Raw genomic sequence first — 56,805 nt, forward strand, 5'->3', positions numbered from 1 at the left:
CGGCATCTGGAACGATGATCTGGCGCAAGCCTTCGTGCCTGTCGTGAAAGCCATCAAGGCGGCCGGCTCCGTGCCCGGCATCCAGATCGCCCACGCGGGCCGCAAGGCCAGCGCCAACCGCCCATGGGAAGGCGATGACCATATCGTGGAAGGCGACGCGCGCGGCTGGCAAACCATCGCCCCGTCCGCCATCGCCTTTGGCGGCGGCCTGCCGAAAGTGCCACGCGTCATGGACCTCGACGATATCGCCCGCGTGAAACAGAATTTCGTCGACGCCGCCGTGCGCGCCCGCGAAGTGGGCTTCGAGTGGCTGGAACTGCACTTTGCCCACGGCTACCTGGCGCAAAGTTTCTTCTCGGCCCACTCGAACCAGCGCGACGACATCTATGGCGGCAGCCTGGAAAACCGCAGCCGCTTCCTGCTGGAAACATTGAAAGCCGTGCGTGAAGTGTGGCCCGAACACCTGCCGCTGACAATCCGCTTTGGCGTGCTGGAATTCGATGGCCGCGACGAGCAGACCCTGCTCGAATCGATCGGCCTGGTACGCCAGTTCAAGGATGCCGGCATGGACATGATCAGCGTCAGCATGGGCTTCACGATTCCCGACGTCTCGATTCCATGGGGTCCGGCATTCATGGGCCCGATCGCCGAACGCGTGCGTCGCGAAGCGGGCGTTCCCGTTTCGTCCGCCTGGGGCTTCGGCACGCCGGCCATCGCCGAGCGCGTCGTCAAGGAAGAACAGCTGGACCTGGTGATGGTGGGCAAGGCGCACCTGGCCAATCCGCACTGGGCATACTTTGCCGCCAAGGAACTGGGCGTCGAACGCGCCTCGTGGACCCTGCCGGCACCCTACGCCCACTGGCTGGAACGCTACTGATCGGCCGTCGCCTTTTGCGTTGCCGGATGCCCCTCCAGGGGCAGTTCCGGCAGGAACAGCAGGAAGATCAGCCCCACCAGCAGCAACACGGCGCCGGCGCCAAACACGCTGGCAATGGCGTGGCGATACACTTCCACCGTCTGCGCCTGCGCCGCGTGCGCGCCCAGCGCCGAGACGGCTTCCACGCCATGCTGGTGCAACTGGTGCGCGAGGATGGCGCCGGACGCCGTCACGCCCAGCAAGCCGCCCAGCGAGCGGAAGAAGGCCAGCATGGCCGTGCCCACGCCGCGCCGCGCCAGCGGCAAGGCATTTTGCACGGCAATCGTCATGTTCGGCATCACCAGTCCCAGCCCCGTGCCGAGGAAGAAAATGGCCGGCTCGATGATCCAGTAGCCCTGCGACGTTTCCATGGCCCAGGCCAGCACGGCAAACGCCACGACTGCCACAGCCAGCCCTATCACCTGCACCATCTTGTACTTGCCCGAGCGCGACAGCACCCTGCCGTTGAACATCGACGACGCCACCAGGCCCACCATCATCGCTACCGTCATCACGCCGGACTCGGCGGGACTCGTCCCCATCACCAGCTGGAAGAACAGGGGAAAGAAAACGCTGGCGCCCATCAGGCCCATGAAGGTCACGGCCATCACCAGGCTGGCGATATTGAAGGTGCGGTTGCCGAACAGGTCGGGCGGCAGCACGGGTTCATCCACCCGCCCCACGTGGACGGCCAGCCAGATACCCAGCAGCACGGCCAGGCCGCCGCATACCTTGATGGCCAGCGCATCCCACGGCCACTCCGTGCCGCCCAGCGCCAGCACCAGCAGCGCCGCCGTGATGGCGCCCGTCAGCAAGGTGGAACCCAGATAATCGATCTGGTGCGCATGCGTGCGCACGGGTTTGCGCATGGCGCGCGCGATGATGTAGAAGGCGACCGCGCCCACGGGCAGGTTCACATAGAAAATCCAGTGCCACGACAGCGCATCCGTGATGACGCCGCCCAATACCGGCCCCAGCACGCTGGTGACGGCAAACACGATGGGCACCATGCCCTGCCGCTTGCCGCGCTCGGCCGGCGGCACGATATCGCCGATGATGATCTGCGCCAGCGGCATGAAGCCGCCCGCGCCCAAGCCCTGGATGGCACGGAAGATGATCAGTTCCGTCATGTTCTGCGCCAGTCCGCACAGCACCGAGCCGAGCAAAAAGGTCAGCAGGGCCGTGAAGATCATCGGGCGGCGGCCATACTGGTCGGCCAACTTGCCATACAGCGGCATGGTGGCCGTCGAGGCCAGCACATAGGCCGTGACCACCCACGACAGATGCGCCATGCCGCCCAGGTCATCGACGATGCGCGGCAAGGCCGTGGCGACAATGCTCTGGTCCAGCGCGCCAAGGCCCAGCACGGCCATCAGGCCGAGATAGGTGGCACGCACTTCGCGTTCCGTCAGCGGCGCTTCCGCGCCCGCAGTTTTGCCGGCGGTGCTCATGCCTGTCCAATCTCGAGCAGCGGCTGCATGGCGGCGGCCAGCGCCTCCATCTGCTGCGGCGACAGGCGGGCGATGCGCCGCGCCAGCGCATCGCGGCGGCGCGCGCGCAGGGTTTCCAGGACGGCCAGGCCTTGCGCGGACACTTGCAGGCCCGAGCGGCGCCGGTCTTGCGGATCGGGCGCGCCGCGCTCGACCAGCCCCGCTTCTTCGAGCGACTTGACCTGCGCGCTGACGGTCGGCCCGCGCACGTTCTGCAGGCGCGCCAGCGCGGCCACGCCGATGCCGGGCTGCTCGTGGATCAGGGCCAGCAGCATGTACTGCATCATCGACACGCCGCCCTCCAGTTCGCCCCCTTCGCGCTGCATGGTGCGCAGCAGGCGCTTGAACGCCGTGCGCAATTCATCGGACAGCGCCAGCGCGCGCTCGGGGATGGGAAGGTCTTCGGTAGTGGACATGGGAATATATAAGTAGGTAGGCTATCTACCTATATTATGCCGTCTCCGCGCGCTCTGCAAGGCTTTTTTCCATCCTTGCCCTTCCCAAAACCGCCTTTGGCCGTCATAATAGCCGCCCTTGGGTCGTTAGCTCAGCTGGTAGAGCAGCGGACTTTTAATCCGTTGGTCGCAGGTTCGAATCCCGCACGGCCTACCAAGAATTTGTGGCATGCTTGCAAGCCTTCATGGCAAGCACATGCCGCACAGCGTTACCGCAGTTCAGTTGTAAAAAGTTTTTGGGTCGTTAGCTCAGCTGGTAGAGCAGCGGACTTTTAATCCGTTGGTCGCAGGTTCGAATCCCGCACGGCCTACCAAATACGTCAGAAAAGCCAACCGTCCGCGGTTGGCTTTTTTGTTTTCTGGTTCATTTCTGACCCTCTAGCCGATTTCACCCAGCTTCACACATGATCACGCAGGCCTTGCTCCGGAAATTGTATTCTTAAGTAATCCATAGGACATGAGCATGCTAAGACTAATAATCTTGCGCGTGAATTATCAGATTATTCACATAACACCATACCTCCCCGGCGTCACGCCCATCACCCGCTTGAACATGGCGATGAAGGCGCTGACCGTGTCGTAACCCAGGTCCAGCGCAATGGTCGTGACTGGCTGGCCGGTCGCCAGCAGTTCCAGGGCGCGCAGGATGCGGGCGCGCTGGCGCCAGGCCGAGGGCGTAAAGCCGGTCTCGGCCGTAAAACGGCGCGCCAGGGTGCGCGGCGAGACGCCGGCCCAGGTGGCCAGCGCTTCCACGCCCCGCTCGTCGGCCAAGTCATCGAGGATGGCGCGGGCCACGCGCAGCAGGCGCGGGTCCGTGGGCAGGGGCAAGCCGAAGGATTCATGCGGTAAGGCGGTGATTTCGTCGAGGATCACGCCTGCCACCCGCTCCTGCCGCGCGTCCAGCGCGCCATCGCCCCAGGTGCTGGCGCGACCCACGGCTTCGCGCAGCAGGCCGGAAACACGCATCACGCAAGGCGCGGCGGGCAAGCTTGCGCAACTGTCCTCGTCCACATACACGCTCCAACCCGCGAACGGTCCGTGCGAGCGCAGCGCATGGACATGATGGGGCGGCATCCACACGCAGTGACTGGCCGGCACGACCCACTGCCCGCTGTCGGCAGCCACGGAGAGCAAGCCCTGGACTGCGCCGAACAGCTGCCCGCTGGCGTGGTGATGCGGCGGCGTTACCCGCTCCTGCGGCTGGGAAATGCGCAAGGCACGCAGCAATAACTGCGGCGGCAAGATTGACTGATTTGGCGTATCGATGGTCATAAATAACGCAGACAAGACAATTTCGCCATCATACAGTGGAGTCTTTCAATACTTCAGGAGTTCACCATGCGTGCGGAAGACCTTTTACCGGATGAGCAAAACGAGGGGCAGTTCAATGGCGTCAGCGTGCGCAAGGGCACGGTGGGCGCCTTCCTGGGCAATGCCAGGCGATGGCTGGACGAGTCCGGCAGCAGCGTTGAGCGAAGCACTGCCGAGCGCGACATCCTCGACGCCTTGCCTGCCTTGCACGCGCTGGGGCTGTTCGACATTCTGCAGGTGCGCGATACCCGGCTGCGCGAACTGTTGGCCAAAGCTGGGGCATAGCCAGCCCCTGGCTCGTCCCGGGCGCGCATTTCCTCTATCATGCTGCTTTGCCCGCCCTTGCTCCCGCCATGCCGTTTACCATTGCCACCCCCGTCCACAGCGAACTGATCATCAAGAAAAGCCGTTTCATTGGCTGCGTGCAGCCGATGACGGACCGCGCCAGCGCGCAGCAGGTGGTCAATGACTTGAAGGCGCAGCATCCGGGCGCCTGCCATGTGTGCTGGGCGCTGCTGGCGGGCGGACAGTCGGCGGCCGTCGATGATGGGGAGCCGAGCGGCACGGCCGGGCGGCCCATGCTCGACGTGCTGCGCCACCAGGACCTGGAAGGCGTGCTGGCCACTGTCGTGCGTTATTTTGGCGGGATCAAGCTGGGGGCCGGCGGCCTGGTGCGGGCCTACACGGACAGCGTGGCGCAGGCGCTGCTGCAAGCGGAAAAGACGGCCATCGTGCGTCAGCGCACCCTGCGCTGCACGCTGCCTTACGCGATGGAAGGCATGCTGCGCCGCGAACTCGATGCGGCCGGCGCCACCTTGCTGAGCGTGACGCATAGCGACATCGTGCTGTTCGAGTTCAGCCTGCCGGAAACGGCGGCCACCGCCCTGCTGGCCCATCTGGAGGAAGCCGGCAATGGGCGCATTGCCTGGCTGGCTGCCGAGGACGAAGACCCGGGCTGACTGAAACGAAGGCCGCTTATTGCACGCGGCGTACTTTCGGCGAGTTGTTCGTGCCTTCCACCTTCAGGAAGTAGGTGCCGATAAAATTGCGTTCCACAGTGATCTTCGGATTGGTCATCGGCGCCAGCACGGCGGAGCTGCCATCGATGATGCGCCACACCTGGCCATTGCTCAATTTGATCAGCTCATTGCCGCTCCAGCCGTCGAACTTGCCGGCGATGCTGCTGCTGATCGACTTGTTTTCTTCCGGCTCGGCCGATTTTGGCGCCTTCACCGCTTCCATGCCAAAGTTTTGCTCGCGCTGCTGTGGCGTCGGCGCGGCAACCACGGCCGCTGCGGCGGCCACGGGGGCGGCCACCCTGGCGGCGCCGCTCAATGGAATGGCGTCATAGCATTTCACGCGGCTGGGCACATCGTTCAGGGAACGGCATTGCAACAGCGCGGCATCATCAGCCACGGCGGCGCCCGATACCAACAACAACAAAAAGAGAGCTTTCATTGACATTCTTTCAAAAGTAATGGAGTTGCGCCAGGCAGGCTGATTGCCATGCTTGTGGAAACCGATTATATCGATAGCGGGCAGCCGTGGCATGATGATCTTGCCGCGGCATGCAGGCTTGCCACAGTTCAGGGTCCGCGCGGGCGCTTGATCTGCAACAAAATGAAATGCGTCCAGGCCAGCGCCGGCAACACCACCAGCACCAGCGCCAGGCCGGCCGGCATGTCCGGCACGAAACGCACGAAGCAGGCAAGGAAAGCGGCGATGGCCAGCCAGAAGCGCCAGTTGAAGGCATACGCCTTGCGCGCCACGGTGGCCAGCGCGATGCGCCAGAATTCCAGCAAGGCCCACAGGCCGCCCGTCAGCAGCAGGGCCGCCAGCGCGTTGGCGCCGGGCGCCTCGGCCCAGGTGCGCACCAGCTGGTACAGCAGCACGGGGTAGCTGGCCGTCACGGCCAGCGTGGCGGGCCCGGCGGCAATCACAGCTTCCAGCAGCTGCCCTTTGGAACGATGATCCACTGCCACTCCTTACGCCACCACGCCCGAATGGGCGGCGATCACTTGCAGCGCGCCAGCCTCATCCTGCGCCCATACGCGCGTAAAACGGAAGTCGCCATGCGTTTCCACGTCGTGATAGCTGCCCGTCAGCTGCATGCGCACGGAGACCACGGCCACGTTGCCATTGATGCGCACATGGCGCTCGGAAGCGCGCAGATCCGTGATGGTCAGCAGGCGCTGCTCGTGCGCGGCCAGGTCCGCATGCTTGCTCAGCAAGTGGCCCAGGTGATTCGTAAACAGCAAGTCGTCCGCCAGCAGGACAGTCAGCTCGGCCACGTCGGATGCCATCATGGCCTGGCGCAGGCGCTCTTCCGCATCCAGCACTTGTACTTCCGTCAAAGCATTCATTGTTTTCCTTATTAAAATAACGCGCGCCATATTAGCAAACGGAAAAGCATGCTGGCATGAAATGGCCAGATGCACAATCATCCCAAAGGCTTATCGCTGCGCTTATGCCTGTGGGGAATATTCATATAGCGTAATATTCGCAGCGGCATGGCGCAGAACGCCCCCATAGTACTGTACAGTGCTTGCCCTTCCGCCCCAGGCTGGGGCAGGCGTTAGCTGTAGTACAGTTGCTTTCTGCAGTCTCGAATAAAACCAAGATAAGGCCCACTCATGGCAATTAACATCATCCTGAACCTGCTCGTTGCGTTGATCGTCTTCGCCTTCATGTTCCACCAGCAACGCAAGCACGCCACCTTCACCCTGCGCGTGTTCACGGGCCTGGGCCTGGGCGTGCTGCTGGGCGCGGCCGTGCAATGGCTGTACGGCGCCGGTTCGCCCATCATCGCGGGCACCAATGAATACATCGATATCGTCGGCAGCGGCTATGTGAAACTGCTGCAGATGATCATCATGCCGCTGATCATGGTTTCCATCATCTCCGCCATTCTGAAGCTCAAGGACGCCAGTTCGCTGGGCAAGATCAGCGCGCTGACCATCGGCACCCTGCTCATCACCACCACGGTCGCCGCCGCGATCGGCATCCTGATGGCCAAGCTGTTCGGCCTGACGGCTGTCGGCCTGACGTCAAGCGCCGCCGAAGTGGCGCGCGGCGTGCAGCTGCAAGGCTCGCTGGAAACGGCGAAAGCCCTGTCGCTGCCGAAACTGCTGGTCAGCTTCGTGCCGACCAACCCCTTCCTCGACATGACGGGCGCGCGCAAGACCTCGACCATCGCCGTGGTGGTGTTCTCCATCTTCATCGGCATCTCGGCCACCGGCATCGCGGCGAAAAAGCCGGAGATCTTCGCCGCGTTCGAAAGCTTCATGAAAGTGGCGCACGCCATCGTCATGCGCATGGTCACCCTGGTGCTGCGCCTGACGCCGTATGGCGTGTTCGCGCTGATGTTTGAAGTGGTGGCCTCGTCGAGCTACACGGACATCTTGAAACTGATCAACTTCGTCGTCGCCTCGTACAGCGCGCTGATACTGATGTTCCTGGTGCACCTGGCCATCATCGCCGGCGTCGGCCTGAACCCGCTGCGCTTCGTGAAGAAAGTCTTCCCCGTGCTGGCTTTCGCGTTCACCTCGCGCACCAGCGCCGGTTCGATCCCGATGAGCGTGCAGACGCAGACGCAGCGCCTGGGCACGCCGGAAGGCATCGCCAACTTCGCCGCCTCGTTCGGCTCGACCATCGGCCAGAATGGCTGCGCCGGCATCTATCCCGCCATGCTGGCCGTGATGATCGCCCCGACAGTCGGCGTTGACCCGTTCACCATCAGTTTCCTGTTGCCATTGCTGGCCATCATCACCATCGGTTCCGTCGGCGTGGCCGGCGTGGGCGGCGGCGCCACGTTTGCCGCGCTGATCGTGCTGTCGGCGATGGACTTGCCCGTCGCGCTGGCCGGCTTGCTGATCTCCGTCGAACCGCTGATCGACATGGGCCGCACGGCCCTGAACGTCAGCGGCTCGATCACGGCCGGCACCGTCACCAGCCGGGTCATGGGACAGACCGACCTGGCCGTCTACAACAGCGACGACGCGCCCGACCTGGACGAAGCGGAACATACGGCTTAAGCCTTCCAGAAAATCCAGCGGCGCGCCGCGCCTTGCCGCTTTCGTCTATATTTATTAACAATAAATGCAGAGGAAGGCGCAAGGCGATGGAACAGAAATGGCCGCAGCAATTGTGGATCGTGCGTCACGGCCAGAGTGCCGGCAACGTGGCGCGCGATGCCGCCGAAGCGGAAAAACAGCTGCTCATCGCCATCGCCGAGCGCGATGTCGATGTCCCTCTCTCGGAACTGGGCGCGCGCCAGGCGCAAGCCCTGGGCGACTGGTTCGCCACCCTCCCCCCTGAACAACAACCGACCGTGGTGCTGTATTCGCCGTATGTGCGAGCACACCAGACGGCGCAGGCCGTGCTGGCACGCCTCGATGCGGACAGCCTGAATGCCGTGGTGGCCGACGAGCGCCTGCGCGAAAAGGAATTCGGCATCCTCGACCGCCTGACAGTGCACGGAATCGCCAGCAAATACCCGGAACTGCACGCGCAGCGCCAGCACGTGGGCAAATTTTATTTCCGCCCGCCCGGTGGCGAAAGCTGGTGCGACGTCATCCTGCGCCTGCGCAGCGTGCTCGACACCATCACGCGCGAATACCGGGGCGAGCGGGTGCTGATCGTCGGCCACCAGGTCATCGTCAACTGCTTGCGCTACCTGCTGGAACGCTGCGACGAGCAGGCCATCCTGGCCATCGACAAGGCGGCCGACGTGCCCAATTGCGGTGTCACCTCGTATGCCTTCAACCCTGCCCTGGGCAAGCATGGCAAGCTGCAGCTGGACCTGTGCAACTTTGTCGCGCCGCTGGAGGCATCGGGCACACCCGTCACGGCCCAGCCCGACATGCCGGCCGCGCCCAAGTCCTAACGTCTTCCCGCCTGGAGATCGAACATGCCCGCCACCGACATCACGCCCGCCCTGCTGCGCTCCTGGCCATTGCCCATGCCTGCCGCCGATGGCGACAAGGAAGTGCGCGGGCATTTGCTGATCGTTGCCGGCTCGGCGGAAATGCCGGGCGCCATCCTGCTGGCGGCCACGGCCGCCCTGCGCGCCGGCGCCGGCAAGCTGACCCTGGCGACGGGCGCGTCGGTGGCACCGCAAGTGGCCATCGCCATGCCGGAAGCGCGCGTTATCGGCCTGGACGAAACAGCGCCGGGCGGCTTCCGGCACGAGGCGCGGCACCAGCTGGCGCCGCTGGCGGGCAAGGTCGATGCCGTGCTCGTCGGCCCAGGCATGTGCGATACGCCCGCCACTTGCGAACTGATGCGCCATTTATTGCCCCTGTTCGCCGGCAGCCGGCTGATCCTTGACGCCTGCGCCATGCAGGTCGTGCGCAAGCCCCCGCATTTCCGCTTCGGGCAGCCGGTACTGCTGACGCCGCACGCGGGCGAGCTGGCGCAACTGATGGGCATCCCGAAAGAGGCCGTGCTGGCCGACCCGCATGCCTGCGCCATGGAAGCGGCGCGGCGCTGGCACGCCATCGTCGCCCTGAAAGGCGCGCTCAGCGTGCTCGCCATGCCCGACGGCACCACCTGGACGCATGCGGGCGGCAATATCGGCCTGGCCATTTCCGGCTCCGGCGACACCCTGGCCGGCATCATCACGGGCCTGGCCGCGCGCGGCGCGCCGCTGGAGCAAGCGTGTGCCTGGGGCATCGCCCTGCATGCGCTGGCGGGGGAACAGCTGGCCTTGCGCTTCGGCATCCTCGGCTACCTGGCGCGCGAAATCCCGGCCGAGATTCCCGCGCTGCTACGCCATCTGGCGGTGTAAAAACAACAGCATAAGCATATCCGGAAAGAATCGTTAGCGCCGGCGGGCGCCTCCCTTAAGCTCATGGCAACTGTTTCCAGACGAACACTAATCGAGCCCAAAGGACACCGCCGTGCAGCCGCGCCATTTCTCCCCGCCAACCCCGCCACCCCCCCCATTCCCCCTTCCCGCCACTCCCCTGCGCGCCATCGTGCTGGCCTGCGCCATGCTGGGCGCACCATCCGCCTGGGCACAGGAGGTACAAAACGCTTCCGCTGAAACGGCCACGGCCACGGCCAGCATCGACCAGGTTACCGTCGTCGGTTCGCGCGCGCGCAACCGCACGGTGTTCGACAGCAGCGTGCCGATCGACCGCTTCGGCGCGCGCGAAGTGGACAACGCGCTGGCATCGGGCGACGTGGGCGCGGCCTTGCAGGCGCTGTCGCCGTCGATCAATTTCCCGCGCATCGAGTCGAGCGGCGCGTCGGACTCCGTGCGCGGCATCCAGCTGCGGGGCCTGGCGCCGGACCAGGTACTGGTGCTGATCAACGGCAAGCGGCGCCACACCAGCGCCGTGCTCGACACGGAAAGCAGCTTTGCCGGCACGGTGCCGGTGGACATCAACGCGATTCCGCCCAACGCCATCGACCATATTGAAATCCTGCGCGATGGCGCCGGCGCCCAGTACGGCAGCGATGCCGTGGCCGGCGTCATCAACATCGTGCTGAAAAAAGCCCGCACGGGCGGCGCCGCGTCCGTCAGCTATGGCGCCAACCACACGCATTTCGACCCCACCGGTGAAACCCTGACGGATGGCCAGAGCGTCATCGTCAACGCCGATTACGGCGTGCCGCTGGGCGAGGCCGGCTACTTCCGTTTCGGCGCGGAAACGCGGCGGCGCTCGCCCACGGAGCGGGCCGGCCCCAGCGATGCGGGCTGGACGTCCTACAATTTCACGCCCGCCGACCAGGCCCTCGATGGCAAGGTACTGTTCAAGTCGGGCGACTCGCGCCAGCGCAACAACTATCTGTTCTACAACACGCAGCTGACCCTGGCCAATGGCCTCGACCTGTACTCGTTCGCCACCCTCAACGAACGCAAGTCCGATGGCAGCGCCTACTTCCGCTACCCGGGCGACCCGTCGAACGTGCCTGCCCTGTATCCGAACGGCTACCGCCCCGTCACCAATGGCGACAAGCGCGACCTGAGCGTGGTGGCCGGCGTGCGCGGCAGCTTGGGCGAATGGAACTGGGACGCCAGCGCGCGCCACGGCAGCGACCGCTTTGACTATGGCGTGCGCCACTCCGTCAACGCCTCGCTGGGCGCGGCCAGCCCCACCAGTTTTCACCTGGCCGGCTTCGACTTCCGCCAGGACGCGCTGAACCTCGACGCCACGCGCAGCCTCGACATCGGCTTGCCCGCGCCCTTGAGCCTGGCGCTGGGCGCGGAATGGATGCGCGAGAGCTACACCAGCTCGGCCGGCGACCCGGCTTCGTACGCGGCCGGCGGCAACACCGATGCGCCACCGGGCGCACAGGCCGGCCCCGGCTTGCGCCCGACGGATACGTATGACGGCAGCCGCCAGATCCGTTCCGTGTATGCGGACGTGGAGACCGACCTCACGCCGCGCCTGCTGCTGGGCGCCGCCGCCCGCTATTCGGACTACAGCGATTTCGGCAGCGCCAGCACGGGCAAGCTGTCGAGCCGCTACAAGGTGACGGACACCTTCCTGGTGCGCGGTTCGCTGTCGAACAGCTTCCGCGCGCCGGCCCTGGTGCAGACGGGTTTCCGTTTCGCCACCCTGAACTTCAATGCGGATGGCACGGCGCTGCAAACGGCGGCCCTGCTGCCGGCCAGCGACCCGCTGGCGCGCAGCTTCGGCGCGCAACAGCTGAAGCCGGAAAAGTCGACCAATGTATCGCTGGGCCTGGCCTGGAAACCGGCGCCCGCCACCAGCCTGACGGTGGACGCCTACGTGATCCGCATCCGCGACCGCATCACGCGGTCGAGCGACTTGCAGAGCGACGCCGTCACCGCCTACCTGGCCGCGAATGGCCGCAGCGACATCCAGTCCGTGGCCTACCTGGCCAACCTGCTCGACACGCGCACAAAAGGCCTGGACGTGGTGCTAAACCATGACCTGGCGTTCGCGTCAGGCAAGCTGAACCTGAATGCGGCCCTGAACCTGAACAAGACCAGCCTGGACAAGGTACGCCAGAGTTCCACGGCGCTGGCCGCCATCGACCCGGACCTGACCCTGCTGACGGAGACGAGTTTATTCCGCATCAGGAACGCCTCGCCAAACAGCAAGCTGATCCTGGGTGCCGACTGGCAGGCGGCGGGCTGGGGCGTGCAGGCGCGCGCCACGCGCTTTGGCGAGCTGAAAGATTTTTCCTATGACAGCGATGCGCCCCTGATCGACGGCATCCCCGCGCAGCGCTTCGGCGCCGTCTGGTCGCTGGACCTGGAAGGCCAGCTCAAACTGGGCAGGCAGCTGACCCTGAGCGTGGGCGGCAACAACATTCTCGACCGCTATCCGCAGCGCGTGCGTGAAACCAACAACGCCACCTATGGCGGCGCCCTGCCCTACAATTTCATCAACCCCATCGGCGTGAACGGCGCGTATTTTTACGCCAAGCTCAGCTATACATTCTAAAAACGGAAAGAGCACATGATCATCAAACGCATTTCTCACCTCGTCGCCGGCGCCTGCCTGAGCGCCCTCATGTTGTCCACCGCGCAAGCCGCGTCCCCGCTGGTGCTGATGACGGACTTCGGCACGGCCGACGGTGCCGTCTCCGCCATGCATGGCGTGGCGTATGGCGTCGATCCCCAGCTCACCATCTCGGATCTGACGCACCAGATTCCCGACTACGATATCTGGCTGGGCGCCTACCGTTTGTACCAGACGGCCAACTACTGGCCGCAAGGCACGGTATTTGTTTCCGTCATCGATCCGGGCGTGGGCACGAACCGCAAGTCGGTGGTGCTGAAAACCAAGGGCGGACGCTACTTCGTCGGGCCCGACAATGGCCTGTTCACCCTGATCGCCGAACGCGATGGCGTGGCCGAGCTGCGTGAAATCGATGAAAAGGTCAACCGCCTGGCCGGCTCAGCCGAGTCGTACACCTTCCATGGCCGCGACGTCTACGCGTATGTGGGTGCGCGCCTGGCCTCGGGCGCCATCAGCTATGAACAGGTGGGACCGCAACTGCCGAGCGAATCGGTGGTCAGGATCGCATATCAAAAGCCTGTGCGCGACGGCAATACCATCCGCGGCATCGTGCCCGTGCTGGACGTCAAGTATGGCAATGTGTGGACGAACATCCCGAAATCCCTGCTCGACGAATTGCAGGTAACACTGCACGATCGGCTGCAAGTACGCATCCTGCATAAAGGCAAGCAGGTAGCCAAGGTCACGGCGCCGTTCGAGCACACGTTTGGCGGCGTCGCCAAGGGCAAGCCCCTGGTCTACCTGAACAGCCTGCTCGACGTGGCCGTGGCCATCAGCCAGGGCGACTTTGCCGCCAAGCACCACATCGAATCGGGTGTGGATTGGGAAGTGGAAGTAAGCAAGGTCCCGGCCGCCAAGTAAGCCGTTTAGACGCGGCCAGGACGTTCTATCCTGGCCCATCCGCCGATTTCCGCTACAGGTTTGCGCTACGTCAAACCAAACGCTCGCCACACCGCGCCAGTGCCGCTCATTTGTAACTGCGGTGAACCTGTGCCCGTCCACCTACTCTAAATTTTGCAAACGATGCCAGCCTTGTTCCAGATGCACTATCTGGCGAGGCATGCTTTTCCACGACAGCATTCCACTGAAAAGGAACAATCATGACGGCTCCACTCCTGACCACCAGCAAGCTCGTTCTCGGTAGCGCCCTCGTCTGTGCGCTGCTGGGCGGATGCAACAAACGCAACGACACCGACACGGGCACCGGTGCCACCACCTCGCCGAACACGACGAACCCGGCAACCGCGCCCGGCACCAGCGGGACCAGCGGCACATCGGGCACCACGACGCCCGATACCACCACACCAGGCACGACGCCGGGCATGACGCCGGGCACCACCAACCCCGATGGCACGACGACGCCGCCAACCACGCCACCGAACGGCACCACGCCGGGTACGGGTACGGGCACAGGAACCGGCACGGGCACGGGCACAGGAACCGGAACGGGAACGGGGACGGGGACGGGAGGTACCGGAACAGGCACGGGTACGACCACGCCGCCACGCACCAGCTAGCATTGCGCCCCAGCCAGCCGCGTGGCAAAAAAAAAGAGCCTTCCGAGGAAGGCTCTTGAAATACCACGGCGCAGCATCAGCTGCGCCTTGGCCCGGTATTATTTTTGCAGGCTGACCGATTTCGGCGTGCGGCGTCCCATCAGGAACAGCACGCCTTTCTTCAGCATGCGGTAGACGAAGCGCAGCATCAGCAAGGTCAGCACGCACTCGACGAAGGTCAGGATCATGGCCAGGGCCACTGGCATGCGCGCTGCACGGCGGTGGAACTTGGCCACGGCGCCATCGCGGGCGATTTCGATACTGTCATAGAAGGTCGGCACGACCAGCAGGGTCAGAATCGTCGAAGTGATGGTGCCGCCGATGATGGCGATCGCCAGCGGACGGTAGAACTCGCCGCCCTCGCCCAGCCCCAGCGCCACGGGGAACATGCCGGCGATCAGCGCAAACGTCGTCATCAGGATAGGGCGCAAGCGCATGCGGCCCGCATACATCAGCGCGTCTTCGCGGCCATGGCCTTCTTCCTCGCGCTTGCGCGCCGCGTCCAGCAGCAGGATGGCATTCTTGGCCACCAGTCCCATCAGCATGATAATGCCGATAAAACTCATCAGGTTGAGGGTGTTATTCGTGATCACCAGCGCCACCACCACACCAATCAAACTCAGCGGCAAGGACATCATCACGGCCACGGGCGCCGTGAACGAACCAAACTGCATCACCAGGATCAAATACATCAGGCCGATACCCATCACCAGCGCGATCAGCATTTCCGTGAACAGCTCTTGCTGGTCCTGTCCGGCACCGCCCAGGGCCAGGCCGTAGCCGGGCGGGAAATCGATCGACTTGGCCAGCTTCATGGCATCCGTGGTCACTTCGCCATTCGAGCGGCCCTGCGCATTGGCCGACACGGTGATCGTGCGCTTGCCATTCTTGTGCTCGATACCGGACGGACCCTTGCCCATGGTAATGGTGGCGATCTGGTCGAGCGGCACCATTTGCGACGTGCCCGTCACGCTGATCGGCAGTCGTTCGATATTCTCCGACGCCACGCGATCATCGGGATGCAGGCGCACGGCCACGTCGCGCGTCTCGCCCGTCGGATCGACCCAGTCGCCCACCTCCACGCCGGCAAACGCCACGCGCAGGGATTGCGCCGCATCATTGACGGAAATACCCATCGAATTGGCCAGACCACGGTTGAGCTCAATCTGCAGCTCGTTCTTCGGATCCTGCTCCGACAGACCCACGTCGACGGCGCCGGGGATCAAACGCATCTTGTCCATGTAGGCATTCGTAATCTCCATCAGCTTGCGCGAATCGGGACCCGTGAATTCCACCTGGATCGGTTTTTGCGAACCATTGCTCAAGTCATCCTGCACCACGTATTCGGCGCCCACCAGGCGCGACATCTTCTCGCGCAGCTCGACCGCAATTTCCTTGGCCGAACGGCTGCGCGTGTTGCGCTTGCCGATATCGACATACACGCGCCCGCCATTGGCGTTGACGGAGCTGTTGGTATCCTTGGTCTCAGGCAAGGTGCGCGCCAGCACGGCCGCCGCTTCCAGTTTCAGGCGCGAATACTCGATGCTGCTCGACGATGGCGTGCGCACATTGATCATCAGATTGCCCGAATCGGAGGCTGGCAGGAAACTCGTGCCGCCGTGCGTCGCATGCAGGGCGATGGCACCCACCAGGCTGCCGAAGGCGATCACGGCCATCCAGCGGCGGTGATGCAAGGCCCAGGCGATGACGTTGCCATAGCGGTCGGCCTGGTGGTCGAACCAGTGATTGAATTTTTCCAACATGCGGCCGATGCCTTTTTTCGGCGCCGCATGTTCCTCGACGGGGTCGCCCCAGAAGGCCGACAGCATGGGGTCGAGCGTAAACGAGATACCCAGGCTGACCAGCACCGAGCAGGTCACTGTCAGGGCGAACGGACGGAACCATTCGCCGGAAATGCCCGGCATGAAGGCCACGGGAATGAAGACGGCGATGATGGAAAACGTCGTCGCCGCCACGGCCATGCCGATCTCGGCCGTGCCTTCCAGCGCCGCCGTGCGGCGGTCCTTGCCCATCTGCATGTGGCGCACGATGTTTTCCCGCACCACGATGGCATCATCGATCAGCACGCCGATGGCCAACGACAAGCCCAGCAAGGTCATGAAGTTCAGGGTAAAGCCGCACAGCCACACGGCAATAAAGGCGGCGATGACGGAGGTCGGCAGGCTCAGCGCCGTGATCAGGGTCGAGCGCCACGAGTTCAGGAACGCATACACGACAAAGATGGTCAGCACGGCGCCCAGCACCAGCGATTCGATCACATTGTTCAGGCTATGCTGGGCATTCTCGCCGCCGTCGCGCGTCACTTGCAGCACGGTGCCTTTCGGCAAGGTCTTGTTGATTTCCGCGACCATGTCGCGGATCTTGTTGGCCACGCTGACGGTGGAGGCGTCGCGCACGCGGGTGATCGAAATGCCCACGTTGGGTTTGCCGCTGCGCACGCTCAGGCTGTTGATCTCGGCAAAGCCGTCCTGAATGGTTGCCACTTGCGCCAGGCGCACGATTTCCTCGCCACGCCGCTTGATCACCACTTGCTCGAAGTCGGACGGCGACTCGATGCGGCCCACCAGGCGGATGCTTTTCTCGTCCAGAATGCCGCGCACCTTGCCCACCGGCGCATTGGTGTTCTGGTTGCGCAAGGCGGTAACGACGTCGCTGACGGACACATTGTATTCACGCAGCTTTTCCGCGCGCAGCAGCACCGACAATTCGCGTTTCAGCGAACCGCCCACATTCACCAGCGCCACGCCATCGACGGCGCGGAAACGGTCCGACAGCACGTCTTCGGCCAGGCGCGAGATTTCCGCGTGGCTTTGCGCGCTCGACGACAGGGCCAGCTGCATGATCGGTTCGGCCGACGGGTCGATGCGCTGCAATATCGGCTCGCGCATTTCCGTCGGCAGCTTGTAGCGCACGGCGGCAATGGCGTTGCGGATATCGTCGGACGCTTCAATCAGGTTCGTCTTGAACGAGAACTGAATGAAGATGCTGGCCGAGCCTTCATTGGCGCTGCTATTGACTTCGGTCACGCCGGAAATGCTTTGCAGCGACTTTTCCAGGCGGTTGACCACTTCGCGCTCGACCGTATCGGGCGATGCGCCAGGGTAAGGAATGCTGACGACGATGAACGGCACTTCGACGTCCGGATTCTGGTTGACGCGCAGTTTCTTGAGCGCCAGCAAGCCGACGCACATCATCGCCAGGATCAGGACGATGGTGGCGGTGGGCCGCTTGATACTGAAATCGGAGAGGAACATGGCTTAGTTTCCTTTCCCGGCAACGGCCGTGCTGCTGCTGGCCACGGCGGCGGCCGGCGTGGCCTTGCTGGCCGTCAACTCCACTTTCTGCCCATCCTTGAAGGTCGAACCGGGCGTGCGCAGCACCGTGTCGCCACTGGCCAGGCCGCTTTGCACTTCCCACTGTCCCGTGCGCACGTCGCGCGCGCCGATGCGCAAGACGGCCTTCTGCAGGGCCTTGTCCTTGATCTTCCACGTGTAGGTCTGGTCGCCCGCCTTGACCAGGGCGGAATCGGGAATCATCAGCGCGCTGACGGTAGCCGCTTCGATGCGCCCTTCCGCATACAGGCCGGCCACGCGCGGCTGTTCCCTGTCATTGAAATCAACCAGCACGGCCACCTGGCGCGTGACGGCGTTGGCGGCAGGATCGACACGACGCACCTTGCCCGCGAAGTCCTGCCCTGGATAACCGTTAATGCGGAACAACACCGGCTGGCCCACCTTGACGACGCCAATCTTGTCGGCCGACACCAGGCCTTCCAGGCGCATGCTGGTGGGATCGATGACGCGGATCAATTCCTTGCCGATTTGCGCCGTGTCGCCATTCGACACCTTGCGCTCGCTCACGATGCCGTCGAACGGCGCGCGCACAAGCGTGCGCTGCAGCTGCTGGCGGGCCTGGGCGGCGCGGCTCTTCGCGGCCGACAAATCGCTTTGCGCATTGTTGCGGCGGATTTCCGCGTCTTCCAGCGCCTGCGTCGAGGTCATGCCCGAGGCGCGCAGGGTTTTCATGCGCTGGAACATGCGTTCGGACTGTTCCAGCACCTGGCTCGAGGCGCGGCTGGCTTCCTCGGCCGAATTGAGGCTGTCGCGGATGGCCGTCTCGTCCAGGCGCACCAGCACATCGCCGCGTTTCACGGCTTCGCCATTTTCCTTCAGCACCTGGATGACCACGGCCGAGACTTCGGCGCGCAGGTCGGCATTGCGCTCAGGCTGCACGGAACCGGTGATCACGGGCCCCGACGCCAGCGCATTGCTCTGGATGGTCAGCACATCTTCCGGCGACACCAGCAAATTGACGCTGGCGCTGGCTTGTTCCTTGGCGTCCTTGCCAGTGCCTTTGCCAGGATCCTTGGACTCTTTGCCACAGGCGGCCAAGGCAGAAGCGATTGCCAGAACGAACAGGGTTTTGCGCAACATGGGTATTTCTCCGGATAGATTGAACCGCCACCAGCCGGACGGCCCGGATAGGGCTGGCAGGCGACAGACAGGCATTTATTTTTATTAAAACCACAAGCGCCAAAGTATCCATGAGCGCATCCGGGCATGTCAATCGGCGGCTTCCTGTAATGCTTTATTGAATGGATGAAACGTAGTTTTTACGCCCTGAAACGCAAAACCCCGCCTTCAGGCGGGGTTTGTTCGCTACCGGCGGCCGTCGCGGGCCGCGCAAAAAATGTTATTTAGCAAAGACAGCGTTGATCAGGAAACCGATCGCCACGCCCGTGCACAGGCCGCCGGTGATTTCCACCAGGGTATGGCCCATGCGCTCGCGCAAGGTCTTGTGCGCGGCGCTGGCCGTTTCCCCCGCCAGGCGGTTGATGGCTGCCGCTTGTTTGCCCACGTGCTGGCGCAGGCTGTTGGCATCGATGATGACGATGAACGCCAAGGTGACGGCCACGCCGAAGGCGGGATGGGCGATGCCTTCGCGCAAGGCGATCAGGGTCGCCATGCTGGACACGACGGCGCTATGGTTGCTGGGAAAGCCGCCATTGCCCACCAGGCCGAACGCCCATTGGCGCGTGCGGGCGCTGTTGATCAGGAATTTGACCGGTCCGACCAGGATCCAGGTAATCAGGGGCGTGACGAGGTAAGCGATATCCACGGGGTTATTCCTTCTTATATGTCTATAAAGTATGTCAGGGGCTGCGGCAGCAAGGCAGCGCGCCGCAATTATCGCAGATCAACCGCGGCAGCAGAACTATGCTTTATCCGCCTACAAAACGCCGGCCATGGCGGCAACTAATATAAAATCATGGCATATACAACAATTGACGTATATCAACACTGGGTGCGGCGCGCAGCGCGGCACTGATAATAAACGTCTTTCCACACTTGCAACGGGGGCCCCATGCGGCATTTCAGAATCTCTTTTTTAGTTACCTTTATTTTGATGGCGGTATCCGGCTGGTGGGGTTACAGCCATGGCGGCGTGCCGGGCATGATCCAGGCCCTGTGGATCACGGGCGTGCTGGGCATCATGGAAGTCTCGCTGTCGTTCGACAATGCCGTCGTCAACGCTTCGGTCTTGCGCCACTGGAATGAATTCTGGCAAAAACTGTTCTTGACGGTGGGTATCCTCGTGGCCGTCTTCGGCATGCGCCTGCTGTTCCCGCTGGTCATCGTCTCCGTCGCCACGGGCCTGGGCCTGGTCGACGTGTGGACCATGGCCACCACCACGCCGGACGTGTATGCCAAGCACCTGACGGACAACCACGCGCAAGTGGCGGCCTTCGGCGGCGCCTTTTTGCTGCTGGTGTTCCTGAACTTCCTGTTTGACGACGAGAAGGAATTGCACTGGCTGGGCTGGGCCGAGGAAAAGGTCAACGCGCTGGGCACGGAAAGCCTGGCCGTGCTCATTACCATGGGCGCCGTGGCCGCCTGCGTGGCCATGGGTCCCGTCGATGAAAAATACAGCGTGCTGGCGTCGGGCATCGTCGGCATCGCCGTCTATATCGGCGTGAACTGGATCAGCGGCTTGCTGGAAGAAGGCGAACCGGACCTGCAGGACGATGAGGAAGAAGGCGCGGCGCCGGCGAAGAACGGCAACGGCGAACTGGTGAAAACGGTGGCGCGCGGCAGCATCGGCGGCTTCCTGTACCTGGAAGTGCTGGATGCATCGTTCAGCTTTGACGGCGTGATCGGCGCTTTTGCCATCACCAATGACGTCGTCATCATCATGCTGGGCCTGGCCATCGGCGCCATGTTCGTGCGTTCGATGACGGTATTCCTGGTGCACAAGGGCACCCTGGACGAATTCGTCTACCTGGAACACGGCGCCCATTACGCGATCGGCATCCTGGCCTTGATCATGCTGGCGTCCGTCAAGTACCATATTCCGGAATGGTTCACGGGCCTGTCTGGCGTGGCCTTCATCCTGGTTTCGCTGTGGTCGTCGCTGCGTTATCGCAAACGGCACGCGGCACAAGCTTGAAATCGGGGGTTTCGCCCCCAGTTGCAAGAGTAATGGCACGAGCGCTTGCGCTCATCCCATGCAGGCATGACAACCGGCCAGCCAGGCATAACACGCCACCGGCCGGTTATTTAAGCTAAATTACTAAAAGGAGTACCACATGGCAATCAGTTTGCAAAAAGGCGGCAACGTCAACCTGAGCAAGGAAGCACCGAACCTGAAGAAGATCATCGTCGGCCTCGGCTGGGATCCTCGTTCGACCGACGGCGCCACCTTCGACCTTGACGGCAGCGCTTTCCTCCTGAAGAGCGACGGCAAAGTCCGTGGCGACTCCGACTTCATCTTCTACAACAACCTGAAGTCGATCGACGGTTCCGTCGTCCACACGGGCGACAACACCACCGGCGAAGGCGAAGGCGACGATGAGCGCATCGAAATCGACCTGTCGCGCGTACCGGCCGACATCGACCGCATCAGCATCACCGTCACCATTCACGACGCCGACGCGCGCCGCCAGAACTTCGGCATGGTTTCCAAAGCCTTCATCCGCTGCCTGAACGCGGAAGGCGAAAAAGAAATCGCCCGCTACGACCTGTCCGAAGACAGCTCGACCGAAACGGCGATGATCTTTGGCGAGATCTACCGCTACAACGGCGAATGGAAATTCAAGGCCATCGGCCAGGGCTTCAACGGCGGCCTGGGCCCATTGGCTCGCTCGTTCGGTGTGAATGCCTAAACGTTTTATGCGCTAAACATAGCCGCCTGGACGTATTCAGGCGGCTTTTTTTTGGAGATTTATCATGCCAGTATTTAGTGTCACCGGCGACGTCGATCCTTTCCTCCACGTCAGCATGAAGCAGGGCGAAACCATCTATTGCGAATCCGACGCGATGGTGATGATGGAAACGGCGCTGGATTTGAAGGGCAAGATGACGGGTGGCCTGGGCAGCGCCATCATGCGCCGTTTCGCCAATGGCGAATCGTTCTTCCAGCAGCACATCGAAGCGGTGCGCGGCAGCGGCGACTGCCTGCTCTCGCCCACCCTGCCGGGCGCCATCGAAGTGATCGACGTGGGCGCGCGCCAGTACCTGCTCAATGACGGCGCCTTTGTCGCCGCCACCTCGGGCACGGAAATGAAGGTGCGCACGCAAAGCATCGGCAACGCCCTGTTCGCGCAGTCGGGCGGCTTCTTCGTCATGGAGACGGCCGGCACCGGGCAAGTGGTGGTGTCGGGCTTCGGCTCGATGTTCCAGCTCGACGTCGAGCCGGGCAAGGATGTCGTGATCGACAATTCCCACGTGGTGTGCTGGGACAATAGCCTGAAATACGAAATTTCCGTGACCACGGGCGGCGGCGCCAGCGGCGGCGGCATCGGCGGTTTCCTCGGCAATATCGTCAACAGCGTCACCAGCGGTGAAGGTATCGTGCTGCGCTTTTCCGGCTCCGGCAAGGTATTTATCTGCTCGCGCAACCGCGATGCGTTCTTAAAATGGACAGCCAGCGGCAAAGCTAGTTAGAGGCACCTGACCAAACCTACTGCGCGTCGGCATAGGCGGCCTGCGATGCTCACCGGCTCGGCGCCCCCGTACTTTAGTACGGTTGCGCTTCTCGGCCACCTCTTCCTTCCGCTCGCTACGGTTTTGTCAGGCGCTGTTAGTTTGCTGCTCAACGTTGTTGTTCAAAAAAATCTAAGGCCAGGTTAAGCCTGGCCGTTTAGAATTCACGCGCGCGCACCTGCGCGCGGCTTCCCCTATTTCCACCCGGTCCCCGTACATGCAAAGAGTCTGGTTCAACAAAACATTTTCCTCCGTCGGCACGGCCATGCGCCTGATCCGCGAGGCCGATAGCGCAGCCACCGGCGGCAAGCCGCGCTACCACATCGTGTGCAGCAACACGAACGCCCATGCGGCGGCCTTTTTGTCGGCCCACGAATACGCGGTCGAACCGTCGGGCCTGACGGGCCACAACTATGTGGAGTGGTGCCTGGAGTTTTGCCGCGACCGCAATATCACCATTTTCTGGCCCGGCAAGGAAGCGGGCCTGGTCGGCAGCGCCAGCGCGCGCTTCGCCGCCATCGGCACGCGCGTGCTCAGCGTGGCCAGCGAAGACACCCTGGCCCTGATGCACGACAAGGCGCGTTTCTGCGACGGCCTCGACCTGCCCATGGCGCGTCCGGCCGACTACCGCGCCGTGACCAGCATCGAGGAATACGATGCCGCCTACGCCGAACTGCGCCCGCGCTACCCCAAGCTGTGCATCAAGCCGTCCGAGTCCGTGTATGCGCTGGGCTTTGCCATTCTCGATGAGGAGCGCACCAGCGCCCAGCTGCTGCTGGCCGGCGCCGCCTACCAGATCAATGCGCAGGAGCTGCGCAGCGGCCTGGCGCGGATGGGTACATTCAAGACCCTGCTGCTGATGGAATACCTCGATGGCCACGAATACAGCGCCGACTGCGTCGCCAACCAGGGTGCGCTGGTGTGCGCCGTGCCGCGCAAAAAGCTGCATGGCGGCGGCAGCGGCCAGCTGATCGAGCTGCGCGATGACTTGCTGGCCGCCTGCGACAAGCTGGCGCGCGACTACCGCCTGAACGGCGTGTTCAATATCCAGTTCCGCGAAGGCGCGAACGGCCTGGCGCTGCTGGAGATCAACCCGCGCATGTCGGGCGGCATCGGCATGGCCTGCGCGGCCGGCCCGAACCTGCCCTACCTGGCGCTGGCCGGCTTCGACCAGGGCTACGACAAGCTCACCGTGCCCGCCATCCGCGATGGCATGCGCGTGGCGGAAGCCGCCTACGCCGTGGAGCTGCCATGAACATCGTCAAGCAGCAGATGCCCACGGGCGAACTGACCTTGAAGGTGGACGAGGCGCGCTTTCCGCTGGACTGGCTGATCGGCTTTGCCGCGCGCGCCAACGCCAAGCGCGGCTTCCTGTTCCTGTCCAAGGTGCTGGGCAAGCACTGGCCCGTCACGCCGCGCGCCATGCAAACCATCCACGACGACCTGGCCGCGCAGATTCCTCCCAGCCTGCCAGGCCCCGTCGTCTTCATCGCCATGGCGGAAACGGCCGTTGGCCTGGGCCAGGGCGTGTTCGAAGCCTGGCTGCGCGCCAACCCGAACGGAAAAGCGCTGTTCCTGCACAGCTCGCGCTACCGCGTGGGCAGCGTGCCCTTCTTCGAATTCGAGGAATCGCACAGCCACGCGCCGCGCCAGTTCCTGCATTTGTCGGATGCGGCCAGCGCGCTGTTTTCCACGGCCCGCAGCCTGGTGCTGATCGACGATGAAGCATCGACCGGCAACACCTTCGCCAACCTGGTGCAAGTGTGCCGCGCGCGCTATCCGCAGCTGGAAAAACTGCACCTGGGCGTGATCACCAATTTCATGGGCCAGGCCGCCAACGCGGGCCTGAGCCAGCGTTTCGGCCTGCCCACCAGCATCGGCGCGTCCCTTTCCGGCCAATACGCCTTCCAGGCCGGCGCTGCGCCGGCGCCGGTGGCGGCCAGCGCGCAGCGCTTCGAGGCGAACGAAGAACGCGGCGCCAGCCCGGCCTTCGGGCGCATCGGCGTGGGCCGTGCCTTGACCCCGCCGCAAGGCCTGGCGGTGCAGCTGGCACAGGAAATCGGCGCCGGCGACTCCGTGCTGGTGCTGGGCACGGGCGAATTCATGCACCCGTCCTTCCTGCTGGCGCGCGAGCTGGAAAGCCTGGGCAAGAACGTGGTGGTGCAGTCGACCACGCGCTCGCCGATCCTGTCATGGGGTTCCGTTGGCCATATCGTCTCTTGCGACGACAATTACGGCGAAGGCATCGCCAATTACCTGTACAACGTGGCGCCTGGCCAGTACCAGCACGTTTTCATCTGCCATGAAACCCCGGCCAGCCCGGCCCTCATGCAACTCGCCGGCCAGTTGAATGGCCGCCTGTTCCACTTTCAGTCAGAGACCAAAATTGAAGAAATTCCTGTTTGTTGACCTGGACGACACACTGTTCCAGACCCCGAAAAAATGCCCTGGCGAGACCGACCTGCAAGCGGCCGCCTACCTGAAAAATGGCGACGCCTGTTCGTTTACAACGGCGCGCCAGCGCGCCTTCTTTGAGTTCGCGCAAAGCGGCATGACCCTGATTCCCGCCACGGCGCGAAATGGCGACGCTTTCCGCCGCGTCGACCTGCCGTTTACCAGCTACAGCGTGCTCGATTACGGCGGCATCGTGCTGCAGCCGGGCGGCGCGCTCGACGCGGGCTGGCTGGCCCTGATGCAGGACGACATGCAGACGGCCCTGCCCGGCCTGCGGGACGCCATGCGCATCATCGACGATTTCCAGGCCAAGGCCGGCATGCCCTCTCGCGCGCGCCTGATCGAGGACTACAACACGCCGTTCTACATCGTCGTCAAGGACCATGAAGCGCGCGGCGAGCGCCTGGCCGACATCGAGGAGCAGGTGCTGCAGCAGTGGATCGATGGCGAAGGTTCAGACTACTTCATCCACCGCAACGGCAACAACCTGGCCGTGCTGCCCAAGACCCTGAACAAGGCGCGCGCCGTGGCCTACCTGCGCGCGGAACTGGAAGCCGAACATGGCCCCATCCTGAGCTTCGGCATGGGCGACAGCCGCTCGGACGCGCGCTTCATGGCCGCCTGCGACTACGCCATCATCCCCAACGGCACCCAGCTGGCGGCACTTACCGTGGCGGCGCTATGAATGCAGTGACAACGCATTTCAGCGGCAGCTACCGCCAGGAAGACGTGGAATTCCTGCTCACGCCCATGGCGCTCGAACCCATCCTCGACCTGGCCGAAAAAGAGCGCTTGATCCAGTCGGGCCAGCGCCACTACAGCGAAATGCTGTCGCCGGAATCCCTGCCCTCGCCGGCCTACCTGGCGCTGTTCCAGAGCGCGTTCGCGGCCAACCGCCTGCAGATGGCACGCGACTGCCTGCGCCTGGCGGCCCTGATCGCGGCGCGCCGCAGCGGCGCCATCACGCTGGTCTCGCTGGCGCGCGCCGGCACGCCCGTGGGCGTCATCCTGGGGCACTTGCTGCGCCAGGTTTTCCAGCGCGAGTGCAGCCATTATTCCGTTTCCATCATCCGTGACCGCGGCATCGACACGAACGCCCTGCAGCACATCCTGGCGCAGGGCCACGCGGCCGATTCCGTCGTCTTCGTCGATGGCTGGACGGGCAAGGGCGTGATCTCGCGCGAGCTGCGCCAGACGGTCAGCGACTTCAACGCCGCCCATGCCACGGCGATCGACGGCGGCCTGTTCGTGCTGTCCGACCTGGCCGGCACGGCCGCCTGCGCCGCCTCGTCGGGCGACTACCTGATCCCGTCGAGCATTCTGAACGCCACCGTCTCGGGCCTGGTCAGCCGTTCCGTGCTGAATGACGCCATCGGGCCGGACGACTTCCATGGCTGCGTCTACTACGCGCAGTTCGAGCAGCACGACCAGTCGCGCGATTTTGCCGACGGGCTGGTGGCCGACGCCATGGCGATCGCCGCCAGCAGCGGCATCCCCCTGGCCGAGGCGACCGATGCGCCAGCCATGGCGGCCCGCTCGCAAGCCTACATGGCCGCGGCGCAGCAGGCATACGGCATCAGCGACATCAATCTGATCAAGCCAGGCATCGGCGAAGCGACGCGCGTGCTGCTGCGCCGCGTGCCCGAGCGCCTGATCGTGCGCGACACGAATGCACCGGACGTGGCACATTTGCTGCTTCTGGCGCAGGAAAAAGCCATACCCGTCACAGTAGAACCGGCGCTGCCTTACCAGGCGGTCGCCCTCATCAGGAGCGCAGTCGATGGATAACAACTCCCTACATCCACAAAATGAACACAAGGCGGCGCTGGGCGCTTCCATGTACGTGCCGACCACGCACAAGGATTTGCTGGCGATTGCCAATGGCGACAAATTCAGCCATCTGCGTTCCGTCATTCTGTGCACCGAAGACGCCATCGCCGAGCGCGATCTCAGCTACGCGCTGTTCAACCTGTCGCTGGCGCTGCAAAACATGTGCGACGTATCGGACACCTTGCGCTTTGTACGCGTGCGCAATCTCGACGTGCTGGCGCGCGTGCTGGCCATGCCGGGCGCCGACAAATTGAGCGGCTTCGTGCTGCCGAAATCCACGCGCAGCAATTTCAGCGCGTATTTCGAACTGGTACGCCACACGCACCACTTGCTGATGCCGACCCTGGAAACGGCGGAAGTGTTCGACGACGAGGAAATGAAGCAGTTCCGCATCGTGCTGTCCGCGCCGGAAGTGCGGCGCCGCATCCTGGCCCTGCGCATCGGCGGCAACGATCTGCTGGCCCTGCTGGGCCTGCGCCGCCCCACCAGCGGCACCATCTACCAGACGCCGCTGGGCCAGGTCATCGGCCGCCTCGTGACGATCTTCAAGCCGCACGGCTTCCAGCTGACGGCGCCCGTCTTCGAGCACCTGTCGCAAGGCAGCTGGCTCGATGCGGAAGTGGCGCAGGACATGGCGCACGGCATGATCGCCAAGACGGCCATTCACCCCGACCAGGTGCCGCAGATCGAGCGCCACTACCAGGTGGCGCAGTCGGACATCGAACTGGCGCTGCGCATCATCGACCCGGACAGCCCGGCCGTGTTCCGCATGCAGGAATCGATGTGCGAAGTGGCGACCCACAGCAGCTGGGCGCTGCGCATCATCGAGCAGGCACGCCTGTTCGGCATCCGCCATGCGGCCGACGGGGCCGGCGTGGCGGTCCAACTGCATCACGCACCGAATCACTCACTGACTCAACTCTCCAGCGACGAAGGGACTGCACGACCATGACCAATTTCACACGCGGACAAAAAGGCAAACTGGCGGACCTGGGCTTGAACGGTCCCTTTGCCGTCACTCTCGATATCGTTTCCGGCTCGATGGAAGTCGATGTCAGCTGCTTCGGAGTCGATGCGGCGGGCAAGCTGTCGGACGACCGCTACATGGTCTTCTACAACCAGAAAAGCGCGCCGGACAACGCCGTCACGCTGGAACTGAACGGCCCACGTTCCACCTTCCAGGTGGACCTGGCGCGCCTGCCCGCCTCGATCGACAGGCTGGTCTTCACGGCGGCGACGGAACAGGGCAGCATGCGCGCGCTGGGCAACTCCAGCATGGCGCTGGGCCAGGCGGCCACGTTCGCCTTCACGGGCAATGACTTCCAGGACGAGAAAGCCGTCATCATCGGCGAACTGTATCGCCGCGACGGCAGCTGGCGCTTCGGCGCCGTGGGCCAGGGTTTCGCCGGCGGCCTGGCGGCGCTGCTGAAGCACTTTGGCGGCAGCGAGGCGGGGGCATCCTCCCCTGCGCCAGCACCGGCACCCGTGCCGACGCCAGCGGCGGCGCCGCCGGCGAATAAAATTTCGCTGTCAAAAATCCGCCTGGAAAAGCGCGGCGACAAGATCTCGCTCGACAAGCGCGACAGCGGCGGCTACGGCCGCATCAAGGTCAACCTGAACTGGAACCAGAACGCCTCGCAAGGCCAGGCGCCCGCCTCGAAGCTGGACACGGGCTTTCTTGGCAAGCTGTTCAACAAGCCGGCCGGCCGCTCGGGCGGCATCGACCTCGATATCGGCTGCCTGTTCGAAATGAGCAATGGCAGCAAAAGTGCCGTACAGGCGCTGGGCAACAGCTGGGGCGCGTATGACCGCCCGCCGTACATCCACCTGGAAGGCGACGACCGCACGGGCAGCATCAGCAGCGGTGAAAACATCTTCATCAACGGCACCCATTTCGACCAGATCAAGCGCGTGCTCGTCTACGCCTTCATCTACGAAGGCGTGCCGAACTGGGCCGCCACGGATGGCGTCGTGACGATCGAGATTCCCGGCCAGCCGACAGTGGAAGTGCGCCTCGACAGCGACAGCCAGCACGCCATGTGCGCCATCGCCATGCTGGAAAACCACGGCGGCAACCTGCAGGTGACAAAATTGGTGGAATACTTCGGCGGCCAAGGTAAAATCACGGCGCATCAGGCCATGGACGAGCGATACAGCTTTGGCCTGAACTGGAAAGCCGGACGGAAAGACTGAGTGTACGTGCACCACTAGCGGAAAACCCGGGAGCAGTCCCGACGGAACTCGGCGTCCCCGTCTGACCCCGGGTTTTCTTCAATTTAACGATAAAAGTCAACATGACCCCTACGACCAAAAAAGTCACCTTCGCCTTCGTCATCTTCCTCGTGGCCGGCTTCCTGCTGCTGTCCGCCTATACGTGGATGGCCCTCAGCTTCTCGTACTCGGAAGGCGAACGGGCGGGCTACCTGCAAAAGTTCTCCAAGCGGGGCTGGATTTGCAAGACCTGGGAAGGTGAACTGCTGCTGACGGCGCTGCCGGGCACCATCCCGGAAAAATTCCAGTTCAGCGTGCGCGACGAGGAAGTGGCGAAGCAGCTGACGGCCGCGGCCGGCAAGCGCATCCTCGTCACTTACAGCCAGCACAAGGGCGTGCCGACGCAATGCTTCGGCGAGACGGAATACTATGCCGACAAGGTCGTGTTGAGCCAGTAACAGCGCCGTTCCCGCAGTCCGGCGCCGGCTTGCCTTTCCCGGCCGGCGCCCTCCCTCCCCGCACTATCCCGCCACGCCATGCAGTTTTCGCAAGAATAAATTCCCGGCAAGACGTTTTTTGCGCATTTGTTCCGCATTTGTTGCGCATTTGTTGCGTGCCTCACACATTCTCACTTTCTTATACACTCAGACAATTAGTTCTGACTGGAACATTTTGCTAGTGTAATAAATGTGCAAGATTCTTGCGCTAGCGCATGACGCCTGTCCGGCCAAGCTTCAGCGTTGCATATCAACCTCACTGGAAGACACCATGCGCCTACGCCTCTCCGTCCTGGCCCTGCTGGCCGCCACCTCTCCCCTGTCCGTCCTGGCGCAGGACCTGTCCGGCATGGCCGGCGGCCTGAAAGTCAGCGCCACCGACGAGCGCACCTTCGTGGCCGCCATCAGCTACACGCAGCCGGTGGGCAATTACAATGCCGTCAGCCTGTCCTACATCAATGAAGGCCATCCGCAAGACCACCACCGCGACGGCATGGCGGGCCAGGTCTGGCTGCGCACGAAAAACGTCGACCAGGGCCTGATGCTGGGCGCTGGCGTGGGCCGCTATTTTTTCTTTGACACGGCCAAGACCGACGTGGCGCCGCACAATTTCGACAATGACCACGGCTGGGGCAGCATCATCAGCCTGCAGGCGCGCTGGCAGTTCGCCAACCGCTGGTATGCGCAGGCGCAGGTGAACCGCATTGTGCCCAGTGGCAAGGACGCCACCACCCACCTGCTGATCGGCGCCGGCTACCGCTATGACGGCGTGCCGGGCGCCAAGCTGCATCTGCAGAACTGGGCGCACGACGACACTGTTACCTTCTCCACGGGGCACACCATCGTCAACAGCTTCCGCTCGGAGACGTCGCGTCCCTTCACCCTCGAATACCGGCGCGCGGTGGGAAAATACCTGGACTGGAGTGCCACGGCCATCGACGAAGGCAGCACCGACCTGGCGCACCGGCGCGGCGTGGCCAGCCAGCTATGGCTGATCCGCTCGCTCAATGAAAAAGTGGAGTTCGGCATGGGCGCCGGCCCGTACGTGGCCTGGGATGCGCGCGATACGCAGGATCACGGCGCGCGGCTGACAGGCTTGCTGTCCGCCGTGGGCCGCTACCACGTCAACCGCCGCTGGGTGGCGCAACTGGCGTGGAACCGGGTCATCACGGATTACCACCGCGATGCGGACGTGATACTGCTGGGGGTGGGACGGAAGTTCTGATGGAAATACGGACGTAAGCCACAGCCAGGACTGGGAGCGAACCTTCAGGGTCCGCCCCCGGCTGTTATCGGGTTGTCAGGCTCCCAGGCTCTCAGCGCGAACGCCAGACGGCGCCCGCCGGGGATTCATTCGGCTGCGTCAAGCGCTCGATCACTTCCCGCGTCAGGCTGGCCGAGCTGACCTGCTCCGCCTTGGCGCGGGCGGCGGCCAGCGAGCTGGAAAAGGCGCCGTTCTGCGGTTCCAGGCTGGCGCGCAGGGCATCCAGTTCACGTTCCTGCTGCTGTGCGCGGGCCATCTCCAGTTCCAGCAACTGCTGCTTGGCGGCGGCCATGGCCAGCGTCGTTTCGGCGGCCTTGCGCTGCAAGGCGGCGTGGGCCTGGGCACTGGCCAGCAAGGCTTGCTGCGCTGCCAGCTTCTCGCCGGCAGCCTGCTGCGCCGCCAGTTCCAGCTGTTCGCGCTGGCGCATGGCGTCGAGAGCCTGCTGTTCCATGACGGCGCGCGCTTCGGCTGCCGCCGTCGCCTGCTTTTCCGCTTCCAGGCGGCCGGCGATGGCGTTCGATGCGCGTTCCTCGGCGGCTGTCGTCTGGCGCTGCTGCACCAGCTTTTGCGCGATCAGCGCCAGCGATTCGCGCTCTGCGGCGACGAAATCGCGTTCCGACGCCAGCAGCGCATCGGCGGCCTGTGCCTTGTTCTCTTCCACGCGGGCGCGCTCGCTGTGTACCTGGCCCAGCTCCACGGCCAGGCGCGCCTGCGCCTGCACGGCTTGGGCCGCTGCCGCCTTCTGTTCGCCTTCGACGAGTGCCTGGTCCAGCAGGATGCGGATGGCATGCGCCTCTTTTTCAGCGGCTTGCTGCAAGGCCTGTTCGGCAGCGTGCTGGCCACGCAGCAGTTGCGCCTGTGCCGCTTCGGCATGGATGCGTTCCTGCGCCGCGTTGAACGCCAGCGCTTCGGCTGCGAGCTTGTCTTTCAGGGCCGCGATGGCCGTCTGTTCGGCGGCCACGCGCTCCTGCTCCGCTTGCAGCAAGCGGGCTGCCTCGTGTGCCTTGTCCTGCGCCAGTTGCGACGCCTGTTCCTGCGCGGCCAACTGCGCCGTGCCGGCATCTACCGCGGCCTGTTCGGCGTCATTCTGGCTGGCGGCCAGTTGCGCCGCCTGGCGCGCCTGTTCGGCGCGTTCGTGCGCCAGGCTGGCGGCGCGGCGCTGCTCGTCGAGTTCCAGCGCGGCGGCAACGGCGGCGGCCTGCTCGGCCGCTTCGCGCAATTTCGTTTGTTCCAGGGCTGCCGTTTCCGCTTCCAGCCTGGCATGGCCGGCGATTTCCGCATCCTGTTCGGCCGTCACGCGGGCCAGTGCCACGGCGCGCAGCTGGCGGTCCACTTCGATGCGCGCTTCCGTGGCGGCCAGGATGCGCACATCGGCGTCGCGGCGCGCCTGCGCGCTGGCGGCGGCCACCATTTCCAGGCGTTCGCGGTGGATGGCCGCGTCGCGCAATTCCTTTTCCGTTTGCAGACGCAGATGCAGCGACTGCGCCGCATGGCGTTCCGATTCCGCCTGCGCCAGGGCGATGGCTTCGCGTTCCTGTTCCAGGTGCGCCAGTGCGCGTGCCTCTTCCAGCGCCCGCACTTCGGCGGCGGCGCGGTTGAAGGCCGATTCCAAAGCGATCTGGTCGGCGCGCTCGCGCTGCACCGTCAATTCCAGCGCTTCGCTTTCCGCTTCGGCCAGCATCTGCGCCGTCTGGCGCGCGCCGTGGGCATGGCGCTCGCGTTCGCGCGCCAGCACGGCGACACGGGCATCCGCCGAAGCGATGCCCACCATTTCTTCCTTGGCCGCCTGCACGGCGGCAACGCGCTCGACGGCCTGCAGGCGCGCCTGTTCCGTCTGCACCTGCAATTCCTCGGCGGCGCGGGCCGCCTGCTCGGCCAGTTCCGACTGCACGGCCACCTGCTCGCTGGCGCGCAGACGGCTTTCCTGTTCGGCGCGGGCGCGCTGTTCGGCGGCCAGGCGGATTTCATTGTCGGACTCCACGCGGGCGCGCAATTCGGCCGTTTCCTGCTTGACGGCTTCCAGGCGCGCCACGCTGGCTTGCGCGGCGGCGCGCATGGTGTCGAGGCGTTCGCGGTTGGCGGCGATGGCTTCTTCGGCGGCCTGGGCATTTTGCTGCGCGGCGGCAGCGGCGGCGGCGTCGATGGCGGCGCGGTCCTCGGCCAGCGAGCGCACGCGCGCTTCGGCCAGGGCCCGGCTTTCGGCGGCGCAGGTGGCCTTCGCTTCCGCTTCCACGCGGGCGATGGCTTCATGGATGGCTTTGAGTTCCATCTTCTGGCGGTCGGCGGCGGGCGGCTTGACGTCGCTGTCCGCGTCCGCTTCGGCCTGCGGCTCGGGTGCCGCGACGGCAGTCACTGGCGCCGGCGCTTCCGCCTTGCGCTCCAGGTCCTTGAAATCATGCAGCGAGACGATGCTGTCCTGGTCGAACTCGTCGTCGGCGGAATACGCGACGGTGAGGGAGGCGGCCTGGCGCTGGTTTTGCTGTGCTTGCATGATTTCTCGCTTATTCGGGTGAATTCCGTTGCTTATGGGAATTTATTACCACCATTATCGAACAGGCATGCACAAATCAGCGCGGCAAGAAGAGCCAGTTTTACCGCTCTTTTCAGGATTTGCCAGGGATTGAAGCGTCCGAGAAAATGCTCAGGGCAAGGCGCATTGCCGAAGACAGTACGAGTAGTACGCCCAGGCAATGCAACGCCGCCATGGGCGTTTTATCGCGCGCTTAAATTGGCCAGAGCGGCGCTTCATCCATCAAGGCCACCTGTTCGCGCAATTCCAGGATGCGGTCCTGCCAATACCGCTGCGTGTTAAACCACGGGAAGGCGACGGGGAAGGCAGGGTCGTCCCAGCGGCGCGCCAGCCAGGCCGAATAGTGGATCAGGCGCAGGGTGCGCAGCGCCTCGACCAGGTACAGCTGGCGCGGGTCGAAATCGCAGAAGTCTTCATAGCCGGCCAGGATGTCGCTCATCTGACGCACCATGTCGCCCCGCTCGCCCGACAGCATCATCCACAGATCCTGGATGGCCGGTCCCATGCGGCTGTCGTCGAAGTCGACGAAGTGCGGGCCGGCGTCCGTCCACAGCACGTTGCCGCCATGGCAATCGCCATGCAGGCGCAGCACGGCCACGTCGCCGGCGCGCTCGTAGCAGCGCTTGACGCCATCGAGCGCCTGCTGCGCCACGCTGGAATAGGCGGCCAGCAGTTCGGGCGGGATGAAGTCGTTTGCCAGCAGGAAGTCGCGCGGCTCGACGCCGAAGGTGGCCGGGTCGAGCGCCGGGCGTTCCTTGTAGGCGGACAGTCCACCGACGGCATGGATGCGGCCGATGAAGCGGCCTATCCATTCCAGCGTGTGCGGATCGTCGAGTTCCGGCGCGCGGCCGCCGTGGCGCGGGAACACGGCAAAGCGAAAGCCCTGGAACTGGTGCAGGGTGCTGCCGTTGATTTCCAGCGCCGGCACCACCTGGATTTCGCGCTCGACCAGCTCGGACACGAACGCGTGTTCTTCCAGGATGGCCGTGTCGCTCCAGCGTAGGGGGCGGTAAAACTTCGCCACCAGGGGCGCGCTGTCTTCGATACCCACCTGGTAGACGCGGTTTTCATAGCTGTTCAGGGCCAGCAGGCGGCCATCGCCGCGCAGGCCCACGCTGTCGAGGGCATCGAGCACGCAGTCGGGGCTCAGGGCGGAAAAGGGATGGACGGGCCGGTCGTCCTCGTGCGGCTGGTTTTCATTGTGCATGAGCGACATTGTAAGGCGCGCGCGGGCCGCCGGTGCAAACACTTGGGCGGTAAGCCGCAGCAAGGCGTATACTGGCGCCTTACATTCAATCAAAGAGCAAGCCATGCAACTCGAACAGCCATTATCAGAAAAAGAATTTGACGAATTAGACCAATTCCTGTTGTCGGACCGGTGCTCCGAAGATGCCATGACCATGGATATGCTGCACGGCTATCTGACGGCCGTGGCCATCGGCCCGGAACCGATCATGCCGGCCGAATGGTTGCCGCGCGTGTGGGGCGAAGATGCCGAAGATGCACCGAAATTCAAGAACAGCAAGGAAGAAGAACGCATCGTCAACCTGATCATGCGCTTCATGAACGAAGTACTGGTGACGTTTGAAGTGGCGCCGAAAGAATTCGAAGCCCTGTTCGTCGAACACGACTACGAAGGCCAGACCCTGATCGACGCCGAAGCCTGGTGCTGGGGCTTCTGGGACGGCATGGAACTGCGTCCGGGCTCGTGGAACGAAATCTGGGATTCCGAAGTGGCCGAACTGATGCAGCCGATCTACCTGCTGGGCGCCGACGAAATCAAGGAAGAAGAGCTGAAACTGGTGGAAGACCCGGTCAAGGCGCACAAACTGGCGCAGGAACTGGAAGCGAACCTGCCGGCCATCCACCGATTCTGGGTGCCGCGCCGCAAGGCTCCCGTGCAAACCCTGAAGCGCGAAGAGCCGAAAGTGGGCCGCAACGACGACTGCCCTTGCGGCAGCGGCAAGAAATACAAGAAATGCTGCGGCGCCGAGCCGGCAGCCGAGTAATCACACAGTAGCATCCTCTCTGCGCCGGCGTCCTGCCGGCGCAGCGCTGGCGCTGGCCTCCGGGCTATAATCGGCGCATGAAACTCCCAGACCTGAACCTGCTCGTCGCCCTCGACATCCTGCTCGAGGAAGGCAGCGCCGTGGCCGCCGCGCGGCGCATGAACCTGAGTGCGCCGGCCATGAGCCGCACCCTGGCGCGCATCCGCGATGCCATCGGCGACCCTGTCTTCGTGCGCTCGGGGCGCGGCCTGGCGCCGACGCCGCGCGCGCTGGAATTGCGCGAGCAGGTGCGCGGCGTGGTGGAACAGGCGCACGCCATTTTCACATCGGGCCGCGAAGTGGACTTGCGCACCCTGCAACGCACTTTCAGCCTGTGCGCCAATGACGTGTTTGTCGGTGCCTACGGCGGCAAGCTGCGCGACCTGCTGGCCGTGCACGCGCCGCACACGGTGCTGCGCTTCGTGCCGGAAGGCGATGGCGCCACTGAAAACGACGCCCTGCACGCTGGCCGCATCGATCTGTACATCAGCGCGCGGCGCGCTTTTGCGCCCGACATCAAGCTGCAGCAGCTGTTTAGCAGCGGCTTTGTCGGCATCGCCCGCAGCGACCACCCTATTTTCGACCACCCCATCAACCTCGACAGCTTTACCGAATATGAACATATCAGCGTCTCGCGCCGCGGTCTGGCGCGCGGACCGTTCGACACCATCCTGGCAGAGCGGGGCTACACGCGCCGCGTCTCGCTGATCAGCCCCAACTTCCAGTCAGCCATCTTCGCCGTCGCCGATTCCCGCCTGCTGCTGCCGCTGATGCCCACGCCGCTGCTGCCCATCGTCGAGCGGCTGGGGCTCAAACTGCGTACCTTCGAGCTGCCCATTCCCGTCGACAGCGTGGAAGTCTTCCAGGCCTGGCACCCGCGCCTCGACCACGACCATGCGCACCGCTGGCTGCGCCGCATGATCAAGGAGCTGTGCACGGGGTCAGACCCTTGCGGGTCTGACCCCGGCATTTGATTGGGGTTGATCTGAATTCACGCGCCAGGCGGCAAAGCCAACGAAAAAGACCGGGGTCAGACGCATAGGGTCCGACCCCACTCATCATTGCGTCAGACGCAATTCATACTTCCTTAATTATCAATTTTCACAAGATTAACGGCTACCTATACTGCGTGGACTGATCCTCATCCACGGAGTTCCCTGTGTCCGCTGTACCGCTACCCGGCGCCGTCCCTGCGGCCGCGCCACCTCCCGCACCACCCATCTTCGGCCTGCGCCTGGCCACCGGCCTGACCGGCGTGCTGCTGGCCGTGATGCTGGCCGGCCTGAATGAAAACATCACCAAAATCGCGCTGGCCGACATCCGCGGCGCCATGGGCATTTCGCGCGACGACGCCAGCTGGCTGGTCGCCCTGTATGCGGCCGCCTCGGTGTCGGCCATGGCGTTTGCGCCCTGGTGTTCCGTCACCTTCTCGCTGCGGCGCCTGACGGCCGCCGCCATCATCGTCTGCATGGCGGCCGGCCTGCTATGCCCTTTCGCGCCAAATCTGCCCATGCTGATCATCCTGCGCGTGGTGCAGGGTGCGGCCGGCGGCGCCCTGCCGCCCATGCTGATGACGGTGGCGCTGCGCTTCCTGCCACCCAACATCAAGCTGTATGGCCTGGGCGGCTATGCGCTGAGCGCCACTTTCGGCCCCAGCCTGGGCACGCCGCTGGCCGCCTTCTGGACCGAGTCCCTGGGCTGGCAGTGGGCCTTCTGGCAAGTCATCCCGGGCAGCATCGTCGCACTGCTGATGGTCTCCTGGGGCTTGCCGCAAGACCCGCTGCGCCTGGAGCGCTTGCGCCAGTTCGACTGGCGCGGCCTGTTGCTTGGCCTGCCCGCCATCAGCATGCTGGTGGTTGGCATGCTGCAGGGCGAGCGCCTGAACTGGTTCCATTCGCCGCTGATCTGCGTGCTGCTGGGCGGCGGCGCCGTGCTGCTGGTGCTGTTCCTCGTCAACGAGTGGTCGCACCCGCTGCCCTTCTTCAAGCTGCAGCTGCTGTCGCGGCGCAACCTGAGCCACGCCCTGCTGACCCTGGGCGGCGTGCTGTTCGTGCTGCTGGCGGTAATCCTGATTCCTTCGTCCTACCTGGCGCAGGTGCATGGCTACCGTCCGCTGCAAACGGCACCCGTGATGCTGATGGTGGCACTGCCGCAATTGATCGCGCTGCCGCTGGTGGCCGCCCTGTGCAATATCCGCGCCGTCGACTGCCGCTGGGTGCTGGCCATCGGCCTGGGCATGCTGGCCCTGTCCTGCGTGCTGGGCGCGCGCATGTCGCCGGACTGGATCCGCACGCATTTCTACCTGCTGCAAGCCGTGCAGATCTTCGCCCAGCCCATGGCCGTGATTCCCTTGCTGCTGCTGGCCACCACGGGCCTGGCGCCGCAGGACGGTCCGTTTGCCTCGGCCTGGTTCAACACCATCAAGGGCATGTCGGCCGTCGTCGCCACCGGCGTGCTCGATGCGCTGATCACGCGCCGCAACCACTTTCATTCGACGGTGCTCAGCGAGCGCCTCGGCAACCTGCCGGCCGCCGTTGACGTGCCAGGTTTGGCGCAGCGCATGCATGCGCAAGTCGTCACCCTGACCTCGTCCGACCTGTATCTCACCGTGGCCGCCATCGCGCTGGCCATGATTGTGATCATTCCCATCCTGCCGACGCGCGTCTTTCCGCCGCGCGCCGCCTGACTTTTATTTAACGAAAGAGCTACACCATGCAAACAACCATACTGCGCTCACGCGCCTTTCTTCTCGGCCTGGCCCTGCTGGCCTGCGCCCTCGCCTTTTGCGCCTGGCAGCTGCTGTTTTCCCGCAGCGAAGAACAAGGCACCGACGACGCCTTCGTCAGCGCCGACTACACCGTGCTCTCGCCCAAGGTGGGCGGCATCGTGCGCGAAGTGCTGGTGGACGACAACCAGGCTGTCACGGCGGGCCAGCTGCTGGCGCGCATCGACGACCGCGACTACCAGGCCGCCGCCGCCTCGGCCCGTGCCGACGTGGCCGGCGCCGAGGCGCAGCTGGCCAATGCCCGCGCCACGGTGCAGCGCCAGCAATCGGTGATCGATCAGGCCACCACCCTGGTCGACGCCAACCAGGCGGAAGATAAACTGGCGCAACAGGAGCTGGCCCGTTCAACGCACCTGGCCGGCCAGGGCGCGGGCAGCGTGCAGAACGCCCAGCAGGCGCAATCGCGCTTTGACGTGAGCCGCGCGCGCCTGGCGCAAAACCGCGCCGCCCTCGTGGCCACGCGCAAGCAGACGGACATTTTGCAGGCGCAGCAAGGCGCGGCCGAAGCGGCCCTGCTGCGCGCGCAGGCCAGCCTGCAACGCGCCGAACTGGATCTGTCGCACACGCAGCTGCGCGCGCCCATCGACGGCATCGTCGGACGCCGCGCCGTGCGCGTCGGCGCCCTGGTGGCGCCCGGCGCCAGCCTGATGGCCGTGGTGCCCTTGAACCGCAGCTTCGTCGTCGCCAACCTGCAGGAAACCCAGCTGACGCACGTGCGCCAGGGCCAGCGCGCCAGCATCGCCGTCGACGCCTATCCGGGCGTGCTCCTGCGCGGCAAGGTGCACAGCATCGCGCCCGCCACGGGCGTGACGTTTGCCGCCATCGCGCCGGAAAACGCCACCGGCAATTTCACCAAGGTGGTGCAGCGCATCCCCGTCCGGATCGCGCTCGATCCCGGCCAGGATAACGACGTCCGCCTGCGCGTGGGCATGTCGGCCGAAGTGCGCATCGATACAGCTGCGCGCCGTCCAGCGTTGACACAGGTGAGCGCGCGATGAAAGCACTGATACTCGTCACGGCCATGGGCATGGCCGGCTGCGCCAGCGTCGGCAGCGATTTCCAGCGCCCGCACAGCGCACTGGGACAAGAGTGGCGCCAGGCGCAAGACGCCCGCTTCACCGCAAGCGAGGATGCCGCCATCGAACAGCGCTGGTGGGACAGCTTCGGCGATACCACTTTATCGTCGCTGGTGCGGCGTGCCGCCAGCGCCAACCTGGACCTGCTGGCGGCCGCCAGCCGCCTCGAACAAAGCCGTGCCGCGCGCGGCGTGGCTGGCGCCGCGCAAGGCCCGTCGCTGGGCGCGAATGGCAGCTATGGCCGCGCGCGCAACAGCGAACAGGGCTTGAGCGACCCGTCGCGCAACAACGGCGAGTCCGCCTACAACCTGTGGCAAAGCAACCTTGACGCGGCCTGGGAACTGGACTTGTGGGGCCGCGTGCGGCGCGAAGTGGAAGCGGCCGATGCGCGGGTCGACGTGGCGCTGGAAACGCAGCGCGGCGTGCTGCTGGCCGTGCTGGCCGAGACGGCGCGCGACTACATCGAATTGCGCGGCGCGCAGCAAACCCTGGCCATTACGCAGCAGGTGCTCGACATCGCCCGCCACACCTTGTCGCTGACGCGCATCCGCCTGCAGGAAGGCGCGACGACGCAGCTCGACGTGGCCGAAGCGGCCGCCCACGTGGCCACCATCGAAGCGCGCCTGCCGCCGCTGCAGCAGCGCGTGGCGCGCCTGGGCAATGCCCTCGCCCTCTTGCTGGCGCTGCCGCCGCAAGGCTTGCGGGCGGAACTGGCGGCCAGCCAGGAGATTCCGGCCGTCGCCATGCAGGTGCAGCTGGGCGTGCCCAGCGGCCTGGCCGAACGGCGTCCCGACATCCGCCGCGCCGAAGCGCAGCTGCACGCGGCCACGGCGAATGTCGGCGTGGCGCATGGCGACTTTTATCCGCGCATTACCCTGTCGGGCAGCGTCGGCCTGCAAGCCATGCAGCTGTCCGATATCGGCTGGGACGCCAAACGCTTCGCCCTCGGCCCCGGCTTCAGCGTGCCCCTGTTCGATGGCGGGCGCTTGCGCGGCAAGCTCCAATTGCGCGAGGCGCAGCAGCAGGAAGCGGCCATCGCCTACCGCCAGACCGTGCTGGCCGCCTGGCACGAGGTGGAAGACGCGCTCTCGGGCTACCAGGCGAACCAGCGCCGCCAGGCCAGCCTCGATGAAGCCGTCAGGCAGGGACGGCGCGCGCTGGGCAGCGCGGAACTGCAGTACCGCCAGGGCGGCGCGGACCTGATCAACGTGCTGCACGTGCAAAACACTTTATTGAACAACGAGGCGGCGCTGGTCGACAGCCGCGCCACCGCGTCGCTGTCGCTGGTCCAGGTCTACAAGGCGCTGGGCGGCGGCTGGCAATCCCCCTCATCCACCCTGGAAGGCACGACACCATGAAACCGAATCCCGCACACTTTTCCATCCACGACGTCAGCGACTTTCCCATCGTGCGCTTTCGCCCTGAAACGGCCGTCGAAGGCTATGCGCCCCTGTGGGAGAACGACATGGACGCCCTGCTGCGCCATGGCGCACCGTTCGTCATGCTGTTCGAAGAGAAACGCAGCGACGAGGCGCACGCCGACCGCAAGCGGCGCGGCCTGTGGCTCAAGCATCACAAGGTGGCGCTGGCCGCCATTTGCCGGGGTCTCGTCTCGATCGAACCGGACGGGGAAAAACGCGCGCAGCTGCAAGCCATGGCGGCCGGCGCCATGAAGGCCTTCGGCATCCTGCAGGAGGTGGCGGCCACGCGCGAACAGGCCGATGCGCTGATGGTGTGGCTGCTGGGCGGCGGCCAGATGGCGCGGCCGCGTGCGGCGGACGTCTGGTAATAATTCAGGCGGCCCGGCGCACGGCGCTTCTGGCAGGGATGACGCAGACATGGCCATCGCTGCTGGTGGCCGTCGTCAGGGCGATGCCATACAGCGCGGCCAGCGCCGGCACGGCGTCGGCGTTGGCGGGAATGTCGGCCGTCAGCTGGCCCGAGCGCACCAGCAGCAGCCGGTCGAAGCCCAGCAAGGCGTGATTGATGTCGTGCAGGATGGCGATGACGGCATGGCCGCGCGCGGCGCAAAACTGTTCCAGGCTGTCGAGCAGATCGAACTGCAGTCCCGGGTCGAGCGCGGCCAGCGGTTCGTCGACGAGTATCAAGCCCCCTTCCACATCCCACATCTGCGCGAAGATGCGCGCCAGCTGCACCCGCGCCTGTTCGCCGCCGGACATGCTGTCCAGGCGCCGGCCCAGCAAATGCGTGGCATGCGCCAGGGCCGCCGCCTCCTGCACGATGCGCTCCAGCTGCGGGTCGACCAGGCGCGCCACCCTTCCCAGGCCGATTACCAGGTCCGACAGCAGGCCGAATGCCACGTTCGAGCCTTGCGGCAGCACGGCGCGGCGCAAGGCCAGCTCCGCCAGCGGCCACTGCGCCAGCGGCCGTCCGGCGAACAGCACCTTGCCCGCCTGCGGGCGCAATTCGCGCGCCATCAGTTTCAGCAGGGTCGACTTGCCCGCGCCGCTGGGGCCGAGGATGGCGATGCGCTCGCCCGCCGCCACCTGCAGATTAAAAGGGCCGAAATACTGCTGGCCCAGGCGGGTGGTGGCAAAACTCAGTTCAAGTAAAGGCGTCATGGTCGTCGCTGCTAGGCGGTGCTGTGGCGAAAGCGCCGCAGCAGCATCAGGAAGAATGGCCCGCCCAGCAGGGCCGTGAAAATGCCGACGGGGACTTCCGCCGGAATGGCGACCGTGCGCGCCAGGGTGTCGGCCAACAGCAGCAGCAAGCCGCCGGCCAGCATCCCCAGGGGCAGCACGCGGCGCTGGTCGGCGCCCAGCCAGGTGCGCACCAGGTGCGGCGCGATCAGGCCGATGAAGCCGATGCCGCCGCACCAGGCCACGGCGAAGCCCGTCAATGCGGCCACGAGCACGATGACTTGCGTGCGCAAGCGGCCCACGTCGACGCCCACGTGCAAGGCTTGCGCTTCGCCCAGGGCCAGCGCATTGAGTGATCGCATGAGGAAGCGCGTGGCCCACAGGGCGCCCGCCAGCACCAGCAGCAGGGCCGCCACCTGGCGCCAGCTGCCGGCCGACAAGGAACCCAAAGTCCAGAAAGTCAGGGTGCGCAACTGGTCGTCGCTGGCCATGTAGATGCACAGGCCCATGACGGCGACCGTGATGGCGTTCAGCGCCACGCCTGTCAGCAGCAGGCCGACGATGGAACCGGGGGTGGCCCAGCGGGCGACCCGGTCGAGCAGCACGCAAATGAGCATGGCACCGGCAAAGGCGGCGGCGGGCAAGAGCCACACGCGCAGCTCGGGCGCCACCTGCAGGCTGGCCGCGAAAACGATGGTGGCGGCACCCGCGCAGGCGGCGCCGCTGCTGATACCCAGCAGCCCCGGGTCGGCCAGCGGATTGCGGAACAGGCCCTGCGTCAGGCCGCCGGCCAGCGCCAGCGCGGCGCCAATCAGCACGGCAAACAGCGCGCGCGGCAAGCGGATATGCCACAGCACGTACGCGCCGCCGGACAGCGCCTCGTCGCCAGTTTGCATTGGCGCCAGCCAGTCTGCCAGTGTCACGGGCACGGCGCCCGCCTGCACGGCGATGAGCAGGCCGGCAAGTAGCGCCGCAGCCAGCAGGCCGGCGGCGCCCCAGCGCCGCATGTGCCCGGACAGGCGCCAGGACATGGCCGGCGTCATCGCGCGTACATTCATGCGGCCATGGCTTTCGCAAAGGCGGCGTCGAGGTCCGCCAGCGCCTGCGGCATGCGCGGGCCAAAGCCCAGCAGCAGCATGGCTTCCTGCGAGACGATGCGGTGCTGCTTGCCGGCCGGCGTCTGCGCCAGGCCTGGCAATGTCAAGATGCCGTCCACCCCGCCCGAGGCCTTCAGGCCCTGGTCCGTCACCAGCACGACGTCGGGCCGGGCGGCGATCACCGCTTCCGGCGTCAGCGGCTTGTAGCCGGCAAATCCACCCTGTCCGCCCATCACGTTGACGGCACCCGCATACGCCAGCATGGCGTCGGCGCCCGTCTCGCGCCCGCCCACCATCACCTGGTTCGGCGCGTGCGCGAGGATGAACAGCACGCGCACGGGTGCATGCTGGCGCTTGCGCACCTTGGCCAGTGCGCCGCTCCACTGCTGCCGCAGGTTTTGCGCCAGGCGCGCGGCGGGTTCCACGTGGCCCGTGATCTGGCCCACCTGTTTTACGCGTTCGAGCAAGCCTTCGAACTGGTTATTCGCATTCAGCACCGCCACCGGCACGCCGGCGTCGCGCACCTGGCGCAGCACCGTTTGCGGCCCCGCTTCCTCGGTGGCGATCAGCTGCGTGGGCGCCAGCGACAGCACGCCTTCGGCCGACAGTGTGCGCGCATAGCCCACCTGCGGCAGCTGTTGCGCCGTGGCCGGATACAGCGAGGTCGTGTCGACGCCCACCAGTTCCGCCTGCGCATCGAGCGCGTAGACGATTTCCGTCAGGGCGCCGCCGACGCTGACGATGCGCCGTGCTTTCGCCACGGGCTTGCCGGCGTCGGACACGGCGGCCAGCACCTGCATCGGTGCGGCCAGGGCCAAGGCTCCCGCCCCCATCTTTTTCAGCGCGATGCGGCGCGCCACGCTGGCAGCGATCATGCGGCGCATAATTCGCCCTCCCGCGCCACGCGCTCGACGACATTGCGCCATTCGCACAGTTCATGCGTGCCCGGCTTGCGTTCGCCGAAGAACATGACGATGGTGTCGCCCTTGGCGTCGAACAGTTCGACGGACGTCACCAGGCCATCGACGGTGGGCTTTTTCACCACCCAGGCGCTGGCGATATGGTCTTCGCGCAAATGCAGGTTGAAACGCGCATCGAGGATATTGATCCATGGTCCCATCACGGCGATCTTGTGCACGGGCCCGGAATGGATCTGGATCATGCCGGCATTGCCGACGAAGGCCATGATGGAGACCTTTTCAAGCGCGGCGTCTTTGAGCAGGTCGAGCACGCAGGATTTGTCCAGCGGCTGCACGAAGCGCGGTTCGGCCAGGCGCAGGCCCTGCAGGCGCGAGACCGAATATTTTTTCAGCAAAGTGAAAAAATCATGCGTGTCGCGCAAGTCGGCCCAGGCCGCGCGAAAGCCGAACACGTCGATCTGCGCGTCGGGCAGTTCCGCCGGCGGCGCTGCCTGCGCCGTCACGCGGATGCCGGCCGTTTGATCGGCATCGGCAAAGCGCGTCACCAGCGCATCGTAGGCGGCCACGTCGCTTTGCGGCTTGAGGAAAATCTTGTGCACGGCATGGCCGGCGGCGTCGAAGAACTGCAGGCTGCGCTGCACCTCGTGTTCTTTCATCTCGCGCACGGCAAAGCCATGCGCCCACTGGCGGTAGAACACGCGCAGGTCGATCTCGCCGCCCAGCACCAGGCCGACGTGGTTGGCGTGACTGGCTTGTCGATAGACACCCGTCTTTTCATGCACGCAGGAGGCGTTGCGCGTCAGCGCCATGACTTCGCCCAGCGGCTCCAGCGCGGCGACGATGGCGGGCCAGTCGGCCTGCAGGCGCTCGGCGCCCAGCAAGGCGCCATTGGCCAGCGACAGCCCGGCGTGCGCGGCGATCAGCTCGCCTTCGGAGATGGCCAGTTCCTCGGCGATGTCGCGGTGGCGGGCGTTCTTTTCGCGGCGCAGGCGGGCGAATTCGCCGGCGATCATCTGGGTATTGCAAATAGGGGGCATGCTCGTCACGGTGTCTCCTTTCAAGGCGAACACTGGCTGGCATGGGGATGGGCTGGCTGGTGGTGGGGGAATCCTGCCGTTAATTATAAATGAGAATCATTCGCAATCAAGTGTTATTTGTGCGCGCAAAAAAAGCGCCGCGGCAGGAAACCCGTCGCGGCGCAAAGGAGACCGATCGATACAGCCGATCAGTTCAGGAAAAAACAGGGATCAGGCGCTCGCTTGCGCGCCCGGCATGGCGGCCGGTTTCGCTTCCTGCTTCGGACTGGAACGCTGGGCCAGCAGGATCACGGCCGTCAGCACCATTGCGCCGCCGAGCAGTTGCGTGCCGCTCACGGACTCCTTGAGCAGGGTCACGCCAAACGCCATCGTGATGACGGGTTCAAAGGTGGAAATGATCGACGCCTTGGCCGCGCCGATTTGCGCCACGCCGGCAAAGAAGGCGGCAATCGCGATCGCCGTCGAGAACAGGGCGATGGCGCTGACGGCCAGCCAGCCCGTGGCCGTGCCCGGCAAGGACACGCCTTGCCACACGGCAATCGCACTGTTCGCCAGGCCGGCCGTGCCCAGGATCACCACGCAGGCCGCCAACGGGTGAATATTCTCGCGGCTTTTCGACAGGCTGTTGCCAAACAGGATGTACACGGCGTACACGCCGGCGGCCATCAGCGCCAGCGCGATGCCGATGGGCTGGCCCTGCAATTTACCGCCCAGGGTGGTGGCCATGCCGGCGATGGCCAGCGCCAGCAGCACCAGCATTCGGCGGTCCAGCTTTTCCCAGCCCAGCGCCAGCGCCAATATCGTCACCAGCACGGGATACACGTACAGCAGCATGCCGCACAGGCCGCTGCTGGCATACATCAGCGCATTGAAATAGCCTTGCGACTGGGCCGTGTACATCAGGCCCATCAGCATGTAGCCGGCCAGCAGGCGGCCGCGCGGCAAGCGCCAGCCACCGAGCCACACGAGCGGCAGCAGCAGCATGGCGGCGATAACGAAACGCAAGGCCAGCATGGTCGACGGGTTGACCCCGGACACATAGGCCGCCTTGGCAAACACTGCGGAACTGCCGAAACCGGCGGCCGACAGCAACACCAGCGCAACAGCGCGGCGATCAGACATGACTAAACCTCTATGAGTACGCCAGGGTAAACCTGCTGCGTATCGCGACGGTTTTCCCAGGCGTTGTAACGTTGTAAATATAAATGCCCAGCCAGGCCGGGAGATGTGCATGCGTGAATCCTATTGCGGGTCGCTTCACGCAGTGCCGGCATCATATTCGCTTGCGCAAAATGAAACAAACCAATATTCTTCACGGATAGGCCAAATATTACTGAGGCTCAATTCTCTGAAGAGTGCCATGTCACGTCCCCTGCCCCCACTTGCCGCCCTGCACGCCTTCGAAGCGGCCGCCCGCCATGAAGGCTTCCAGCGCGCCGGCGAGGAATTGCACGTTTCGGCCGGCGCCATCGGCCACCATGTGAAACAGCTGGAAGCGTGGCTGGGCATCGTGCTGTTCCAGCGCCTGCCGCGCGGCGTGGTGCTGACCAATGCGGGCCAGCGCTATGCGGCGTCGCTGGGACCGATCCTCAACCAGCTGGCCGACGTCTCGGAACAGGCGCGGCGCCAGGGCGACGACAAGGTGGTGACGGTAACGGCCACCAGCTCGCTCGTCTCGCGCTGGCTGATGCCGCGCCTGGGCCGGCTGCGCGACCGCTATCCGCAGATCGAGCTGCGCGTGCTGGCATCGATGCATCCGGTCGACCTGGCCCGCGACGGCGTGGACGTGGCCATCCGCCTGGGGCCGGGACGCTATCCGGGCCTGAAGGTCGACCTGCTGATGGAAGAATGGTTTTCCGCCGTCTGCAGCCCGGATTTCCGTGCCAACGCGGCCAGCCTGCGCCAGCCCGCCGACCTGCTGCGCTATCCGCTGCTGCACGACGAACCGGAAGTGCACCTGCCCGGCGAAATCGACTGGACGCGCTGGCTGCACAGCTGCGGCGTGCATTACAGCGGCAATAGCGGCAACAGCGGCGCGCGCTTTTCGCACACGTATTTATGCCTGGACGCGGCCGCCAGCGGCCAGGGCGTGGCGATTGCCGCCAGCCCCCTGATCGGCGACGACCTGCGTTCTGGCCGCCTGGTGCGCGTGTTTGAACACGCGGTGCGCGGCCCCCACTGCTATTATCTGCTGCGCTCGCCCCAGGCGGAAACGCGGCCACTCGTGCATGCATTCTGCGAATGGCTGATCGCCGAGGCGCGCGCCGACCAGGAAACCGTCTGGCCAACAGTGGAGACCGCATGACTCAGCAGGAACTGGCGCGCAGCGCCACATATATCGTCCAGCATGCATACGAACACGCCACGGTAACGGCGGCCGATGGCCGGCAAGCGGGCGTGGGCGAGTTCTATGGCGACCCGGCCGTGGCCTTGATCGATGTCAATGAGCAATGGTGCGCCGTGGCGGGCGAGGGATTGGTGATTTGCCGGCTGGCGCCATCGTTCGGCCCGTGCGCGGCATATTTCCGCCAGCCTGGCGCAACAGTGTGGATCACGGACTTGCGGCAAACGGCAGCGTTTGCGCTGGAGTGGCAAGATGAAGATGGCGCTTGGCACCCCCTCGATTTTGACTTTGGTACGATTGTAACGGAACCTTCGCGACGCCTCACAAAACCGTAGCGAGCGGAAGGGAGAGGTGGCTAAGAAGCGCAACCGTACGAAGGTACGGTGAGCATCGCAGGCCGCCTATACCGACGCGCAGTAGGTTTTGTGAGGCGTCTTCGATTACAGCTTGATAAAGTGCTCGCGGTAGTATTTCAGCTCTTCGATCGATTCCAGGATATCGGCCAGCGCCGTGTGCTTCTGGTGCTTCTTGAAACCGGTGGCGATTTCCGGCTTCCAGCGCTTGCACAGCTCTTTCAGTGTCGATACATCAACGTTGCGATAGTGGAAGAATGCCTCCAGCTTCGGCATGCCGCGCACCATGAAGCGGCGGTCCTGGCCGATGGTGTTGCCGCACATGGGCGACTTGCCTGCCGGTACGTATTTCTTCAGGAACGCGATCAGTTCCGCTTCCGCCTGCGCTTCCGTCACGGTCGATGCCTTGACCTTGTCGATCAGGCCCGAGCGGCCATGCGTGCCCTTGTTCCAGGCATCCATCTTGTTCAGGGTTTCATCCGACTGGTGGATCACGAACACGGGGCCTTCGGCCAGCAGGTTCAGGTGCATGTCCGTCACTACCACGGCCACTTCGATGATGCGGTCGGTATCGGGCTCCAGGCCCGTCATTTCCATGTCGACCCAGACCAGGTTCATCTCATTTGGACGTGCCGGGACGACGGGAGCGGGGGTGGATGCAGAGGTGGGTGCAGATAAGTCGGTCGCTTGTGACATAATTCTCTCTTGGCCTAATCAAACTAAATAATCAGCCATTTTCTCACAGGCACAGAATGTATTCACTCGCGTTTTCGATTTTGTTTGTATCCGTCCTCGTTTTGACCCTGGCCGTGCGCTTCTGGCTCGCCTCGCGGCAGATCCGCCACGTGCTGGCGCACCGCGCCGCCGTGCCTGCCGAGTTCGCGGAAAAGATCCCCCTGGCCGCGCACCAGAAGGCGGCCGACTACACGGTGGCGAAGACCAAGTTCGGCCTGCTGACCCTGCTGGTCAACTACGCCGTGCTGATCGGCTTTACCCTGCTGGGCGGCCTGCAATGGCTGGCGCTGTACCTGCATGAACTGACGGGAGCGGCAGGCTCGCCGATGCTGTACCAGTTGGGCCTGATGGTTGCCTTCGCCGTCATTTCCGGCCTGATCGACCTGCCCTTCGAGTACTACCAGCAATTCGTGCTGGAACAGCGTTTCGGCTTCAACATGATGAGCAAGAAGCTGTTCTTCACGGACTTGCTCAAGAACATAGGCCTCACGGCCGCGCTGGGCCTGCCATTACTGTGGGTCATACTGTTCCTGATGGCGAAAAGTGGCGACCTGTGGTGGTTTTACGCGTGGATCGTCTGGAGCGCGTTTTCCCTGCTGATGATGGTCATCTTCCCCAACTTTATTCAGCCGCTGTTCAACAAGTTCACGCCGCTGGCCGACGAAGCCTTGAAAAGCCGCATCGAAGGCTTGATGCGCCGCGTGGGCTTCGCCTCGAAAGGCCTGTTCGTCATGGATGGCTCGAAGCGCAGCGCCCACGGCAACGCGTATTTCTCGGGCTTCGGCGCCAACAAGCGCATCGTCTTCTATGACACCCTGCTGTCGCGCCTGGCACCGCATGAAATCGAAGCCGTGCTCGCGCATGAACTGGGACACTTCAAGCTCAAGCACATCGTCAAGCGCATCGCCATGCTGTTCCTCGTCTCGCTGGGTTTTCTTGCGCTGCTGGGTTTCCTGAAGACACAGCCATGGTTCTACGCGGGCCTCGGCGTCGACCCGGTGACCCTGGCCTTGACGGGCCAGCCGACGGATGCGCTGGCCCTGCTGCTGTTCATGCTGGTGTTGCCGGTCTTCACCTTCCTGCTGGGACCGCTGACCTCGCTCAATTCGCGCAAGCACGAATTCGAGGCGGACGCCTTTGCCGCCACGCACACGCAGGCGGATGACCTGGTCTCGGCGCTCGTGAAAATGTATGAAGACAATGCCGCGACCCTGACCCCCGACCCGCTGCACTCGGCCTTTTTTGACTCGCACCCGCCGGCCAGCGTGCGCATCCGCCACCTGAAAGGGGCTGCCGCATGAGTACGCCAACCACTGCGCAAATGTTGCGCCAGCTTCACTGCGCGCCTCGGCAGGATGCCTTGAGCGCTGCCGCCGTCGCCGCCTGGCTGGCCCTTCTGCCCGAATGGACGGTGCAGAACGACAAGCTGTGCCGCGACTTCGGCTTCAAGAATTATTACCAGACCCTGGCGTTCGTGAACGCCCTGGCCTGGATGATCCATACCCAAGATCACCATCCGGAGCTCATCATTACTTACAAAACCTGCGCCGTGCGCTACGACACGCATTCGGTCAACCAGGGCGCCGGCGGCCTGTCCGAAAACGACTTCATCTGCGCCGCCAAGGCGGACGACATTTACCAAAGCAGCCAGGTGGCGCCATGAGCGACGGCAAGCTGACCGGCATCATCATCGCCGCCCACGGCCGCCATTACCTGGCCGACGTGGACGGCGCCAAGCTGCAATGCGTGACGCGCGGCAAGAAGACCAATGTGGCCGTGGGCGACATCGTGCACCTGACGCGCACTTCCAACGACCAGGCCGTCATCGACCGCATCGAGGAACGCAAGACCCTGCTGTACCGCTCGGACCAGTATAAATCCAAGCTGCTGGCGGCCAACCTGACACAGCTGTTCATCGTCGTGGCCACCGAACCCGGCTTTGCTGACGACCTGATCTCACGCTCGCTGGTGGCCGCTGACGCGGCCGGCATCGAGGCGCGCATCATCCTGAATAAAACGGACGTGACGGCTTCGCTGGAACGGGCGCGCGAACGCCTGCTGCCATACTCGTCGATGGGCTATCCCGTGCATGAAGTGTCGGCGCGCGCCGAACCCGAGCACGCGGTCGCCACCCTGAGTCCGCTGCTGGCGGGCCAGTCGTCGATTTTGATCGGCCAGTCGGGCATGGGCAAGTCGTCATTGATCAACCTGCTCGTGCCGGATGCCGACATTGCCGTGCGCGAAATCTCGGCCGCGCTGGACACAGGCAAGCACACGACGACCTTTACGCGCCTGTACAAGCTCGACGCTCTGGGCGAGAACAGCTCCATCATCGATTCGCCCGGCTTCCAGGAATTCGGCCTGTACCACCTGTCCGAAGGCATGCTGGAACGGGCGTTCCGTGAATTCCAGCCCTACCTTGGCGGCTGCAAGTTCTACAACTGCCGCCACCTGATCGAGCCCCAGTGCGCGATTTTGCAAGCGGTGTCCGAAGGCAAGATCGCCAAGATGCGCCATACCCTGTATGGCCAATTGCTGCACGAATCGGCGCAGACACTGTACTGACCCTGCTGCCGGGCACCCCGCACGCATCGAATTTCACGACAGCAACAGGCAGGCTGACAGAATTTAATTCTGTAGCCCAGCCTGCTTTCCACGTTTAATCCCAAAACAGTTCAACACCGGTTTTATGCATTTCAGCGCATCAAACCGGCCTTTCATCGCCCCGCGCTGGCGATGCGGGAGCACGTTTGCTACCTTGTCATCAGTCCCTGCAGGAAACCTGGCAGTGGCACCACGGTCTAATCTATCTACACTCCTCAACCCTGATTGAAGGTGAATGTCATGCAAAGCTCCCGTCTCTTCCCCCTTGCCGCCGCCGTACTGCTGTCCCTCGCCAGCGCCGGCGCCTTGGCGCAAAACGCCCCCGCACCGACCGACAGCGTCAGGGTCAGCGTCAGCTCGCCCCACCGCGTGACGCCGGAGGAAGCGCTGCAGATCGAACAGCACTACCTGCTGTCGAACGAACAGATACTCGTGGTGCGCCAGGACAACATGCATTTCTTTGGCCGCCTGAGCGATAAGAACAGCCGCCATGAAAAGGCCGAGGTGGAACTGTATCCGCAGGCACCGGGCGTGTTCGTCACGCGGCGCGGCGCCTCGTTCGCCTTCAGCGATGCCGGCGAGCGCGTGGTGATCGACGATGCCCAGGTGCTGCCAGGCTTGCGCATGTCCGCCGACAGCCGCAGCGCCATGCGCCTCGACGGCGCCACGTCCGTGCGCCTGGTCTCGCGCTAGCCTGCCGTCAGGCCCGCGCGCCGGCACGTGAAATCTGTCTGGCGGACTGAACAAATGCCCGCGAATGCAGCTTACAATAGGCTGCAGTACAGCCTGATCCCTTGCAGGCTGACGCCGCGGGGAGATTTGTCGAATGGAAATGTTCGCGCTCGAACATGAAGTAGCGCAGTGGGAAACCGATTTGCTGCCCTTGCGCGGCACCGAGCGCGTGCCACTGCTGCTGTCGCTGTCCTGGCATTTGCGCCAGCGCGACTGCATGCGGTCAAACGAACTGGCCGAAGAAGCGGGCCGTTTGCTGCCGCTGGCCGGCCTTGCTCCCGCGGCGCAGGCTCGGGCCTCGGCCCGTTTGCAGCTGGTGCAGGCGGAACTGGCCTGGCTGCGCGGCAACCTCGATGGCGCGGAAAGCCTGGCCCTGGCGGCACACGCCACCTTGACAACACACGGCGACGGCGCCGGCTGCGCCGACGTCCACTGGCTGCTGTCCTCGATCGCCGTCGACCTGGGCGACCATGCCCGCTGCGATGCCGAATTGCTGGCCGCCGCCGCACAGGCGCGCAGCGCCGGCGACAGCATGCGCGCCAGCCTGGCCGACGCGGCTACGGCGCGCTGGGCCGTGCTGCGCGACGCACCTGCCGCCCAGGCCCGCTGGGGCGCCCAGTTCCAGGGTGACGGCGGCAAGCTGCCCGTGCCGCTGGCTACCTGGGTGCATGACTTCCGCGGCCTGCTGGCGCATACCTCGCGCGACCTGGGCACGGCCGCCGGCCACTACATGCAAAGCTATGAAGCGGCGCTGGAAAGCGGCCAGCTGCGCGGCGCCATCACGGCCGCCATCAATATCGGCGACTGCTTTGCCAGCCTCAACGACAACGAATCGGCGCTCGAATGGATGCAATGCGCGCTGGACCTGGCGCGCCCCACGGGCTGGCCGCGCAGCATCGGCGCCTGCCAGACGCACGCGGCCGACACCATGCGCAAGCTGGGCCGCCTTGCCACGGCCGAGGAACTGCTGCGCGACGCGCTGCACATCCTGGCGCCCGTGGCCGGCGCGCGCACCTACGCCAACGCCCTGTTCCACTTGGGCGAACTGAGCCTGGACAAGGGCGACTACGACACGGCCCTGGACGCCTTCAGCCGCCTGGCGCAACGGGCCGAAGCGCTGGGCCAGGCCGACTTCCGCAGCATGGCGCAGCGCGGCAGCGCACATGCGCTGTCTTACCTGGACCGTCCGGAAGAAGCATTGCAGGCAGCCGAGCGGGCCTGCCAGCTGGCGACAGCGCAAGGCGATGCCATGCACCAGGTGGCGGCCCTGCGCGTGCTGGCCATGCTGCATGCGCGCCACGAACTGCCGCCGCCGCCCGGCATGCTCGAGCGCAACCCGGCCCTGCATTTCCTGCACCAGGCCCTGCAAGTGGCCGCCTCCATCGACGGCTATGTGCCGCCAGGCGAGCTGTTCGATGCGCTGGCGCGCGAGTACGCGCATGCGGGCGACTATGCGCGCGCCTATGACATCGCCCTCGATGCGGGCATGGCGCGTGAAAAAAGCCACACCCAGCAGGCAAGCAACCGCGCCACCGCCATGCAGGTCTACCACCAGACGGAACATGCGCGTTCGGAAGGCTATCACCACCGCGAACTGGCCGCCTCCGAGGCGCGCCGTGCCGAAGTGCTGCAACAGACCAGCGACACCCTGGAGCGCCTGTCGGCCATCGGCCAGGAAATCACCACCCATCTCGACGCCAGCGCCGTGTTCCAGGTGCTGGACCGCCACGTGCATGCCCTGCTGCCCGTCAACACTTTCGCCGTCTACATGCTCGATGGCCCCGGCACGGCGCTGCGCCGCGCGCACGGCATGGAAGCGGGCCGCCCCCTGCCCGACAACGCCATTCCGCTGAGCAATCCGCGCGCCTACTCCGTGCGCTGCCTACTTGGCCGGCGCGAAGTGTATATCGCCCAAGTCCCGCCGCGGCGCCACGCCTACACGGTGCCCGGCACCCTGCATAACCAGAGCGTGCTGTACGTGCCGCTGATGGTGGGCGAGCGCGTGCTGGGCGTGATGACGGTGCAGGCTTGCCAAGCCAACGCGTATGGCGAACGCGAGCGCCTGATCTTCCGCACCCTGTGCGCGTATGGCGCCATCGCCCTCGACAATGCCAGCGCCTACCGCCAGTTGCAGGATGCCCAGGCGCAGCTGGTGTCGCAGGAAAAGCTGGCCGCCCTCGGCTCGCTGATGGCCGGCGTGGCGCATGAACTGAATACGCCGATCGGCAACAGTTTATTGATCGCCAGCACGATGCAACAGAAAACGGAAGACGTGGAACGCCTGATGAACGGCCCCGGCCTGCGCCGCTCCGACCTGGCGGCGTACATCGAGGATGCGGGCAAGGCGTCGGCGCTGGTGATGCGCGGCCTGCACAGCGCGGCCGACCTGGTCAACAGCTTCAAGCAGGTGGCCGTCGACCGCACCACCGAGCAGCGGCGCCAGTTCGACCTGCAGCAAGTGAGCAATGAAATCATCGCCACCGTCATGAACCGCATCCGCAGCTCGGGCCATCGCATCGAGATGGAGGTCGATTTCGGCATCGCCATGGACAGCTATCCGGGGCCGTTCGGCCAGGTGATCACCAATCTGATCAACAATGCCCTGCTGCACGCCTTCGACCCGGGCGGCAACGACGGCAGCGCCAGCACGGGCTGCATGCGCCTGTGCGCCACGGCGGACGCAGCGCGCGTGCAGATCGTCTTCGAGGACAATGGCGGCGGTATCGCGGAACAGTATTTGTCGCGCATTTTCGACCCCTTCTTTACCACCAAGCTGGGCCAGGGCGGCAGCGGCCTGGGCTTGTCGATCAGCTACAACATCGTCACGGCCCTGCTGGGCGGCACCATCCAGGTGGCCAGCAGCGGCGCCGGCACGCGCTTTACCCTGGACTTGCCGCGGGTGGCGCCACGCCTTGACGCGGCCGACCCGGCCAGCATCTATTGAAACGCCGGCCGGACAACGCTGCTTGTCTACACAAGTACCTGTCCGGCCAGTCTTTCCAATCTAAAAGCAAAACCCTTATAATTGAATGGCTGAAGTCCCTGCCATTGCATGATTTACAACTTGGCAAACCGCATCGATCCGCGTGATTCACAGGCGCGGGCGACGATCAACACAGCAGCGCGCCGGGCAAGGCAGTCATCAGCACGAGATGTTTACGCTGATGCAACCCGGCGGGAAAGGCACGCCGCCGGCGGCCTGCGCATCTTCAAGTGGTCATTATGTCGACAAAAAAACCGATCAAGCATTACCTCCAGTTCTCCGATTTCACGTTGGAAGAGTACGAATATGTGATCGAACGCGCCCATCTGATCAAGCGCAAGTTCAAGAATTACGAAATCTACCATCCCCTGATCGACCGCACCCTGGTGATGGTCTTTGAAAAGAACTCGACCCGCACCCGCCTCTCGTTCGAGGCCGGCATGCACCAGCTGGGCGGCGCCGCCATCTACCTGAACACGCGCGACTCCCAGCTGGGCCGTGGCGAACCGGTGGAAGACGCCGGCCAGGTCATGTCGCGCATGTGCGACATCATCATGGTGCGCACGTTTGGCCAGGAGATCATCGAGCGTTTCGCCGCCAATTCGCGCGTGCCCGTGATCAATGGCCTGACCAATGAACACCACCCGTGCCAGGTGTTTGCCGACATCTTCACCTACATCGAACACCGCGGCTCGATCGCCGGCAAGGTCGTCGCCTGGATCGGCGATGCCAACAACATGCTGTACTCGTGGCTGCAGGCGGCCGAAGTGTTCGGCTTCCACGTCAACGTGTCCACGCCGAAGGGCTATGACATCGACCTGGCGCAAGTCAAGACCGAACGCTACACCTTCTTTGACAATCCGTCCGATGCCTGCGCAGGCGCGCACCTGGTCAACACGGACGTCTGGACCAGCATGGGCTATGAAGCGGAAAACGCGGCCCGCATCGCCGCTTTCGACGGCTGGATCGTCGATGGCGCGAAGATGGCCCGCGCCGCGCCCGACGCCCTGTTCATGCACTGCCTGCCCGCCCACCGTGGCGAGGAAGTGGCCGCCGAAGTCATCGACGGCCCGCAATCGGTGGTGTGGGACGAGGCGGAAAACCGCCTGCACGTGCAAAAAGCGCTGATCGAATACCTGTTACTCGGTAAAATCAACTAATTCGCCAGGCACTGCACAAACCCTGGCAGTATCGCAATACATACATAGACAACGACAACTGGAAGCAATATGAGCGACATTAAAAAAGTAGTCCTGGCCTATTCGGGCGGGCTCGATACCTCCGTCATCCTGAAATGGCTGCAAGATAACTACCAGTGCGAAATCGTCACCTTCACGGCCGACCTGGGCCAGGGCGAAGAACTGGAACCGGCACGCGCCAAGGCCATCAAGTTCGGCATCAAGCCGGAAAACATCCATATCGAAGACGTACGCGAAGAATTCGTGCGCGATTTCGTCTTCCCGATGTTCCGCGCCAACACCGTGTATGAAGGCGAATACCTGCTGGGCACCTCGATCGCCCGTCCGCTGATCGCCAAGCGCCTGATCGAAATCGCCAACGCCACCGGCGCCGACGCCATCTCGCACGGCGCCACCGGCAAGGGCAACGACCAGGTGCGTTTCGAGCTGGGCGCCTACGCGCTCAAACCTGGCGTGAAAATCATCGCCCCATGGCGCGAGTGGGATCTGCTGTCGCGCGAAAAGCTGCTGAAGTACGCGGAAGACGCCGGCATCGAAATCGACATGAAGCACAAGAACGGCGGCGCGCCGTACTCGATGGATGCGAACTTGCTGCACATCAGCTTTGAAGGCCGCCACCTGGAAAACCCGAGCGCCGAAGCGGAAGAAAGCATGTGGCGCTGGACCGTCAGCCCTGAAAAGGCGCCGGACGAAGCGGAATACCTGGACATCGAATACGAAAAAGGCGACATCGTCGCCATCAACGGCGTGCGCATGTCGCCCGCCACCGTGCTGGCTGAACTGAACAAGGTTGGCGGCAAGCATGGCGTCGGCCGCCTGGACCTGGTGGAAAACCGCTACGTCGGCATGAAATCGCGCGGCTGCTATGAAACCCCGGGCGGCACCATCATGCTCAAAGCCCACCGCGCCATCGAATCGATCACCCTGGACCGCGAAGTGGCCCACCTGAAAGATGACCTGATGCCGCGCTACGCCTCGATGATCTACAACGGCTACTGGTGGGCGCCCGAGCGTGTTGCCCTGCAAACCCTGATCGACCACACGCAGCAAACCGTGAACGGCTGGGTACGCATCAAGCTGTACAAGGGCAATGTGATCGTCGTCTCGCGCGATTCGAAAACGGATTCGCTGTTCGACATGAACATCGCCACCTTCGACGAAGACGGCGGCGCCTACAACCAGGCCGACGCCGGCGGCTTCATCAAGCTGAACGCCTTGCGCATGCGCATCGCCGCCATCGCCCGCGAAAAGCGCGGCCAGAAGTAATCGAGGCG

General features: G+C 64.4%; 52 protein-coding genes and 2 tRNA genes (1 of these 54 cut by a window edge). 37 read left to right on the plus strand and 17 right to left on the minus strand.

All coding sequences use genetic code 11. The annotated features are described in order from the left end of the window. A protein-coding gene (locus tag ACQ4WR_RS25485; RefSeq protein WP_436490769.1) for an NADH:flavin oxidoreductase/NADH oxidase crosses the window boundary here: on the plus strand, positions 1-877 show its 3' portion. 212 nt of this gene lie to the left of the window's left edge; only the last 877 of its 1,089 coding nucleotides appear in the window; its start codon lies off the left edge, out of view; it ends in the stop codon at positions 875-877. On the opposite strand, the gene ACQ4WR_RS25490 is transcribed toward ACQ4WR_RS25485, so the two are convergent. After that, on the minus strand, positions 871-2,367 hold the full coding sequence (locus ACQ4WR_RS25490; protein ID WP_436490701.1) for an MDR family MFS transporter: 1,497 nt from the start codon (positions 2,365-2,367) through the stop codon (positions 871-873). The two genes, ACQ4WR_RS25485 and ACQ4WR_RS25490, sit on opposite strands and share 7 nt — an antisense overlap. Continuing rightward, the gene (locus ACQ4WR_RS25495) at positions 2,364-2,822 is read right to left on the minus strand and encodes a MarR family winged helix-turn-helix transcriptional regulator (protein WP_436490702.1); all 459 of its coding nucleotides are present in this window, start codon (positions 2,820-2,822) and stop codon (positions 2,364-2,366) included. The genes ACQ4WR_RS25490 and ACQ4WR_RS25495 overlap by 4 nt, the downstream gene beginning before the upstream one ends. 120 nt (positions 2,823-2,942) lie before the next feature. On the opposite strand from ACQ4WR_RS25495, the gene ACQ4WR_RS25500 reads away from it, so the two are divergent. Next, positions 2,943-3,018 (plus strand) — tRNA-Lys (locus ACQ4WR_RS25500). 81 nt (positions 3,019-3,099) lie between these two features. Further along, positions 3,100-3,175 (plus strand) — tRNA-Lys (locus ACQ4WR_RS25505). Positions 3,176-3,365: 190 nt separating this feature from the next. Here ACQ4WR_RS25505 and ACQ4WR_RS25510 read toward each other — a convergent pair. Next, positions 3,366-4,133 (minus strand): AraC family transcriptional regulator, encoded by a 768-nt coding sequence (locus ACQ4WR_RS25510; RefSeq protein WP_436490770.1) that lies wholly within the window; start codon positions 4,131-4,133, stop codon positions 3,366-3,368. Positions 4,134-4,199: 66 nt separating this feature from the next. On the opposite strand from ACQ4WR_RS25510, the gene ACQ4WR_RS25515 reads away from it, so the two are divergent. Both ACQ4WR_RS25515 and ACQ4WR_RS25520 read left to right on the plus strand, forming a co-directional pair. Further along, positions 4,200-4,457 carry a hypothetical protein gene (locus ACQ4WR_RS25515; RefSeq protein ID WP_436490704.1) on the plus strand — a complete coding sequence of 86 codons (258 nt, stop codon included), beginning with the start codon at positions 4,200-4,202 and terminating at the stop codon, positions 4,455-4,457. Between the two features lie 68 nt (positions 4,458-4,525). After that, positions 4,526-5,131, plus strand: a complete 606-nt coding sequence (locus tag ACQ4WR_RS25520) for an IMPACT family protein (RefSeq protein ID WP_436490706.1) — start codon at positions 4,526-4,528, stop codon at positions 5,129-5,131. 16 nt (positions 5,132-5,147) lie between these two features. On the opposite strand, the gene ACQ4WR_RS25525 is transcribed toward ACQ4WR_RS25520, so the two are convergent. From ACQ4WR_RS25525 to ACQ4WR_RS25535, 3 genes are all read right to left on the minus strand, one after another. Continuing rightward, complete coding sequence (locus ACQ4WR_RS25525) at positions 5,148-5,630, minus strand: hypothetical protein (RefSeq protein ID WP_436490707.1); 483 nt, start codon at positions 5,628-5,630, stop codon at positions 5,148-5,150. Between the two features lie 128 nt (positions 5,631-5,758). Next, positions 5,759-6,148, minus strand: a complete 390-nt coding sequence (locus ACQ4WR_RS25530) for a hypothetical protein (RefSeq protein ID WP_436490708.1) — start codon at positions 6,146-6,148, stop codon at positions 5,759-5,761. A 9-nt stretch (positions 6,149-6,157) separates the two neighbouring features. Next, positions 6,158-6,535, minus strand: a complete 378-nt coding sequence (locus tag ACQ4WR_RS25535; RefSeq protein WP_102295025.1) for a nuclear transport factor 2 family protein — start codon at positions 6,533-6,535, stop codon at positions 6,158-6,160. Between the two features lie 270 nt (positions 6,536-6,805). On the opposite strand from ACQ4WR_RS25535, the gene ACQ4WR_RS25540 reads away from it, so the two are divergent. The 6 genes from ACQ4WR_RS25540 to ACQ4WR_RS25565 all read left to right on the plus strand — a co-directional run bounded on the left by ACQ4WR_RS25540 (position 6,806) and on the right by ACQ4WR_RS25565 (position 14,190). Continuing rightward, entirely contained in the window at positions 6,806-8,206 is a 1,401-nt protein-coding gene (locus ACQ4WR_RS25540) for an L-cystine transporter (RefSeq protein WP_436490710.1), read from the plus strand. Between the two features lie 86 nt (positions 8,207-8,292). Further along, positions 8,293-9,057, plus strand: a complete 765-nt coding sequence (locus tag ACQ4WR_RS25545; RefSeq protein ID WP_102295022.1) for a histidine phosphatase family protein — start codon at positions 8,293-8,295, stop codon at positions 9,055-9,057. A gap of 24 nt (positions 9,058-9,081) precedes the next feature. After that, positions 9,082-9,960 carry an NAD(P)H-hydrate dehydratase gene (locus ACQ4WR_RS25550; RefSeq protein WP_436490712.1) on the plus strand — a complete coding sequence of 293 codons (879 nt, stop codon included), beginning with the start codon at positions 9,082-9,084 and terminating at the stop codon, positions 9,958-9,960. Between the two features lie 112 nt (positions 9,961-10,072). Continuing rightward, the gene (locus tag ACQ4WR_RS25555) at positions 10,073-12,595 is read left to right on the plus strand and encodes a TonB-dependent receptor plug domain-containing protein (protein WP_436490714.1); all 2,523 of its coding nucleotides are present in this window, start codon (positions 10,073-10,075) and stop codon (positions 12,593-12,595) included. Positions 12,596-12,610: 15 nt separating this feature from the next. Further along, on the plus strand, positions 12,611-13,534 hold the full coding sequence (locus tag ACQ4WR_RS25560) for an SAM hydrolase/SAM-dependent halogenase family protein (protein WP_436490717.1): 924 nt from the start codon (positions 12,611-12,613) through the stop codon (positions 13,532-13,534). Between the two features lie 239 nt (positions 13,535-13,773). Next, a complete protein-coding gene (locus ACQ4WR_RS25565) occupies positions 13,774-14,190 on the plus strand; it encodes a hypothetical protein (protein ID WP_436490718.1) in 417 nt (138 codons plus the stop codon). A 98-nt stretch (positions 14,191-14,288) separates the two neighbouring features. Here the strand turns inward: ACQ4WR_RS25565 and ACQ4WR_RS25570 are convergent, their stop codons facing one another. From ACQ4WR_RS25570 to ACQ4WR_RS25580, 3 genes are all read right to left on the minus strand, one after another. Continuing rightward, positions 14,289-17,504 carry an efflux RND transporter permease subunit gene (locus ACQ4WR_RS25570; protein ID WP_102295017.1) on the minus strand — a complete coding sequence of 1,072 codons (3,216 nt, stop codon included), beginning with the start codon at positions 17,502-17,504 and terminating at the stop codon, positions 14,289-14,291. 3 nt (positions 17,505-17,507) lie between these two features. Further along, positions 17,508-18,683, minus strand: coding sequence for an efflux RND transporter periplasmic adaptor subunit (locus ACQ4WR_RS25575; protein WP_436490720.1), 1,176 nt, complete (start codon positions 18,681-18,683; stop codon positions 17,508-17,510). A gap of 259 nt (positions 18,684-18,942) precedes the next feature. Beyond that, positions 18,943-19,368: a divergent PAP2 family protein gene (locus ACQ4WR_RS25580; protein WP_102295013.1), complete on the minus strand. Its 426-nt coding sequence runs from the start codon at positions 19,366-19,368 to the stop codon at positions 18,943-18,945. 246 nt (positions 19,369-19,614) lie between these two features. Here ACQ4WR_RS25580 and ACQ4WR_RS25585 point away from each other — a divergent pair, with 246 nt between their 5' ends. The 11 genes from ACQ4WR_RS25585 (at position 19,615) to ACQ4WR_RS25635 (ending at position 30,449) form a co-directional block, all read left to right on the plus strand. Further along, positions 19,615-20,697 (plus strand): DUF475 domain-containing protein, encoded by a 1,083-nt coding sequence (locus ACQ4WR_RS25585; RefSeq protein WP_102295012.1) that lies wholly within the window; start codon positions 19,615-19,617, stop codon positions 20,695-20,697. A 139-nt stretch (positions 20,698-20,836) separates the two neighbouring features. Continuing rightward, on the plus strand, positions 20,837-21,412 hold the full coding sequence (locus tag ACQ4WR_RS25590) for a TerD family protein (protein ID WP_436490722.1): 576 nt from the start codon (positions 20,837-20,839) through the stop codon (positions 21,410-21,412). 64 nt (positions 21,413-21,476) lie between these two features. Beyond that, a complete protein-coding gene (locus tag ACQ4WR_RS25595) occupies positions 21,477-22,193 on the plus strand; it encodes a TIGR00266 family protein (protein ID WP_436477283.1) in 717 nt (238 codons plus the stop codon). Between the two features lie 256 nt (positions 22,194-22,449). Further along, entirely contained in the window at positions 22,450-23,487 is a 1,038-nt protein-coding gene (locus ACQ4WR_RS25600) for an ATP-grasp domain-containing protein (RefSeq protein ID WP_436490723.1), read from the plus strand. Next, positions 23,484-24,641, plus strand: a complete 1,158-nt coding sequence (locus ACQ4WR_RS25605; RefSeq protein WP_102295006.1) for a phosphoribosyltransferase domain-containing protein — start codon at positions 23,484-23,486, stop codon at positions 24,639-24,641. The genes ACQ4WR_RS25600 and ACQ4WR_RS25605 overlap by 4 nt, the downstream gene beginning before the upstream one ends. Then, on the plus strand, positions 24,619-25,371 hold the full coding sequence (locus ACQ4WR_RS25610; protein WP_102295004.1) for an HAD family hydrolase: 753 nt from the start codon (positions 24,619-24,621) through the stop codon (positions 25,369-25,371). Before ACQ4WR_RS25605 ends, ACQ4WR_RS25610 begins: the two co-directional genes overlap by 23 nt. Then, positions 25,368-26,474 (plus strand): cysteine protease StiP family protein, encoded by a 1,107-nt coding sequence (locus tag ACQ4WR_RS25615; protein WP_436490726.1) that lies wholly within the window; start codon positions 25,368-25,370, stop codon positions 26,472-26,474. The genes ACQ4WR_RS25610 and ACQ4WR_RS25615 overlap by 4 nt, the downstream gene beginning before the upstream one ends. Continuing rightward, positions 26,467-27,468 carry an HpcH/HpaI aldolase/citrate lyase family protein gene (locus ACQ4WR_RS25620; protein WP_102295000.1) on the plus strand — a complete coding sequence of 334 codons (1,002 nt, stop codon included), beginning with the start codon at positions 26,467-26,469 and terminating at the stop codon, positions 27,466-27,468. Before ACQ4WR_RS25615 ends, ACQ4WR_RS25620 begins: the two co-directional genes overlap by 8 nt. Further along, positions 27,465-28,709, plus strand: coding sequence for a TerD family protein (locus ACQ4WR_RS25625; RefSeq protein ID WP_436490728.1), 1,245 nt, complete (start codon positions 27,465-27,467; stop codon positions 28,707-28,709). The genes ACQ4WR_RS25620 and ACQ4WR_RS25625 overlap by 4 nt, the downstream gene beginning before the upstream one ends. 101 nt (positions 28,710-28,810) lie before the next feature. Then, on the plus strand, positions 28,811-29,185 hold the full coding sequence (locus ACQ4WR_RS25630) for a DUF8785 domain-containing protein (protein ID WP_076570635.1): 375 nt from the start codon (positions 28,811-28,813) through the stop codon (positions 29,183-29,185). A gap of 310 nt (positions 29,186-29,495) precedes the next feature. Then, the gene (locus ACQ4WR_RS25635) at positions 29,496-30,449 is read left to right on the plus strand and encodes a hypothetical protein (protein WP_436490730.1); all 954 of its coding nucleotides are present in this window, start codon (positions 29,496-29,498) and stop codon (positions 30,447-30,449) included. A gap of 91 nt (positions 30,450-30,540) precedes the next feature. On the opposite strand, the gene ACQ4WR_RS25640 is transcribed toward ACQ4WR_RS25635, so the two are convergent. Then, positions 30,541-32,979 (minus strand): coiled-coil domain-containing protein, encoded by a 2,439-nt coding sequence (locus ACQ4WR_RS25640; protein WP_436490731.1) that lies wholly within the window; start codon positions 32,977-32,979, stop codon positions 30,541-30,543. Positions 32,980-33,211: 232 nt separating this feature from the next. Continuing rightward, a complete protein-coding gene (locus ACQ4WR_RS25645) occupies positions 33,212-34,225 on the minus strand; it encodes a serine/threonine protein kinase (RefSeq protein WP_436490732.1) in 1,014 nt (337 codons plus the stop codon). Positions 34,226-34,328: 103 nt separating this feature from the next. Between ACQ4WR_RS25645 and ACQ4WR_RS25650 the strand changes: the two genes are divergently transcribed. The 6 genes from ACQ4WR_RS25650 to ACQ4WR_RS25675 all read left to right on the plus strand — a co-directional run bounded on the left by ACQ4WR_RS25650 (position 34,329) and on the right by ACQ4WR_RS25675 (position 40,716). Continuing rightward, positions 34,329-35,027, plus strand: coding sequence for a UPF0149 family protein (locus ACQ4WR_RS25650; protein WP_102294997.1), 699 nt, complete (start codon positions 34,329-34,331; stop codon positions 35,025-35,027). A gap of 77 nt (positions 35,028-35,104) precedes the next feature. Further along, the gene (locus ACQ4WR_RS25655) at positions 35,105-36,040 is read left to right on the plus strand and encodes a LysR family transcriptional regulator (RefSeq protein ID WP_102299607.1); all 936 of its coding nucleotides are present in this window, start codon (positions 35,105-35,107) and stop codon (positions 36,038-36,040) included. 185 nt (positions 36,041-36,225) lie between these two features. After that, the gene (locus ACQ4WR_RS25660) at positions 36,226-37,752 is read left to right on the plus strand and encodes an MFS transporter (RefSeq protein ID WP_436490734.1); all 1,527 of its coding nucleotides are present in this window, start codon (positions 36,226-36,228) and stop codon (positions 37,750-37,752) included. Positions 37,753-37,778: 26 nt separating this feature from the next. Continuing rightward, complete coding sequence (locus ACQ4WR_RS25665; RefSeq protein ID WP_436490736.1) at positions 37,779-38,849, plus strand: HlyD family secretion protein; 1,071 nt, start codon at positions 37,779-37,781, stop codon at positions 38,847-38,849. Then, positions 38,846-40,285 carry an efflux transporter outer membrane subunit gene (locus ACQ4WR_RS25670; RefSeq protein WP_436490738.1) on the plus strand — a complete coding sequence of 480 codons (1,440 nt, stop codon included), beginning with the start codon at positions 38,846-38,848 and terminating at the stop codon, positions 40,283-40,285. The genes ACQ4WR_RS25665 and ACQ4WR_RS25670 overlap by 4 nt, the downstream gene beginning before the upstream one ends. Next, the gene (locus tag ACQ4WR_RS25675; protein WP_180979652.1) at positions 40,282-40,716 is read left to right on the plus strand and encodes a hypothetical protein; all 435 of its coding nucleotides are present in this window, start codon (positions 40,282-40,284) and stop codon (positions 40,714-40,716) included. Before ACQ4WR_RS25670 ends, ACQ4WR_RS25675 begins: the two co-directional genes overlap by 4 nt. 4 nt (positions 40,717-40,720) lie before the next feature. Here the strand turns inward: ACQ4WR_RS25675 and ACQ4WR_RS25680 are convergent, their stop codons facing one another. From ACQ4WR_RS25680 to ACQ4WR_RS25700, 5 genes are all read right to left on the minus strand, one after another. Beyond that, the gene (locus ACQ4WR_RS25680) at positions 40,721-41,509 is read right to left on the minus strand and encodes an ATP-binding cassette domain-containing protein (protein ID WP_436490739.1); all 789 of its coding nucleotides are present in this window, start codon (positions 41,507-41,509) and stop codon (positions 40,721-40,723) included. An 11-nt stretch (positions 41,510-41,520) separates the two neighbouring features. Beyond that, positions 41,521-42,585 (minus strand): FecCD family ABC transporter permease, encoded by a 1,065-nt coding sequence (locus ACQ4WR_RS25685; protein WP_436490741.1) that lies wholly within the window; start codon positions 42,583-42,585, stop codon positions 41,521-41,523. Then, complete coding sequence (locus ACQ4WR_RS25690) at positions 42,582-43,508, minus strand: heme/hemin ABC transporter substrate-binding protein (protein ID WP_436490743.1); 927 nt, start codon at positions 43,506-43,508, stop codon at positions 42,582-42,584. Before ACQ4WR_RS25690 ends, ACQ4WR_RS25685 begins: the two co-directional genes overlap by 4 nt. Then, positions 43,496-44,581 carry a hemin-degrading factor gene (locus ACQ4WR_RS25695; protein ID WP_436490772.1) on the minus strand — a complete coding sequence of 362 codons (1,086 nt, stop codon included), beginning with the start codon at positions 44,579-44,581 and terminating at the stop codon, positions 43,496-43,498. Before ACQ4WR_RS25695 ends, ACQ4WR_RS25690 begins: the two co-directional genes overlap by 13 nt. A 210-nt stretch (positions 44,582-44,791) precedes the next feature. Continuing rightward, positions 44,792-45,703, minus strand: a complete 912-nt coding sequence (locus tag ACQ4WR_RS25700; protein ID WP_436490745.1) for a DMT family transporter — start codon at positions 45,701-45,703, stop codon at positions 44,792-44,794. 238 nt (positions 45,704-45,941) lie between these two features. On the opposite strand from ACQ4WR_RS25700, the gene gcvA reads away from it, so the two are divergent. Both gcvA and ACQ4WR_RS25710 read left to right on the plus strand, forming a co-directional pair. Then, positions 45,942-46,886 carry a transcriptional regulator GcvA gene (gcvA, locus tag ACQ4WR_RS25705; RefSeq protein WP_058051030.1) on the plus strand — a complete coding sequence of 315 codons (945 nt, stop codon included), beginning with the start codon at positions 45,942-45,944 and terminating at the stop codon, positions 46,884-46,886. Next, positions 46,883-47,260: a hypothetical protein gene (locus ACQ4WR_RS25710; protein ID WP_102299744.1), complete on the plus strand. Its 378-nt coding sequence runs from the start codon at positions 46,883-46,885 to the stop codon at positions 47,258-47,260. Before gcvA ends, ACQ4WR_RS25710 begins: the two co-directional genes overlap by 4 nt. Before the next feature lie 105 nt (positions 47,261-47,365). Here ACQ4WR_RS25710 and orn read toward each other — a convergent pair whose 3' ends face one another. Continuing rightward, positions 47,366-47,974 (minus strand): oligoribonuclease, encoded by a 609-nt coding sequence (gene orn, locus ACQ4WR_RS25715; protein WP_436490747.1) that lies wholly within the window; start codon positions 47,972-47,974, stop codon positions 47,366-47,368. A 56-nt stretch (positions 47,975-48,030) separates the two neighbouring features. Here orn and ACQ4WR_RS25720 point away from each other — a divergent pair, with 56 nt between their 5' ends. The 7 genes from ACQ4WR_RS25720 (at position 48,031) to ACQ4WR_RS25750 (ending at position 56,797) form a co-directional block, all read left to right on the plus strand. Next, positions 48,031-49,314: a M48 family metallopeptidase gene (locus tag ACQ4WR_RS25720; protein WP_102299733.1), complete on the plus strand. Its 1,284-nt coding sequence runs from the start codon at positions 48,031-48,033 to the stop codon at positions 49,312-49,314. After that, positions 49,311-49,676, plus strand: a complete 366-nt coding sequence (locus tag ACQ4WR_RS25725; protein WP_436490749.1) for a 4a-hydroxytetrahydrobiopterin dehydratase — start codon at positions 49,311-49,313, stop codon at positions 49,674-49,676. Before ACQ4WR_RS25720 ends, ACQ4WR_RS25725 begins: the two co-directional genes overlap by 4 nt. Then, positions 49,673-50,578, plus strand: a complete 906-nt coding sequence (gene rsgA, locus ACQ4WR_RS25730; RefSeq protein WP_102299730.1) for a ribosome small subunit-dependent GTPase A — start codon at positions 49,673-49,675, stop codon at positions 50,576-50,578. The genes ACQ4WR_RS25725 and rsgA overlap by 4 nt, the downstream gene beginning before the upstream one ends. 279 nt (positions 50,579-50,857) lie before the next feature. Further along, entirely contained in the window at positions 50,858-51,310 is a 453-nt protein-coding gene (locus ACQ4WR_RS25735; protein ID WP_102299729.1) for a hypothetical protein, read from the plus strand. A 139-nt stretch (positions 51,311-51,449) separates the two neighbouring features. Then, positions 51,450-54,293, plus strand: a complete 2,844-nt coding sequence (locus ACQ4WR_RS25740; protein WP_436490751.1) for an ATP-binding protein — start codon at positions 51,450-51,452, stop codon at positions 54,291-54,293. Positions 54,294-54,571: 278 nt separating this feature from the next. Next, on the plus strand, positions 54,572-55,492 hold the full coding sequence (argF, locus tag ACQ4WR_RS25745) for an ornithine carbamoyltransferase (RefSeq protein ID WP_102297970.1): 921 nt from the start codon (positions 54,572-54,574) through the stop codon (positions 55,490-55,492). A gap of 69 nt (positions 55,493-55,561) precedes the next feature. Then, a complete protein-coding gene (locus tag ACQ4WR_RS25750) occupies positions 55,562-56,797 on the plus strand; it encodes an argininosuccinate synthase (protein WP_102297967.1) in 1,236 nt (411 codons plus the stop codon). Positions 56,798-56,805 lie beyond the last annotated feature (8 nt).

It is taken from the genome of Janthinobacterium amylolyticum (assembly GCF_051380655.1).
Classification (GTDB): domain Bacteria; phylum Pseudomonadota; class Gammaproteobacteria; order Burkholderiales; family Burkholderiaceae_D; genus Janthinobacterium.

Coding starts and splice junctions, on each gene's coding strand:
- ACQ4WR_RS25645 (WP_436490732.1), bottom strand. CDS start 34,225: ATGCACAATGAAAACCAGCCGCACGAGGACGACCGGCCCGTCCATCCC.
- orn (WP_436490747.1), bottom strand. CDS start 47,974: ATGTCACAAGCGACCGACTTATCTGCACCCACCTCTGCATCCACCCCC.
- ACQ4WR_RS25740 (WP_436490751.1), top strand. CDS start 51,450: ATGTTCGCGCTCGAACATGAAGTAGCGCAGTGGGAAACCGATTTGCTG.
- ACQ4WR_RS25605 (WP_102295006.1), top strand. CDS start 23,484: ATGAACATCGTCAAGCAGCAGATGCCCACGGGCGAACTGACCTTGAAG.
- ACQ4WR_RS25590 (WP_436490722.1), top strand. CDS start 20,837: ATGGCAATCAGTTTGCAAAAAGGCGGCAACGTCAACCTGAGCAAGGAA.
- ACQ4WR_RS25490 (WP_436490701.1), bottom strand. CDS start 2,367: ATGAGCACCGCCGGCAAAACTGCGGGCGCGGAAGCGCCGCTGACGGAA.
- ACQ4WR_RS25545 (WP_102295022.1), top strand. CDS start 8,293: ATGGAACAGAAATGGCCGCAGCAATTGTGGATCGTGCGTCACGGCCAG.
- ACQ4WR_RS25595 (WP_436477283.1), top strand. CDS start 21,477: ATGCCAGTATTTAGTGTCACCGGCGACGTCGATCCTTTCCTCCACGTC.
- ACQ4WR_RS25665 (WP_436490736.1), top strand. CDS start 37,779: ATGCAAACAACCATACTGCGCTCACGCGCCTTTCTTCTCGGCCTGGCC.
- ACQ4WR_RS25750 (WP_102297967.1), top strand. CDS start 55,562: ATGAGCGACATTAAAAAAGTAGTCCTGGCCTATTCGGGCGGGCTCGAT.
- ACQ4WR_RS25680 (WP_436490739.1), bottom strand. CDS start 41,509: ATGACGCCTTTACTTGAACTGAGTTTTGCCACCACCCGCCTGGGCCAG.
- ACQ4WR_RS25495 (WP_436490702.1), bottom strand. CDS start 2,822: ATGTCCACTACCGAAGACCTTCCCATCCCCGAGCGCGCGCTGGCGCTG.
- ACQ4WR_RS25535 (WP_102295025.1), bottom strand. CDS start 6,535: ATGAATGCTTTGACGGAAGTACAAGTGCTGGATGCGGAAGAGCGCCTG.
- ACQ4WR_RS25525 (WP_436490707.1), bottom strand. CDS start 5,630: ATGAAAGCTCTCTTTTTGTTGTTGTTGGTATCGGGCGCCGCCGTGGCT.
- ACQ4WR_RS25520 (WP_436490706.1), top strand. CDS start 4,526: ATGCCGTTTACCATTGCCACCCCCGTCCACAGCGAACTGATCATCAAG.
- ACQ4WR_RS25510 (WP_436490770.1), bottom strand. CDS start 4,133: ATGACCATCGATACGCCAAATCAGTCAATCTTGCCGCCGCAGTTATTG.
- ACQ4WR_RS25670 (WP_436490738.1), top strand. CDS start 38,846: ATGAAAGCACTGATACTCGTCACGGCCATGGGCATGGCCGGCTGCGCC.
- ACQ4WR_RS25625 (WP_436490728.1), top strand. CDS start 27,465: ATGACCAATTTCACACGCGGACAAAAAGGCAAACTGGCGGACCTGGGC.
- rsgA (WP_102299730.1), top strand. CDS start 49,673: ATGAGCGACGGCAAGCTGACCGGCATCATCATCGCCGCCCACGGCCGC.
- ACQ4WR_RS25570 (WP_102295017.1), bottom strand. CDS start 17,504: ATGTTCCTCTCCGATTTCAGTATCAAGCGGCCCACCGCCACCATCGTC.
- ACQ4WR_RS25540 (WP_436490710.1), top strand. CDS start 6,806: ATGGCAATTAACATCATCCTGAACCTGCTCGTTGCGTTGATCGTCTTC.
- ACQ4WR_RS25630 (WP_076570635.1), top strand. CDS start 28,811: ATGACCCCTACGACCAAAAAAGTCACCTTCGCCTTCGTCATCTTCCTC.
- ACQ4WR_RS25685 (WP_436490741.1), bottom strand. CDS start 42,585: ATGAATGTACGCGCGATGACGCCGGCCATGTCCTGGCGCCTGTCCGGG.
- ACQ4WR_RS25560 (WP_436490717.1), top strand. CDS start 12,611: ATGATCATCAAACGCATTTCTCACCTCGTCGCCGGCGCCTGCCTGAGC.
- argF (WP_102297970.1), top strand. CDS start 54,572: ATGTCGACAAAAAAACCGATCAAGCATTACCTCCAGTTCTCCGATTTC.
- ACQ4WR_RS25725 (WP_436490749.1), top strand. CDS start 49,311: ATGAGTACGCCAACCACTGCGCAAATGTTGCGCCAGCTTCACTGCGCG.
- ACQ4WR_RS25640 (WP_436490731.1), bottom strand. CDS start 32,979: ATGCAAGCACAGCAAAACCAGCGCCAGGCCGCCTCCCTCACCGTCGCG.
- ACQ4WR_RS25655 (WP_102299607.1), top strand. CDS start 35,105: ATGAAACTCCCAGACCTGAACCTGCTCGTCGCCCTCGACATCCTGCTC.
- ACQ4WR_RS25695 (WP_436490772.1), bottom strand. CDS start 44,581: ATGCCCCCTATTTGCAATACCCAGATGATCGCCGGCGAATTCGCCCGC.
- ACQ4WR_RS25550 (WP_436490712.1), top strand. CDS start 9,082: ATGCCCGCCACCGACATCACGCCCGCCCTGCTGCGCTCCTGGCCATTG.
- ACQ4WR_RS25710 (WP_102299744.1), top strand. CDS start 46,883: ATGACTCAGCAGGAACTGGCGCGCAGCGCCACATATATCGTCCAGCAT.
- ACQ4WR_RS25575 (WP_436490720.1), bottom strand. CDS start 18,683: ATGTTGCGCAAAACCCTGTTCGTTCTGGCAATCGCTTCTGCCTTGGCC.
- ACQ4WR_RS25720 (WP_102299733.1), top strand. CDS start 48,031: ATGTATTCACTCGCGTTTTCGATTTTGTTTGTATCCGTCCTCGTTTTG.
- ACQ4WR_RS25735 (WP_102299729.1), top strand. CDS start 50,858: ATGCAAAGCTCCCGTCTCTTCCCCCTTGCCGCCGCCGTACTGCTGTCC.
- gcvA (WP_058051030.1), top strand. CDS start 45,942: ATGTCACGTCCCCTGCCCCCACTTGCCGCCCTGCACGCCTTCGAAGCG.
- ACQ4WR_RS25565 (WP_436490718.1), top strand. CDS start 13,774: ATGACGGCTCCACTCCTGACCACCAGCAAGCTCGTTCTCGGTAGCGCC.
- ACQ4WR_RS25600 (WP_436490723.1), top strand. CDS start 22,450: ATGCAAAGAGTCTGGTTCAACAAAACATTTTCCTCCGTCGGCACGGCC.
- ACQ4WR_RS25675 (WP_180979652.1), top strand. CDS start 40,282: ATGAAACCGAATCCCGCACACTTTTCCATCCACGACGTCAGCGACTTT.
- ACQ4WR_RS25515 (WP_436490704.1), top strand. CDS start 4,200: ATGCGTGCGGAAGACCTTTTACCGGATGAGCAAAACGAGGGGCAGTTC.
- ACQ4WR_RS25635 (WP_436490730.1), top strand. CDS start 29,496: ATGCGCCTACGCCTCTCCGTCCTGGCCCTGCTGGCCGCCACCTCTCCC.
- ACQ4WR_RS25700 (WP_436490745.1), bottom strand. CDS start 45,703: ATGTCTGATCGCCGCGCTGTTGCGCTGGTGTTGCTGTCGGCCGCCGGT.
- ACQ4WR_RS25585 (WP_102295012.1), top strand. CDS start 19,615: ATGCGGCATTTCAGAATCTCTTTTTTAGTTACCTTTATTTTGATGGCG.
- ACQ4WR_RS25615 (WP_436490726.1), top strand. CDS start 25,368: ATGAATGCAGTGACAACGCATTTCAGCGGCAGCTACCGCCAGGAAGAC.
- ACQ4WR_RS25690 (WP_436490743.1), bottom strand. CDS start 43,508: ATGCGCCGCATGATCGCTGCCAGCGTGGCGCGCCGCATCGCGCTGAAA.
- ACQ4WR_RS25620 (WP_102295000.1), top strand. CDS start 26,467: ATGGATAACAACTCCCTACATCCACAAAATGAACACAAGGCGGCGCTG.
- ACQ4WR_RS25650 (WP_102294997.1), top strand. CDS start 34,329: ATGCAACTCGAACAGCCATTATCAGAAAAAGAATTTGACGAATTAGAC.